This is a genomic window from Williamsia herbipolensis, from assembly GCF_036153515.1.
In the GTDB taxonomy this organism is placed as follows: domain Bacteria; phylum Actinomycetota; class Actinomycetes; order Mycobacteriales; family Mycobacteriaceae; genus Williamsia_A; species Williamsia_A herbipolensis.
The window spans coordinates 1,210,387-1,266,799 of record NZ_CP108021.1; the positions used below are offsets into that span (position 1 = coordinate 1,210,387).

General features: G+C 69.7%; 52 protein-coding genes (1 of these 52 cut by a window edge). 27 read left to right on the forward strand and 25 right to left on the reverse strand.

Annotated features, from left to right (window positions below; translation table 11 throughout):
* Positions 1-248: 248 nt before the first annotated feature.
* Entirely contained in the window at positions 249-746 is a 498-nt protein-coding gene (locus tag OG579_RS05510; protein WP_235456796.1) for a PH domain-containing protein, read from the forward strand.
* A 73-nt stretch (positions 747-819) separates the two neighbouring features.
* Positions 820-2,667, forward strand: a complete 1,848-nt coding sequence (gene ilvD / locus OG579_RS05515; protein ID WP_055790272.1) for a dihydroxy-acid dehydratase — start codon at positions 820-822, stop codon at positions 2,665-2,667.
* A 3-nt stretch (positions 2,668-2,670) separates the two neighbouring features.
* Here ilvD and OG579_RS05520 read toward each other — a convergent pair whose 3' ends face one another.
* Positions 2,671-4,002 (reverse strand): family 1 glycosylhydrolase, encoded by a 1,332-nt coding sequence (locus tag OG579_RS05520; RefSeq protein ID WP_328858370.1) that lies wholly within the window; start codon positions 4,000-4,002, stop codon positions 2,671-2,673.
* 260 nt (positions 4,003-4,262) lie between these two features.
* Between OG579_RS05520 and OG579_RS05525 the strand changes: the two genes are divergently transcribed.
* The gene (locus OG579_RS05525; RefSeq protein WP_328858371.1) at positions 4,263-5,924 is read left to right on the forward strand and encodes a GMC oxidoreductase; all 1,662 of its coding nucleotides are present in this window, start codon (positions 4,263-4,265) and stop codon (positions 5,922-5,924) included.
* A gap of 30 nt (positions 5,925-5,954) precedes the next feature.
* Here OG579_RS05525 and OG579_RS05530 read toward each other — a convergent pair whose 3' ends face one another.
* Positions 5,955-7,313, reverse strand: a complete 1,359-nt coding sequence (locus tag OG579_RS05530; RefSeq protein ID WP_328858372.1) for an LLM class flavin-dependent oxidoreductase — start codon at positions 7,311-7,313, stop codon at positions 5,955-5,957.
* A 103-nt stretch (positions 7,314-7,416) separates the two neighbouring features.
* Here OG579_RS05530 and OG579_RS05535 point away from each other — a divergent pair, with 103 nt between their 5' ends.
* Complete coding sequence (locus OG579_RS05535; protein WP_328858373.1) at positions 7,417-8,427, forward strand: zinc-binding alcohol dehydrogenase family protein; 1,011 nt, start codon at positions 7,417-7,419, stop codon at positions 8,425-8,427.
* Positions 8,428-8,461: 34 nt separating this feature from the next.
* Positions 8,462-9,283 (forward strand): crotonase/enoyl-CoA hydratase family protein, encoded by an 822-nt coding sequence (locus OG579_RS05540; RefSeq protein WP_045823375.1) that lies wholly within the window; start codon positions 8,462-8,464, stop codon positions 9,281-9,283.
* A 25-nt stretch (positions 9,284-9,308) separates the two neighbouring features.
* On the opposite strand, the gene OG579_RS05545 is transcribed toward OG579_RS05540, so the two are convergent.
* Both OG579_RS05545 and OG579_RS05550 read right to left on the reverse strand, forming a co-directional pair.
* The gene (locus OG579_RS05545) at positions 9,309-10,001 is read right to left on the reverse strand and encodes a hypothetical protein (RefSeq protein WP_328858374.1); all 693 of its coding nucleotides are present in this window, start codon (positions 9,999-10,001) and stop codon (positions 9,309-9,311) included.
* Between the two features lie 9 nt (positions 10,002-10,010).
* Entirely contained in the window at positions 10,011-11,162 is a 1,152-nt protein-coding gene (locus OG579_RS05550) for a DoxX family protein (RefSeq protein ID WP_328858375.1), read from the reverse strand.
* 81 nt (positions 11,163-11,243) lie between these two features.
* Between OG579_RS05550 and OG579_RS05555 the strand changes: the two genes are divergently transcribed.
* Positions 11,244-12,383 (forward strand): PQQ-dependent sugar dehydrogenase, encoded by a 1,140-nt coding sequence (locus OG579_RS05555; protein WP_328858376.1) that lies wholly within the window; start codon positions 11,244-11,246, stop codon positions 12,381-12,383.
* A gap of 28 nt (positions 12,384-12,411) precedes the next feature.
* On the opposite strand, the gene OG579_RS05560 is transcribed toward OG579_RS05555, so the two are convergent.
* The gene (locus OG579_RS05560; RefSeq protein WP_045823242.1) at positions 12,412-12,762 is read right to left on the reverse strand and encodes a MerR family transcriptional regulator; all 351 of its coding nucleotides are present in this window, start codon (positions 12,760-12,762) and stop codon (positions 12,412-12,414) included.
* A 102-nt stretch (positions 12,763-12,864) separates the two neighbouring features.
* Between OG579_RS05560 and OG579_RS05565 the strand changes: the two genes are divergently transcribed.
* Positions 12,865-13,653 carry an alpha/beta fold hydrolase gene (locus OG579_RS05565; RefSeq protein WP_328858377.1) on the forward strand — a complete coding sequence of 263 codons (789 nt, stop codon included), beginning with the start codon at positions 12,865-12,867 and terminating at the stop codon, positions 13,651-13,653.
* On the forward strand, positions 13,650-14,858 hold the full coding sequence (locus OG579_RS05570) for an MFS transporter (RefSeq protein WP_328858378.1): 1,209 nt from the start codon (positions 13,650-13,652) through the stop codon (positions 14,856-14,858). Before OG579_RS05565 ends, OG579_RS05570 begins: the two co-directional genes overlap by 4 nt.
* On the opposite strand, the gene gatB is transcribed toward OG579_RS05570, so the two are convergent.
* Positions 14,855-16,357: an Asp-tRNA(Asn)/Glu-tRNA(Gln) amidotransferase subunit GatB gene (gene gatB / locus OG579_RS05575; RefSeq protein ID WP_328858379.1), complete on the reverse strand. Its 1,503-nt coding sequence runs from the start codon at positions 16,355-16,357 to the stop codon at positions 14,855-14,857. The genes OG579_RS05570 and gatB overlap by 4 nt on opposite strands.
* Before the next feature lie 148 nt (positions 16,358-16,505).
* Here gatB and OG579_RS05580 point away from each other — a divergent pair, with 148 nt between their 5' ends.
* Both OG579_RS05580 and OG579_RS05585 read left to right on the forward strand, forming a co-directional pair.
* Positions 16,506-18,713, forward strand: coding sequence for a S53 family peptidase (locus tag OG579_RS05580; RefSeq protein ID WP_328858380.1), 2,208 nt, complete (start codon positions 16,506-16,508; stop codon positions 18,711-18,713).
* Positions 18,714-18,840: 127 nt separating this feature from the next.
* The gene (locus OG579_RS05585) at positions 18,841-19,050 is read left to right on the forward strand and encodes a PspC domain-containing protein (RefSeq protein WP_045823381.1); all 210 of its coding nucleotides are present in this window, start codon (positions 18,841-18,843) and stop codon (positions 19,048-19,050) included.
* Here the strand turns inward: OG579_RS05585 and OG579_RS05590 are convergent.
* Positions 19,034-19,666, reverse strand: a complete 633-nt coding sequence (locus tag OG579_RS05590) for a maleylpyruvate isomerase family mycothiol-dependent enzyme (protein WP_328858381.1) — start codon at positions 19,664-19,666, stop codon at positions 19,034-19,036. The genes OG579_RS05585 and OG579_RS05590 overlap by 17 nt on opposite strands.
* 45 nt (positions 19,667-19,711) lie before the next feature.
* Entirely contained in the window at positions 19,712-20,740 is a 1,029-nt protein-coding gene (locus OG579_RS05595; protein WP_328858382.1) for a 6-phosphofructokinase, read from the reverse strand.
* Between the two features lie 179 nt (positions 20,741-20,919).
* On the opposite strand from OG579_RS05595, the gene OG579_RS05600 reads away from it, so the two are divergent.
* A complete protein-coding gene (locus OG579_RS05600) occupies positions 20,920-21,795 on the forward strand; it encodes a hypothetical protein (RefSeq protein ID WP_328858383.1) in 876 nt (291 codons plus the stop codon).
* Here the strand turns inward: OG579_RS05600 and OG579_RS05605 are convergent.
* Together OG579_RS05605 and OG579_RS05610 are read right to left on the reverse strand one after the other, a co-directional pair.
* The gene (locus tag OG579_RS05605) at positions 21,756-22,418 is read right to left on the reverse strand and encodes a response regulator transcription factor (RefSeq protein ID WP_328858384.1); all 663 of its coding nucleotides are present in this window, start codon (positions 22,416-22,418) and stop codon (positions 21,756-21,758) included. The genes OG579_RS05600 and OG579_RS05605 overlap by 40 nt on opposite strands.
* A gap of 4 nt (positions 22,419-22,422) precedes the next feature.
* On the reverse strand, positions 22,423-23,643 hold the full coding sequence (locus OG579_RS05610; protein ID WP_328858385.1) for a sensor histidine kinase: 1,221 nt from the start codon (positions 23,641-23,643) through the stop codon (positions 22,423-22,425).
* A gap of 182 nt (positions 23,644-23,825) precedes the next feature.
* Here OG579_RS05610 and OG579_RS05615 point away from each other — a divergent pair, with 182 nt between their 5' ends.
* The 4 genes from OG579_RS05615 to OG579_RS05630 all read left to right on the forward strand — a co-directional run bounded on the left by OG579_RS05615 (position 23,826) and on the right by OG579_RS05630 (position 27,597).
* Positions 23,826-24,422, forward strand: a complete 597-nt coding sequence (locus OG579_RS05615; RefSeq protein ID WP_328858386.1) for a hypothetical protein — start codon at positions 23,826-23,828, stop codon at positions 24,420-24,422.
* On the forward strand, positions 24,419-25,654 hold the full coding sequence (locus tag OG579_RS05620; protein ID WP_328858387.1) for an alpha/beta-hydrolase family protein: 1,236 nt from the start codon (positions 24,419-24,421) through the stop codon (positions 25,652-25,654). Before OG579_RS05615 ends, OG579_RS05620 begins: the two co-directional genes overlap by 4 nt.
* 68 nt (positions 25,655-25,722) lie before the next feature.
* Positions 25,723-26,850, forward strand: coding sequence for an NAD(P)H-dependent amine dehydrogenase family protein (locus OG579_RS05625; RefSeq protein WP_328859166.1), 1,128 nt, complete (start codon positions 25,723-25,725; stop codon positions 26,848-26,850).
* A 12-nt stretch (positions 26,851-26,862) separates the two neighbouring features.
* Complete coding sequence (locus tag OG579_RS05630) at positions 26,863-27,597, forward strand: SDR family oxidoreductase (protein WP_328858388.1); 735 nt, start codon at positions 26,863-26,865, stop codon at positions 27,595-27,597.
* 24 nt (positions 27,598-27,621) lie between these two features.
* On the opposite strand, the gene gatA is transcribed toward OG579_RS05630, so the two are convergent.
* The 3 genes from gatA to OG579_RS05645 form a co-directional block, all read right to left on the reverse strand.
* Entirely contained in the window at positions 27,622-29,112 is a 1,491-nt protein-coding gene (gatA, locus tag OG579_RS05635; protein WP_328858389.1) for an Asp-tRNA(Asn)/Glu-tRNA(Gln) amidotransferase subunit GatA, read from the reverse strand.
* Entirely contained in the window at positions 29,109-29,408 is a 300-nt protein-coding gene (gatC, locus tag OG579_RS05640; RefSeq protein ID WP_045823388.1) for an Asp-tRNA(Asn)/Glu-tRNA(Gln) amidotransferase subunit GatC, read from the reverse strand. Before gatC ends, gatA begins: the two co-directional genes overlap by 4 nt.
* Before the next feature lie 70 nt (positions 29,409-29,478).
* Positions 29,479-30,075 carry an antibiotic biosynthesis monooxygenase gene (locus OG579_RS05645; RefSeq protein ID WP_328858390.1) on the reverse strand — a complete coding sequence of 199 codons (597 nt, stop codon included), beginning with the start codon at positions 30,073-30,075 and terminating at the stop codon, positions 29,479-29,481.
* A gap of 38 nt (positions 30,076-30,113) precedes the next feature.
* Here OG579_RS05645 and OG579_RS05650 point away from each other — a divergent pair, with 38 nt between their 5' ends.
* Entirely contained in the window at positions 30,114-30,467 is a 354-nt protein-coding gene (locus tag OG579_RS05650; RefSeq protein WP_045823390.1) for a YbjQ family protein, read from the forward strand.
* A 42-nt stretch (positions 30,468-30,509) separates the two neighbouring features.
* Positions 30,510-31,193 (forward strand): ACT domain-containing protein, encoded by a 684-nt coding sequence (locus OG579_RS05655; RefSeq protein ID WP_045823391.1) that lies wholly within the window; start codon positions 30,510-30,512, stop codon positions 31,191-31,193.
* On the opposite strand, the gene ligA is transcribed toward OG579_RS05655, so the two are convergent.
* A complete protein-coding gene (ligA, locus tag OG579_RS05660) occupies positions 31,190-33,277 on the reverse strand; it encodes an NAD-dependent DNA ligase LigA (RefSeq protein WP_408068802.1) in 2,088 nt (695 codons plus the stop codon). The genes OG579_RS05655 and ligA overlap by 4 nt on opposite strands.
* 145 nt (positions 33,278-33,422) lie before the next feature.
* Between ligA and OG579_RS05665 the strand changes: the two genes are divergently transcribed.
* Both OG579_RS05665 and OG579_RS05670 read left to right on the forward strand, forming a co-directional pair.
* On the forward strand, positions 33,423-33,827 hold the full coding sequence (locus OG579_RS05665) for an MmcQ/YjbR family DNA-binding protein (RefSeq protein ID WP_328858392.1): 405 nt from the start codon (positions 33,423-33,425) through the stop codon (positions 33,825-33,827).
* 36 nt (positions 33,828-33,863) lie between these two features.
* Complete coding sequence (locus OG579_RS05670) at positions 33,864-34,475, forward strand: L,D-transpeptidase (RefSeq protein WP_045823393.1); 612 nt, start codon at positions 33,864-33,866, stop codon at positions 34,473-34,475.
* Positions 34,476-34,500: 25 nt separating this feature from the next.
* On the opposite strand, the gene OG579_RS05675 is transcribed toward OG579_RS05670, so the two are convergent.
* The 7 genes from OG579_RS05675 to OG579_RS05705 all read right to left on the reverse strand — a co-directional run bounded on the left by OG579_RS05675 (position 34,501) and on the right by OG579_RS05705 (position 41,623).
* Entirely contained in the window at positions 34,501-35,532 is a 1,032-nt protein-coding gene (locus tag OG579_RS05675; RefSeq protein WP_328858393.1) for a uroporphyrinogen decarboxylase/cobalamine-independent methonine synthase family protein, read from the reverse strand.
* Entirely contained in the window at positions 35,529-36,611 is a 1,083-nt protein-coding gene (mnmA, locus tag OG579_RS05680; protein WP_328858394.1) for a tRNA 2-thiouridine(34) synthase MnmA, read from the reverse strand. The genes OG579_RS05675 and mnmA overlap by 4 nt, the downstream gene beginning before the upstream one ends.
* Positions 36,611-37,816 carry a cysteine desulfurase family protein gene (locus tag OG579_RS05685; RefSeq protein ID WP_328858395.1) on the reverse strand — a complete coding sequence of 402 codons (1,206 nt, stop codon included), beginning with the start codon at positions 37,814-37,816 and terminating at the stop codon, positions 36,611-36,613. Before OG579_RS05685 ends, mnmA begins: the two co-directional genes overlap by 1 nt.
* Positions 37,817-37,918: 102 nt before the next feature.
* Positions 37,919-38,836: a lysophospholipid acyltransferase family protein gene (locus tag OG579_RS05690; RefSeq protein ID WP_328858396.1), complete on the reverse strand. Its 918-nt coding sequence runs from the start codon at positions 38,834-38,836 to the stop codon at positions 37,919-37,921.
* Between the two features lie 14 nt (positions 38,837-38,850).
* A complete protein-coding gene (locus tag OG579_RS05695) occupies positions 38,851-39,681 on the reverse strand; it encodes a GNAT family N-acetyltransferase (protein WP_328858397.1) in 831 nt (276 codons plus the stop codon).
* A gap of 164 nt (positions 39,682-39,845) precedes the next feature.
* A complete protein-coding gene (locus OG579_RS05700; protein WP_055790368.1) occupies positions 39,846-40,802 on the reverse strand; it encodes an electron transfer flavoprotein subunit alpha/FixB family protein in 957 nt (318 codons plus the stop codon).
* Positions 40,803-40,837: 35 nt separating this feature from the next.
* A complete protein-coding gene (locus tag OG579_RS05705; protein WP_045823397.1) occupies positions 40,838-41,623 on the reverse strand; it encodes an electron transfer flavoprotein subunit beta/FixA family protein in 786 nt (261 codons plus the stop codon).
* A 228-nt stretch (positions 41,624-41,851) separates the two neighbouring features.
* Here OG579_RS05705 and OG579_RS05710 point away from each other — a divergent pair, with 228 nt between their 5' ends.
* Genes OG579_RS05710 through OG579_RS05725 form a run of 4 tightly spaced genes read left to right on the forward strand, consistent with a single transcriptional unit; the run spans position 41,852 to position 46,574 of the window.
* A complete protein-coding gene (locus OG579_RS05710) occupies positions 41,852-42,670 on the forward strand; it encodes a class I SAM-dependent methyltransferase (RefSeq protein ID WP_408068803.1) in 819 nt (272 codons plus the stop codon).
* Positions 42,667-44,193 carry a glycoside hydrolase family 57 protein gene (locus tag OG579_RS05715; protein ID WP_328858398.1) on the forward strand — a complete coding sequence of 509 codons (1,527 nt, stop codon included), beginning with the start codon at positions 42,667-42,669 and terminating at the stop codon, positions 44,191-44,193. Before OG579_RS05710 ends, OG579_RS05715 begins: the two co-directional genes overlap by 4 nt.
* Before the next feature lie 28 nt (positions 44,194-44,221).
* Complete coding sequence (locus OG579_RS05720; protein WP_328858399.1) at positions 44,222-45,478, forward strand: glycosyltransferase family 4 protein; 1,257 nt, start codon at positions 44,222-44,224, stop codon at positions 45,476-45,478.
* 34 nt (positions 45,479-45,512) lie between these two features.
* A complete protein-coding gene (locus OG579_RS05725; RefSeq protein WP_328858400.1) occupies positions 45,513-46,574 on the forward strand; it encodes an NAD-dependent epimerase/dehydratase family protein in 1,062 nt (353 codons plus the stop codon).
* A 28-nt stretch (positions 46,575-46,602) separates the two neighbouring features.
* Here the strand turns inward: OG579_RS05725 and OG579_RS05730 are convergent, their stop codons facing one another.
* On the reverse strand, positions 46,603-47,349 hold the full coding sequence (locus OG579_RS05730; RefSeq protein WP_328858401.1) for an acyltransferase: 747 nt from the start codon (positions 47,347-47,349) through the stop codon (positions 46,603-46,605).
* Positions 47,350-47,443: 94 nt separating this feature from the next.
* Between OG579_RS05730 and OG579_RS05735 the strand changes: the two genes are divergently transcribed.
* Positions 47,444-48,769 (forward strand): outer membrane protein assembly factor BamB family protein, encoded by a 1,326-nt coding sequence (locus OG579_RS05735; RefSeq protein ID WP_328858402.1) that lies wholly within the window; start codon positions 47,444-47,446, stop codon positions 48,767-48,769.
* A gap of 6 nt (positions 48,770-48,775) precedes the next feature.
* Here OG579_RS05735 and OG579_RS05740 read toward each other — a convergent pair whose 3' ends face one another.
* The 3 genes from OG579_RS05740 to OG579_RS05750 form a co-directional block, all read right to left on the reverse strand.
* Positions 48,776-50,290, reverse strand: coding sequence for a DUF222 domain-containing protein (locus OG579_RS05740; protein ID WP_328858403.1), 1,515 nt, complete (start codon positions 50,288-50,290; stop codon positions 48,776-48,778).
* Between the two features lie 348 nt (positions 50,291-50,638).
* Complete coding sequence (locus OG579_RS05745; protein WP_045823404.1) at positions 50,639-51,604, reverse strand: class I SAM-dependent methyltransferase; 966 nt, start codon at positions 51,602-51,604, stop codon at positions 50,639-50,641.
* A gap of 7 nt (positions 51,605-51,611) precedes the next feature.
* Positions 51,612-52,400, reverse strand: a complete 789-nt coding sequence (locus tag OG579_RS05750; RefSeq protein ID WP_328858404.1) for an enoyl-CoA hydratase/isomerase family protein — start codon at positions 52,398-52,400, stop codon at positions 51,612-51,614.
* Positions 52,401-52,519: 119 nt separating this feature from the next.
* Between OG579_RS05750 and OG579_RS05755 the strand changes: the two genes are divergently transcribed.
* From OG579_RS05755 to OG579_RS05765, 3 genes are all read left to right on the forward strand, one after another.
* The gene (locus OG579_RS05755; RefSeq protein ID WP_328858405.1) at positions 52,520-53,422 is read left to right on the forward strand and encodes an alpha/beta hydrolase; all 903 of its coding nucleotides are present in this window, start codon (positions 52,520-52,522) and stop codon (positions 53,420-53,422) included.
* 65 nt (positions 53,423-53,487) lie between these two features.
* Positions 53,488-54,513, forward strand: a complete 1,026-nt coding sequence (gene ligD, locus OG579_RS05760; RefSeq protein WP_328858406.1) for a non-homologous end-joining DNA ligase — start codon at positions 53,488-53,490, stop codon at positions 54,511-54,513.
* Positions 54,513-56,413, forward strand: partial view of a M13 family metallopeptidase gene (locus OG579_RS05765; protein WP_328859167.1) — the 5' portion only. Its footprint extends 175 nt past the window's final position; the window shows 1,901 of its 2,076 coding nt (coding positions 1-1,901); its start codon is at positions 54,513-54,515; its stop codon lies off the right edge, out of view. The genes ligD and OG579_RS05765 overlap by 1 nt, the downstream gene beginning before the upstream one ends.

The window sequence follows — 56,413 nt, forward strand, 5'->3', positions numbered from 1 at the left end:
CTGCTTGGTCGAGATGGAGTCGGACAACAAAAAACCCCCGACAGCTCTCAGCTGGTCGAGGGTGGCGCGTCGATGCTTGGTTCGAGGTCTCGGGAGATCCCGGTCAGGCGTTGACGCGCCGGCCGAGTACGAGAATGTCGTTGTGCATCACGCCTGCAAAGGTAGGTCGCGACCTGCGCGGCAGTCAACTTGCCCTCGAGGCGGTCCCAGATAGTGGGATCGACATGCGCGGATGCCACAATGACGTGGTGCCCGAGAACGATCGGCCCGACCAGGGCGAGAGCGAGACCGTCACCGACCAGCCGGTGACCGTCGCCGACGACGCCACCCCCAGCCGTCCCAGCGAACGGGACACCGTGACGCTGCCGCTGCAGTTCCGCATCGCGCCGATGGCCTACTTCGCGCCGGTGATGATGATGATCAGCGCGGTGGTGCTCGCGGGCACCTCCCTGGCCTACCTCGGGTGGACGCTCGTGGTCCCCGTCCTCGTCGCGGTGTGGATGTTCCGCCTGCGCACCGTGGTCACCGAGAGCGGACTGCGTGCGGTCGGCGCTCTCCGCGCACGGGAGATCACCTGGGATCAGCTCGACGGCCTGTCGTTCCCCCGGTGGGGATCGGTGCGTGCGGTGCTGACCGACTCCTCGCGAATGCGCCTGCCCGCGATCTCGTTCCGGGATCTGCCGCGGTTGTCCGCGGCCAGCTCGGGCCGGATCCCGGACCCGTACGCCGCACGCGACGGCGCGTAGGCTGTTCTGCGCGCGAGGCCCGCCCACGGGTCCGCCCGCATCTGCTCGCCCACGATCGAACCGAGGTCCCACCATGCCGCCGTTGAGATCACGCACCACCACTCACGGACGCAACGCCTCCGGCGCGCGCTCCCTGTGGCGCGCCACCGGGATGACCGACGACGACTTCGGGAAGCCGATCGTCGCGATCGCCAACTCCTATACCCAGTTCGTGCCCGGACACGTGCATCTCAAGGACGTCGGCGAGATCGTGGCCGACGCGGTCCGCGCCGCGGGCGGCGTGCCGCGCGAGTTCCACACCATCGCCGTCGACGACGGCATCGCGATGGGCCACGACGGCATGCTGTACTCGCTGCCCAGCCGCGAGATCATCTCCGACTCCGTCGAGTACATGGTGAACGCGCACACCGCGGACGCACTGGTCTGTATCTCCAACTGCGACAAGATCACTCCCGGCATGCTCAACGCCGCCATGCGGTTGAACGTGCCGACGGTCTTCGTCTCCGGCGGACCGATGGAGGCCGGCAAGGCGGTGTCGGTGGGCGGTGTCGTGCACCCGTCGTCGGATCTGATCACCACCATCTCGGCCTCGGCGAACGACGCCGTCGACGACGAGGCGCTCAAGGCCGTCGAAGAGGCCGCGTGCCCCACGTGCGGATCGTGCTCGGGCATGTTCACCGCCAACTCGATGAACTGCCTGACCGAGGCACTCGGACTCGCGTTGCCGGGCAACGGTTCCACGTTGGCCACGCACGAGGCACGCCGCGCGCTGTTCAGCCGTGCCGGCACCGTGATCGTCGAGGCCGCGACGAAGTTCTACCGCGACGACGATTCCTCGGTGCTCCCCCGCAGCATCGCGACCACGGCGGCATTCGGCAACGCCATGGCGCTCGACGTCGCCATGGGCGGATCGACGAACACGGTGCTCCATGTCCTCGCCGCAGCACAGGAGGGCGAGGTCGCCGATTTCGATCTGTCGGTGATCGACGACATCAGCCGCCGGGTCGCGTGCCTGGCCAAGGTCTCCCCCAACTCCGACTACCACATGGAGGACGTGCACCGGGCCGGCGGAATCCCCGCCATCCTGGGCGAACTGCGCCGGGCGGGGCTCCTCGACGACACCACGTCCACGGTGCATTCGCCGACGATGGCGTCCTTCCTCGACGACTGGGACATCCGCGGTGGCACCGCCACCGACGAGGCGATCGAGTTGTTCCACGCGGCCCCGGGCGGCGTCCGCACCACCACGCCGTTCTCCACGAACAACCGGTGGAGTTCGCTCGACACCGACGCCGCGGGCGGATGCATCCGCGATCTCGAGCACGCCTACACCGCCGAGGGCGGCCTGTGCGTGCTCACCGGCAACGTCGCCGCCGACGGCGCGGTGCTCAAGACCGCGGGCATCGACGAGGAGCTGTGGCATTTCGAGGGACCCGCCCGGGTCGTGGAGAGCCAGGACGAGGCCGTGCAGGTGATCCTGAGCAAGACCATCCAGGCCGGCGAGGTCCTCGTCGTCCGCTACGAGGGGCCCGCGGGCGGTCCGGGGATGCAGGAGATGTTGCATCCCACCGCGTTCATGAAGGGCACGGGCATGGGCAAGAAATGTGCCCTGGTCACCGACGGTCGATTCTCGGGCGGCTCGTCGGGGCTGTCGGTGGGTCACGTGTCCCCCGAGGCCGCGGCCGGCGGCGTCATCGGCCTCATCGAGGACGGTGACCCCATCCTGATCGACGTCAAGACCCGTGCGCTCAAGGTCCTCGTCGACGACGACGTCCTGCTCGAACGGCGGGCCAAGATGGAGGCCTCCGAGCGTCCGTGGCAGCCCAGGGCCGAACGCGAGCGCAAGGTCACCACCGCGCTGCGTGCGTACGCCGCCATGGCGACCTCGGCCGACAAAGGTGCTGTCCGACAGGTGCGCTGAGCCTCAGCGCACCACGGCGGGATGCGCGCAGCTGTCGGGTACGTCGACGAAAGAGCACAGCACCGGTGCGCGCGTCGGCCGGTATCCCGCGGGCACGCCACGATCGGCGATGATCTGCCGATAGGCGGCGACCGCCGGGGTCGGCCTGCGGGTCAGTGACGGGTCACCGGCGACGTCGACGGTGTAGAGGCCGAAATGAGCTGTGTAGTCGCCCCATTCGTAGTTGTCGGTGAGACTCCAGTAGTTGTACCCGACGACGTCGACACCGTCGGCGACCGCACGTTGTATCCAGTACACGGTGTCGCGCAGGTGATCGGCCCGGCGGTACCCGTCGGGGCGGCGCCCGGCGCCGTCGGTGGCGAGACCGTTCTCCACCACGTACACCGGCACCCCGGGGAACTCGCGGGCGACATGCCGTAGGACGTAGTAGATCGCCTCGGGCGCCTGGCTGCTGCGTGCGAAGTCGCCGGTCGCGCTCGCGGCGGCGCTGACATCGAGCAACGAGACCGAGTAGTACTGATCGACGCCGATCACGTCGAGCGTGCCCGCCATCCGCCTCGGGAACAGTCCTTCGAGGAAGGCCTGCACACCGGGGATCGGGAAGTAGGCCAGGTTCGAGGTGACCTGCGCCTCGGGCTGCACGGCATGGATGTGGGCGTAGAGCGTGCGGTGTGCGCGCACGATGCCGTCGACCATCCGGTTCACGTTCTGCGGGCGGAGGCCGCCGAAGGTGAGTTCGCGGCGGACGTACTCGGTCGGTTCGTTGAACGTCACCCACGACGGGCGGGCCCATGCGTAACGATCGACCACTTTCGTCGCGAACCCGATCAGGTCGTCGGCCATGCCCGACCGGTTCCACCCGCCCCGGTCGACCTCCCACCCGGGGTGGACCCAGTGGTTCAGGGTGATCATCGGGGTCATCCCGGCCGCCACGATCCCGCCGATCACCCTGTCGTAGAACGCCCAGGCGGCCGGATCGTCGCGGCCGGGTACGGGTTCCACCCTCGACCACTCCACCGACACGCGGTAGACGGAAACGCCCAGCGCCCGCGCGTGGGCGATGTCCTCGGGGTACCGATGGAAGAAGTCGACGGCGTTCCCGACCGGCTCGACGACCTGCCCGCGCGCTCCGTAGCGCGTCCAGTTCGAGTCGCGGTTGTGCCCCTCGGTCTGGAAACCCGACGATGCCACCCCGAAACGAAAGTTCGAACCCAGCTGCGCGACTGCAGATCCGGACGACGGCGCGGCGACGGCGGCGGGCGGAACGGCGAGGAACACCCCTGCGGACAACCCGCCCACCATCAGGACCGAGAGGAGACGACGCCACGTGCTCATGAGCGATCCCGTTCGTCGAACGACCCGGAGGAATGTCGAGCGTTCCCCGACTCCGACACACCGGCCACTCCGGGACTTTATCGCTCCCACCGTCCGCGGATCGGTGATCGAGACGGTAGGGTGTCAAATGCTGTACGCCGAGTTGGCGGCAGCGGAGCGGTGAGATCCAGGTCGCACCGGCTCCGAACGGTTTCGCCCGGGGGGACTGAGGCGAACAGACATTCCTGTGGGGGGAATCGGTTATGGATCGCCGCTCGTTCATGAAGCTGTCCGCTGCGTCGATGGCGGCAGCGGGTATCCCGTCGCTCGCGACGTCACTCGCGGGTACCGCCTCGGCGGCACCCCGGCGGTACGGACGCTACGAGAAGCTGGTCCCCGAGATCTTCCGCCCGGTTCCCGCACCGCGGCAGCACTCCGAGGCCATCGTCATCGGGTCGGGTTTCGGCGGCGCGGTGAGTGCACTGCGTCTGGCGCAGGCCGGGATCCAGACCACCGTTCTCGAGCGTGGCAGCCGGTGGCCGCACGACCCGCGGCGTGAGATCTTCGGCGCCGACGGCCGTCAGTACTGGCACGCGCCGCAGTCACTCGCCGACGACTCCCTCGGCCCGAACGGTCCGTCGTCCCTCACCATCCCCGCCTACGGCCAGGCGATCGGCGCGATGACCGGGATCGACGACTTCGGTGGTCTCGCCGAGATCAGCTGGCACCACAACGCGGGCCTCATCTGCGCGGCCGCCGTCGGCGGTGGATCGAACATCTACATCGGCATCACCGTCGCCTCACGGCGCGAGGGCTTCGACGCGGTCTTCCGCGGTCTGGTCGACCACGACGAGATGAGCCGCCTCTGGTACCCGAAGGCGATGGCAGGTCTCGGGGCGACGGTCGTTCCCGACGACATCTACGCCGACCGCCACTTCGACAACGGGCGTGACTTCGAACGCGTCGCGAAGGCCGCCGGGTACTCGACCTACAAGGCCGAGGGCAACTGGAACTGGGACGTGGTGCGCGACGAGATCGCCGGTCGTGCCGCACCACAGACGATCACCGGCGCCGCCTACAACTCCAACCGATCGCTGAACTCGTTGGCGTTCAGTTACCTCCCGCGCGCCGAGGCGACCGGGAAGGCGACGATCCACCCGCGCCACGTGGTGCAGGGAATCCACGTGGAGCGGTCGGGGCGCTACGTGCTCGAGGTCGACTACGTCAGCCCCTACGGCGACGTCCTGTCTCGCCGCACGCTGACCACCGACCGTCTGGTGCTCGCCGCCGGTTCACTGGGCACCAACCGCCTGCTGGTCAAGGCCCGCGACACCGGCACCCTGCCGAACCTGAACGAGTACATCGGTGCCGGCTGGGGCAACAACGGCAACGGCAACATCGACGTCGGCGTAGGCCGCAGCAAGAAGGGCCCCCAGTCGGCGGTCGGCACCGTCGCCTTCTATGACACCTCCGGTCCGCTCGCCCGCGTCGTCGTGAACGGCTCGAACGGCCTGGGCCCCCTCGATCCGGTTCTGGCGCAGGCGAACACGTCGGTGTTCAAGGCCGGGATCACCTCCATCGACCCGACCCGCGGGAAGTTCGAGTACCACGCGAAGAACGATCGCGTGATCCTCGACTGGCCGGGCAACGGCAACAGTCACGTCGACGACAACTGCCTGCGCATCGGACACAAGCTCGCGGCGCACGCCGATTTCCCGGTCGAGGCCGTCGTCTACGAACCCGACGTCCTGTGGGGTCACATGTGCGGCGGGGCGACCCTGGGTCGCGCATCGGACTCCTTCGGCCGCGTGAAGGGGTACAAGAACCTCTACGCCCTCGACGGATCGATGCTCCCCGGATCGGCGGGCGCATCGAACCCGTCGCTCACCATCACCGCCCTCGCCGAGCGCAACATGGCCGAGATCGTCTCAGCCGGAGGCTGAATCGGGTGTTCACAGCCGGAGGCTGATCGACTAGCGCGAGCCGACGAGTCCCACGTTGGTCTCGTGTGCGGGCACGGGCGCGAGATCGAGGTGCCCTCGCAGGGTGTCGGAGGTGTACTCGGTCCGGAACAGACCGCGGCGGCGCAGTTCCGGGACGACGTGATCGACGAAGTCGTCGAACGTGCCGGGCGACTGGGCCGCCGAGAGGATGTAGCCGTCGGCCTCTCCCCCGGTGAACCCCGCCTCGATCTGGTCGGCGACATCGCTTGCCGTGCCGACGAACTGCGGCAGCAACACGCCCTGGGCGTAGAGCTTGCCGATGTCGCGCAGCGTGAGGTTGTCGCGCTGCGACAGGCGTCGCGCCACATCGAACAGCCCCTGGGTGCCGCTGACCTCGATGTCCTCCACGGGTGCGTCGAGATCGTAGGTCGAGAAGTCGTGGTTGGTGTGCACCGACAGGGTGATCAGGCCCGAGATCGGATCGGCCAACTCGTTGTGGAACGCCTGCTTCTCCCGGGCGATCGACGCGGTCTCGGCGACGAACGGGATGAACGACGGCAGGATCTTCACGTCTTCCGGTCGCCGACCGACATTCACCGCACGCGACTTCACGTCGTCGTAGTAGGCGCGCCGCCCCTCGGGGGTCGGGTCGATCTCGAAGATCGCCTCGGCCCACCGCGCGGCGAAATCCTTTCCCTTGTCCGATGATCCGGCCTGGATCAGTACCGGCCGACCCTGCGGCGAACGCGGGACGTTGAGCGGGCCCTGCACGCGGAAGAAGTCGCCGTCGTGATGAATCGCGTGGACCTTGTCCGGATCGGCGAAGAATCCGTTGGCCTTGTCCTGCACCAGTGCGTCGGCGTCCCAGCTCGACCACAGCGCGAGCGTGGTCTCGAGGAACTCCTGGGCTCGGACGTAGCGCAGGTCGTGGTCGAGATGTTCGGTGGCACCGAAGTTCACCGCTTCGGCGCTCGACAACGACGTCACGATGTTCCAGGCCACGCGACCGCGGGAGAGATGGTCGAGGCTGGCGAAGATGCGCGCCACCTCGTATGGGTGGAAGTAGGTGGTCGACTTCGTGATCGCGATGCCGAGTCGGGACGTCACCGCCGCGATGCTCGCAGCGACCACCGAGGGGTCGAGGGTCGCGCTCGCCTGCGTGCCGCGGCTCAGCGACACGTCGATACCGCTGCCGAAGTTGGTCGGCGTGGCCAACAGGTCGGCGAAGAAGACGAAGTCGAAGGTGCCGCGCTCGAGCGTGCGTCCGATCCGGTGGTAGTACTCCGGGGTCAGGAAGCCCGGATCGGAACCGGGATGGCGCCATGCGGCGTGGGAGTGGGTGACGTGCGAGGCGATCTGGAATCCACCGAGGTGCAGTTGACGGGGCATGCCGATCGTTCTACGGACCGGGGGCGGGCGCGACAACGCTTGCGATCACCGCGGGCGCAACGACTCTCGACCCGCTCGCCGGCGGCGGCGCTACGGTGGACAGATGAGCATCCCCACCACCACCCGGGCCGTCGCCGCGCGAGCCCCCGGTCCCGTCGACGCCTCCGACTCGTTCGTCGAGGTCGAGGTCCCGCTCGACCCGATGGGTGAACACGACCTCCTCGTGGAGGTGGCCGCGGTGTCGGTGAACCCCGTCGACCACAAGGTGCGCTCGTCCTTCGACGCCGACGACGCACCGCGTGTGCTGGGGTTCGATGCGGCCGGGACCGTTGTTGCTGTGGGTGACTCGGTGTCGCGCTTCGCCGTCGGCGACGAGGTCTTCTACGCCGGCGTCATCAACCGACCCGGCAGCAACGCGCAGTTCCAGCTCGTCGACGAGCACATCGTCGGCCGCAAACCGGCCTCGTTGTCGTTCGGTGACGCCGCCGCCCTGCCGCTGACGTCGATCACCGCCCACGAATCGCTGTTCGCCCGATTGGGACTGACCGCACAGAGTTCGGGGACCCTCCTCGTGGTCGCCGGTGCCGGCGGGGTCGGATCGATGATGATCCAGCTCGCGCGGGCCCTCACCGACGTCACCGTGATCGCCACCGCGAGTCGCGAGGAGTCGCAGCAGTGGGTGCGTGACCTCGGGGCCCACCACGTGGTGCACCCGCGCGAGCTGTCCACCGCCGTGCCGGCCATCGCCCCCGACGGCGTCGACCACATCTTCTCCCCGTACTCCGAGGGCAACGTCGAGACCTACGCCGAGATCATGGCCGTCGGCGGTGCGGTCGTCGCCATCGACGAACCCGAGGGCCTCGACACCCTGCCGTTGAAGTCGCGGTCGCAGAGTTGGCACTGGGAGCTCATGTTCTCGGTGCCGCTCTACCGGCCCACCGACGACAGCCAGCACCGGATCCTCACCGAGATCGCCGACCTCGTCGACGCCGGCCGGATCCGGACCACGGCGACCACCACGCTCTCGCCCATCGACCCCGGCACCCTGCGCGACGCGCACACCCGGTCCGAATCGGGTTCGGTCATCGGCAAGGTCGTGCTCACCCGGGGATGACGACGGCGGGCGCGGCCTCGCTATGGTGCTCCCCATGACCGAATGGACAGCGTTCTCCGTCGACATCTCCGACCACGTTGCGCAGGTGACCCTGCTGGGACCGGGCAAGGGCAACGCGATGGGTCGCGCGTTCTGGACCGAGTTGCCGCAGGTCTTCGCCGAACTCGACGCCGATCCGGAGGTGCGGGCAGTGGTTCTCGCCGCATCGGGCAAGCACTTCTCGTTCGGACTCGACCTGGCCGAGATGGGTGGCGACTTCGCCCCGCTGCTCGCCGAGCGCGCCCTCGCCGGACCCCGCAGCCGCTTCCACACGCTCGTCAAGTCGATGCAGGCCTCGGTGACCGCGGTCGCCGACAGCCGTACACCCGTGATCGCCGCGATCCAGGGATGGTGCATCGGTGGTGGCGTCGATCTGATAGCGGCGGCAGACATCCGCTACGCCAGCGCCGACGCGAAGTTCAGCGTGCGCGAGGCCAAGATCGGCATCGTCGCCGACATCGGGTCGCTGCAGCGTCTGCCCGCGATCATCGGTGAGGGCCACCTGCGGGAACTGGCCTACACCGGCAAGGACATCGATGCCTCACGCGCGGCGTCGATCGGTCTGGTGAACGACGTCCTCGACGACGCTGATGCCGCGCTGGCCGCCGCCCGCGCGACGGCCGCAGAGATCGCGGCGAACCCGCCGCTGGTGGTGCAGGGCGTCAAGGACGTCCTCGATCGTGAGCGCGCGGCGACGGTGACCGAGGGGCTGCGCTACGTCGCGGCCTGGAACGCGGCGTTCCTGCCGTCGGAGGATCTCACCGAGGGCATCACCGCGGTGTTCGAGAAGCGCCCGGCCACCTTCCGCGGTGAGTGACGTCCACGGCGGGTGATCGACCCGATCACGCCTCGAGTTCGCCGGAGACGGTGCGTTCGAGCTGGGCGTAGGTGACCGTCGGCAACGACACCAACCCGTCGAGTTCCTCACGCGCGCGCCGGTAGGCTGCCTGCCGCTCGGCCGGGGTCGACGCGGTGTCCATGGCCATCCGTAACAGGCCTTGTGCGCGCACGAGTCGACGCTGCTCGGATTCGGAGAAGTCGCCGCGACGTCTCCGTCGCGCCTCCGATTCCGCGGTGTCGAACGCGACCGCGTAGTCGTGCACGGCCACCCGGTAGGCCTCCTGCGCATCAGCCAGACCGACGAGGTCCTCCGCGACGTCGGGACGCAGCGAGTCGGCGGTGCGCTTGGCGCGGTGGAACGCGGCGGTCAGCGGCTCGCGCATGTCGGTGATCATGGGGAACTCGAGCAGGTTCACCACGTCGGTCTCGTAGGCGAACCAGCGGGCGTCGGTGTCGTCGTGTTCGGACAACAACCTGGTGATCGCCCGCAGGTCCTGCTCACGGTCGACACGCGCCACGCCCTGGGCCTGTGCCGCGGCGATCTTGGCCTGCTGTTTGATGCGGTAGCGCTCGAGACGTCGCTGGGCACGGCGTTCGTTGGCCGCGGCGACGGCCTTGACGCCACCGGCGACGGGCCCACCCACGACGAACACCAACCACCAGTAGTGGCCGATGATGTCCCCGACGGCGCCCATCGCTCCAAACTAGCCAGTCGACGGATTCCCCGGCGACTGGAACGGGTTGGTGCCGTTGAACAGGATCCAGATCGCGACCGGTGCGGCGATGCCGACCACCAACCATGCGACCGACCCCACGAAGGGACGCGTAGCCCACCCGCGTCCGAAGTCCAGGGAGATGCGACCCGGTCCGGCGAGGATGATCGACGCCGCCGCGATGCCGAGGAACAGCTCGTATTCGATGCCCGGTCCGGCTGATCCGGAGGCGAAGAACCAGACCCCGCCGGCCAGTGTCGCCTTGTACGTGGCGGCGATGATCATCACCCCGAGCACGGCCGAACCGGCGATCGGGGTCAGGAGCCCGAGCACGAGCATCAGCCCACCCAGCGATTCCGACAACGCGCCGACGATGGCGAGGGGTTTGGCGGCGTCGGCCGAGAACCCGATGTTGGTGTTCGGCGCGTTGAGCAGGAAGTCCTCGAATCCGCTCAGACGTGGTCCGTTCCACCAGCCGAACAGTTTCTGCGCACCGTGGGCCATCGCGATGAGCCCGACCGCCACGCGCAGCGCGAGCAACCCGAGGTCGGTCGTCCCGCGACGTCGCGCGGCCTGCGCGGCGGCGAGTTCGTCGTCGAGGGCGTCCCGGCCGAGCCGTTCCGGATCGGACCGGCGTCCCGATCGCGAGAAGCGCCGCGAGCGGCGATCCGACACCGGGTCGTCGAGTTCGTCGCGACCGGTGGTGTCGAGTGCCCGGGTCTGCGAGTCGTCGGCGTCGATGTCGTGGTCGTCGAGGTCGTGGTCGTCGAGGTCGCGGTCGGCGACCCGGTCCGAGCGGTAGGTGGGGACCGCGTCGTCGTCGGCGTAGGCGGCGCGACGGTTGTGCTCGCGGTGGAAGGCATCGCGATCGACCGGGATGGCCGTGGTCTTCGGTGCCGTGTCCTCGGCCGCGGTGCTGTCGTGCGCGGTGTCCGACGACGCGGCGGCGGCCGGGATCGCAGTCGTGGCGTCGTCGTGGCTCTCGGTGTCGCCACCGTCACGTCGGTACGGCTGGTAACCGTGCACGCCGGTCGAGGTCCCCTCGGGACCCGGCGGCGGAGTCTGGGGCATACGGAAGGTCTCGGTCGGCTCGTCGTACGGGCTCGAGCCCTGCGGACGCTGCTCACGATCTCGTTCACTCACCTGGTTCACCCTAGGTGGTCGAGCGGCGCTCGCCGGTGACGTGACACCGCCGCGTCGCGCCGATCACCTACCCTGGGGCGCATGTCCGACCGAGCACGCCGCACACGCATCGTCGTCGTGACGACGGCGTTGCTGGTCGTCGCCACGCTGCTGGGCGGCTGTGCGGATTTCGGTGATGAGGATCGTGCGCGGGCCGCCGGAGACTTCACCTCCGAGACCGTGACGCCGGTGGTCCCGACACCGACACCACCGAGTCAGTCGCCGCAGGAGGGGCCGGCACCCACGGGCCCGTGCGTCGATCCCGATCCGGCGGTCATCGCGACCTGTCTCGGTGCCACGAGCGCGGTGATGCCCGGCGGTGACGCCCAGGGCGAGTCGACGGTCGTCGCCGAACGCACCACCGGTCAGATCATCGCCACCCGTCGCAACGGACCCAAGAGGGTCATCGCGTCGATCCCCGTCGACGCCGACGGCGACGGCGGTCTGATGGACTTCGCGCCGTCCCCCACCTACGACCAGGATCGCCTGATCTACGCCTACATCTCGACCGCCTCGGACAACCGGGTGGTCCGGATCGCGCCCGGTGACACACCGAAACCGATCCTCACGGGCATCCCGAAGGGCGCGACGGGCAACGTCGGTTCGCTGCACTTCCGTTCGCCCACCGAGCTGTTGGTGGCCACCGGCGATGCCGGCGATCCCTCCTCGGCCGCGAGTCCGGGTTCGCTGGCGGGCAAGCTCCTCTCGGTCACCGCCTTGACCTCGGGCAGCACTGCCGCGCCGCGGGTCCTGGCGTCGGGGCTCGGGGCGAACGCGACGATCTGCGCGAACGCGAGCAGCGGTCAGCTGTACCTGACCGATCGCGCGCCGACCGAGGACCGCCTGCAGATCATCGACACCACGGGCACCCTGCGCCCGCTGTGGACGTGGCCCGACCGACCGCAGATATCCGGTTGTGCCGCAGCCGGATCGAGCGTGCTGGTCTCGACCGCGCGCACCCAGCGGGTCGAACTGCTCGGCGAGCCGACGCGCGAGAAGCCGACGGTGTCGCCGCCGGTCGTCGTGTTCGAGAAGCGCTACGGCGCGTTGGGGCGGATGACAGCGCTGCCGTCGGGACTGTTCCAGGTGGGCACGATCAACAAGCAGGGCGGACGCCCGGTCGCCACCGACGACCGCGTCGTGCGGTTCCTCCCGCCGACCAGTTCCGAGAGCAACGTCTGATCCGGACGCGCCGTCGCGCCGAAGGGTCTCAGCGAGACAGGCGCTGCCCGATCAACATCGAGGTGACGAGATCTCGGCGACGCGCCAGATCGGCCATGGCGTCGTCGATCTCGGACAGTTCCTCGCGGATCAGCGACGCGACCTCCGGGCACATCTCGACCCGGTCACCGTTCACACAGGGCAGCACGTCGCGAATCGTCTCGAGGGTGAAACCCGCCTCGATGAGCCTCTTGATGCGGACGACCTGTTGCACCGTTCCGTCGGCGAACTCGCGGTAGCCGTTGCTGTGGCGGCTCGTCGCCAGCAGACCGTGGGCGTCGTAGTGGCGCAGCGATCGCGCGGAGACGCCCGTGAGTCGTTCCACCTCACCGATTCTCATGCGCGACCTCTCCTCACGACCGTGGACCCGGCCACACCTCCGCGTCGATGCGCGATGAACGCTTGACCTTCACACCGGTGTCAGAGTTTAGCGTCGGTCACCATGACACGTGCAGCAGACATCGACCGGCCCGATGTGATCGCCTCCGGTGCCGGCAGACCCCTTGTGCTCGCCCACGGCGCCGGTGGCGCGGTGGACCTCAACTTCGGTGACGTGATCGCGGCGTTGTCCGCGCGGCGTCGACTGGTCGGGGTGAACTATCCGGGATCGGGGTCCACGCCGCGGCAGTCGCGTCCGCTCGAGCTCGAGGCGCTCGCCGACGGACTGGTGGCCGCCGCGGTCGCCGACGGGCACGACCGCTTCCCGATACTGGGGCTGTCGTTGGGGTGTGCGGTGGCCGTCACCGCGGCGCAGCGCCATCCCGACCGGGTGTCCGGACTGTTCCTCACCGTCGGTTTCGCCCGAGCCGACGCGCAGATCCGCCTCGTGGTCGATGTGTGGCGACATCTCGCGGCCACCGATCCGACGACGCTCGCCCGGCTGCTCGTGGCGTTGTCGTCGCCCCATGTTCTGAGCACACTGGACCCCGCCGCCACCGAACGGGCGGTCGTCGACACCGCCGCATCGCTCCCCGACGGTGGACCCGATCAGGCCCTCCTCGCCGCGACGCTCGACATCACCACCGATGCCGCGGCGGTGTCCGTCCCGACGACGGTGGTCGTGGCAGGGCAGGATCGCATCGTGCTCCCGACCACCACCCGCGCGCTGGCGCGGACCATCCCCGGCGCCAGGGTTCTCGAGTACCCCGACGCCGGCCACATCTTCACCCCGTCGGAGGCCTCGACCTGGATCGACGACATCGGCGACTTCCTCGACACGCACGGCCTGTGAGCGCCGAGCGTCGCGGCCGATCCGGTGACGCGGGATGGAACCGCGCGTCGATCACCCTGACCGGCGCGTTGTTCGTCTACATGACCGCGGAGATGTTCCCCGTGGGCATCGTGCCCGAACTCGCCGCCGGACTGCGGTGTTCGCAGGCCGCCGCGGGCACCTTGCTCGCCGTCTACGCCATCGCCGCCGGCGTCGCGATCATCCCGGTGGTGGCGCTCACGCGTCATCTCGACCGACGCCGTCTCATCGTCCTGTCGCTGCTCGTCCTGGCGGTGTCGCAGGTCGCCTTCGCGCTCTCCGACAACCTGTGGTGGGCCTACGCCGCCCGGGCGGTCGCGGCCATCCCGCACGGATTGCTGTGGTCGGTGGTGCCGACGGTGGCGGCGTCGATGAGCCCAGGTGCGCCGGGTCGGGCTACGGCGCGCGTGTTCGTGGGCGGAGCACTCGGACTCGTCGTGGGTGCTCCCCTGGTGACCGCGACGACCGGTCTCGTCGGGTGGCGACCAACGGCGATGGCGGTGGGTGTGATGGCCGTCGTCCTCGCGGTCGCGGCGCGTGCGACCCTCCCGGCGGCGCAGACCCGGCCCCGCGTCGGGTCCTCTGGTTCCCGTGGCCGCCGCCTGCGTCGACTCCCGACCATTCCCGCGCAGGTGTTCGGCCTCAGTACGGCGACGGTGGCGGTGGTGGCGGCGTGCTACATCCCCTACACCTACCTGTCGCTGCTCGCCGACGACGTCGGTATCCGATCGACGTCGCTGTCGGCCCTGCAGATCGGTTACGGCGCAGCAGGTCTGGTGACGGTGTCGCTCGTGGGGCGATTCCTCGACCACCGCTTGCGCGCCGTCCTCAGCGCGATCCTCGGCGGGATGGCCGTCGCCATGGTGATGATCACGACCGGCGGCGCGACACTGTTCACCCTGGCGGTGCTCCTCTGGGGCGCCGCGTTCGCCTGCGCTGCACCTACACTGCAGAGCGCGGTGCTGCGAGCGTCGCACGCCGACCCCCTGGTCGACCCCCTCGCGGCGTCGGCGGTGTACGTGCTGGCGTTCCAGGTCGGGATCGCCGGCGGCTCGTGGGCCGGGAGCGGCATCCTCTCCACGATCGGCGAGGCGTGGTTGGCACCAGCCGGTCTGATCGCGGTCGCAGCGTCGGCGATGGTGGTCCTCGCCCTGCGTTCGCCGACGACCGTGACCGACACCGCCTAGGAGCAGGCGGCGATGACCAGTTCCTTCACCCGGGCCGGGTCGGCCTGTCCCCGTGTCGCTTTCATGACGTCGCCGACGATCTTGCCGGCCGCCTGGACCTTCCCGGAGCGGATCTTGTCGGCGATGTCGGGGTTGGCGGCGAGTGCGGCGTCGACGGCGGACTGCAGGGCGGTGTCGTCACGGACGACCTCGAGCCCGCGGTCGGCGACGATCTGCTCGGGCTCGCCCTCGCCGTCGAGCACGGCGACCGCCACCTGCTGACCGAGTTTGGTGGTCAGCGTGCCCGCCTCGACGAGGCCGATGATGGTGGCGACCTGCGCGGGCGTGATCGCGAGATCGGCCAACTCCGCCCCGCGCGAGTTCGCCTGTTGCGCGAGGAAACTGACCCACCAGCTGCGTGCGGTCTCGGCCGGTGCACCCGCGTCGACGGTGGCGATGATGAGGTCGATGGCACCGACGTTGACGAGGTCGCGCATCACCTCGTCGGACACCCCCCACTCGGTCTGGATGCGCGCGCGGCGCAGCCACGGCAACTCGGGCAGCGTGGTCGACAGGTGCTCGACCCAGGAACGGTCGGGCGCGACCGGCGCGAGATCGGGTTCGGGGAAGTACCGGTAGTCGTCGGCGGTCTCCTTGCGGCGACCGCCTGACGTGGTTCCGTCGACCTCCTGGAAATGCCTTGTCTCCTGGATGATCTCGCCGCCGTCGTTGAGGATCGCGGCCTGTCGGCGCATCTCGTACCGGACGGCGACCTCGACGCTCTTGAGCGAGTTCACGTTCTTGGTCTCGGTGCGCGTCCCGAACTCGGTGGCGTCCTTGGCCATCAGTGACACGTTGGCGTCACAGCGCAGCGACCCCTGGTCCATCCGGACGTCGGAGACCCCGAGGGCCTTGAGCAGGTCGCGCAGTGCACCCACGTAGGCCCGCGCGACCTCGGGGGCGCGTTCGCCGGCGCCGGTGACGGGTCGGGTCACGATCTCCACGAGCGGCACGCCCGCCCGGTTGTAGTCGAGCAGCGAATGGCTCGCACCGTGGATCCGGCCGGCGCCGCCGATGTGCAGCGACTTGCCGGTGTCCTCCTCCATGTGGGCACGTTCGATCTCGACCCGCCAGGTGGTGCCGTCGCCGAGCACCACGTCGAGGTGTCCGTCGTACGCGATGGGCTCGTCGAACTGCGAGATCTGGTAGTTCTTCGGCTGATCGGGATAGAAGTAGTTCTTGCGCGCGAACTGGCTCGACTCACGGATCGAGCAGTTCAACGCGAGGCCGATCCGGATCGCGGACTCGATCGCGGCGGCGTTGGCGACCGGGAGAGCCCCGGGCAGGCCGATGCAGACCGGGCAGACCTGGGTGTTCGGCTCGGCCCCGAACGCCGTGGGGCATCCGCAGAACATCTTGGTCTCGGTGCCGAGTTCGACGTGGACCTCGAGGCCCAGGACGGGATCGAAATCACGGATCACGTCGTCGTAGTCGACGAGGTCGACGGTCGCAGCAGTCATGGGACCAGTTTAGGCCGACGCGATCTGGTCGGGCGAACACGACAAGTCGGTCTTTAGTTACGCAAGGCACTGGTCCTCGTGGTGAGATTCCCGGACACCGTCCTTCCGAGACGGTCGAGGTCCACCGGCTTGGGGGTTCGTGGTGTCGATGTCTCTTCGTGGTGTCGCGATCGCAACGACGACGTGGTGTGTCGCCGCGCTCGCGGTGACCGGCGTGGTCGCCGGTGGTGCGAACGCAAGCGCCCGACTCCCCGACAGTCGCCCGTCGTGGGCGACGCCGACGGCCCTGCGGGCGCCCGTTCCCGACTCCGACATCGTCCACGCCCGGGTCTATCTCCCGTGGCGCGACACCGCGGGCCTGGCCGCGCTGACCCGCGCGGTGAGCACGCCGGGCACCGCGTCCTTCGGCCGATACCTGACCCCGGAACAGTTCCGAGACCGGTTCTCCCCCACGACACACGACGTCGCCGCCGTCACCGACTGGCTGCGCGGAGCGGGCCTGCGGGTCGTCGACGTGCCGTCGGACCGCCAGTACGTGGCCGTCGAGGGCACAGCCGGCGACGCGACGGCGGCCTTCGACACCACACTGTCGACCTACGACGCCTTCGGTCGGATCATGCGGGCACCCACCCGCGCGCCGGCGGTTCCCGCCGCGCTGGCCGGGAAGGTCAGCGCGGTCGTCGGTCTCGACGACGGCGCCGAGGCGGTCCCCGCGGTCCGTCCCCCGAACGAGAGTCCGAACGGCACCACCCCGGCCAAGGTCGCCGACCCCGGCGTCGGATTCCGTTCGGGGACACCGTGTTCGACCTCCTGGGGCGAGAAGACCGTGACGCTGCCCACCGCCGTCGATGGCAGCACGACCAAACCGCTGGCCCCCTGCGGCTACACACCGGCTCAGGTGCGTGGTCTGTACGGACTCGGCTCCGGCGACACCGGCGCCGGTCAGACCGTCGCCTTCGTGGGAGCCAACGCCAGTCCGACGATCGTGTCTGACGTGACCCAGTACTCGCGGTTGCACAACCTGCCCGATCCGCAGATCAGCCAGATCGTGCCGCCGGGCATCTACCAGCACCCGACGACGCCGAAGAACGATCCGGGCGCCTTCTTCGGTGAGCAGACCCTCGACGCCGAGGCCATCCACACCACCGCACCGGCGGCGAAGATCCTCTACGTCGCGTCGTCGAACGCCAACCAGGACTTCGATCGCAGCGTGAAGGCGATCGTCGACAAGCACCTCGCGCCGATCATCTCGATCTCGTACGGCTTCGGCGGGGAGTCGGTCCCCCAGGGCTTCGTCAACAGCCTCAACGGGATCTTCGCGCAGGCGGTTGCGACCGGTATCGGCATCTTCGTCTCCAGCGGCGACAACGGTGACGAGCAGACGACACTGGGCACGACGTCGGTCGACTTCTACGCCAACACCCCGAACGTGACCGCGGTCGGTGGCACCTCGGCGGCCATCGTCGCCGGTGCGGGTGGCTCGGTGTTCGGCTCCGGCGCGAAGCCCGTGGCGGCGGCGCCGACGTCGTCGACCGCAGGCGGCGGGATCTACGGCATCGACGACCCGGCGAACCCGGTCAACCAACCGGGGTGGACACGCGCATTCGAGGTCGGCTGGCAGACCGGTTTCACTACGGCGACAGGCACTCTCGCGCCGTTGCCGAGCGGCGCCGCACCTCCGACGTCGACCCGCTACGCGTTCACCGGTTCACTGGATCCCGCCGGGCCGTCGTTCTCCGGTGGTGGCGGTGGCGGGATCAGCAAGGTGTTCCCGCAGCCGAGTTATCAGAAGGGCATCACCGACGGTGCCCGTGACGGCAGCACCGGCGCCACCGGGACCACGGGCCGCGCGCTCCCCGACATCAGTGCGCTCGCCGATCCGAACACCGGATTCCTCGTCGGTCAGACCCAGAAGTTCACCGATGGCAGCTATTACGACGAATACCGCATCGGCGGCACGTCGCTGGCGGCGCCGCTGATCGCGGGTATGGCGGCGGTGGCCAACCAGAAGGCGGGGCGTGACCTCGGGTTCCTCAACCCGCGGATCTACGCGGCGTACCAGCAGAAGACGGCGAGCCTGTACGACGTCGACGAGGCGGACCTGAACAGCACGGCGGAGTTCGGGACCACGCCGTCGGTGTTCCGGGTCAACTTCACCGACACCGAGTCCGCGGCCGGCGGTCGCCAGTTCAGCCTCCGGACACTGGAACTGCCCACCCAGAGCCTGCAGTCGACACGCGGATACGACACCGCCACCGGTGTCGGCTCCCCGAGGGACTCCTCGTTCCTCACGGTCCTCGGTTCGGTGACACCTCTGCCGTACACCCCGGACCGGAAATCCCCGAAGGTGCCCTGAGGACCTCGGGGCGGCGATCCCCTGGTCGAAGCCGGGGTGAACCCCGATGCCGCGCGGCCGGTACATCCCTACCGTCGAGGGTCCGGGGTCGGCGAACGCGCCGACCCCCTGCATCCGAGGGAGAGCCATGAGCTACCACGCACCCGTACCGTCCGCCCCACGCCGTCTCCGGCGGTCGAGAACCGACTCGTGGTTCGGCGGCGTGTGCGGCGGCATCGCCGAACGTTTCGGCATGAGTGCGGGACTCGTGCGACTGCTGTTCGTGCTGTCGATCGTGCTGCCGGGTCCGCAGGTGCTGGTCTACCTCGCGTTGTGGATCGTCATCCCGCGGAGCTGAGGCGGGCGACACCGTCGCCGGAGAGGTCGGCGAGCGCGACACGACGTCCCGCGCGCGTCAGCAACACGGCCTCCGCCGGGCCCCGGACCTCGGGCGCGCCGGGACGACCCGAACGCCAGTCGAGATCGGTGGCGACCCAGGTCACGTCGGCCCGGCTCGCCCCGAACGCGAAGGCGCCCCGGGTCGAGAGGAAGTCGAGCGCCACCCGTAGTCGCGTGGGATCGAACGCGCGGTCGAGCCCGAGGGGCCTGCGGATGTCCTGGCCGTGGACGAGCAGGTCGGTCAGCGGCGCCTGCGGTCCGCCGAACGGTGGCGTGAACCGGCTCTGCGCGTGCTCGCGCAGCAGCGACGGCAGCTCGTCGCGATGATCGCCGGCGACCTGCCGCGACGAGATCACGTTGGCCCGGGCCAGGTTCCCGCGGGCGCGCACCACCGCGCGCACGATCGTCGCCGGACCGGTGATCAGTGGCATCACCAGATGCCCGGCGACCTCTCGTACCGTCCACTCCGAGCACAGAGACTGCGTCGCCCACTGTGCGTCGTCGAGACCGTCGAGCGCGTCGGCGAGTTCCCTTCGCTCGGCGGCGATCGCGGCGAACATGTCGTCGCGGTTCATCGGGTCCTCCTCCCGGGATCGTGCGCCCGCATCGGCGCGGTCGGCTCAGCCGAAGATGACGCGGATCTCCTGGTACTGGTCCTGCGGCACGGTCTTGTGATTGGCCAGCGCCTCGCCGAAGTCGACCCGCACGATGCGCGTCCCGCGCAGCGCCACCATGTGGCCCCAGTTCTTGTCGGCGATGAGGTCGGTCACCGCCATCCCCAGGCGCGTGGCCAACACGCGGTCGAACCCGGTCGGTGACCCGCCGCGCTGGATGTGACCGAGCACGGTCGCGCGGGTCTCGATGCCGGTGCGGTCCTCGATCAACGGCGCCAACACCTCGGCGATGCCACCGAGGCGGGGCCGATTGAACCCGTCGAGTCCCTTCGTGGAGTGGGCCGCGTCCATGTCCGGGAGACGGAAACCCTCGGCGACCACCACCATCGGCGAGCGTCCGCGGTTCTTCACGCTGGTCACCCAGGCGCAGATCTGATCGAGGCTCTCGGGCTGCTCGGGGATGAGAATGGCGTGCGCTCCGCCGGCGATACCGGAGTAGAGCGCGATCCACCCGGCGTGGCGACCCATCACCTCGAGCACCATGCAGCGCTTGTGGGAGTTGCCGGTGGTGCGCAGGCGGTCGATCGCCTCGGTGGCGATCTCGACGGCCGTGTCGAAGCCGAAGGTGTAGTCGGTGGCGTCGAGGTCGTTGTCGATGGTCTTCGGGACGCCGACGATGTTGACCCCGTCCTCGTACAGGCGCTTGGAGGCCGACGCCGTGCCCTCGCCGCCGATCGCGATCACCCCGTCGATGCCGAGGTCGGCCATGACTCCCTTGACGACGTCGGCGCCGCCGTGGTCGGCGTACGGACCGACGCGGCTCGTCCCCAGGATGGTCCCGCCCTCCCGCGACAGACCGCGGACCGAACTGCGATCGAGTGGCATCGTGTCGCCCCCGATCAACCCTCGCCACCCGTCACGGAAACCGACGAACTCCTGCCCGTACACGGTCTCGCCCTTGAGGACGGCCCCGCGGATGACCGCGTTGAGGCCGGGGCAGTCACCGCCGGAGGTGAGGATGCCGAACTTGCTCACGTGTGGGTGTCCCTTCAGCGCGCATCGGGGCGGCGGACCGTGTGGTCCGCTCCGGCACCTGCGTGCACTGACAATCTAGGGAATCGACGGCGGCGGCGCGCGACGGCCGACGCGCGGTCGACGGTCATCCGGCGGTTTCGATACCGGTGGGTTTCGATACCACCGGTAGAGTCTGTCCGATGACCACCGGCCGACTCGACACCCTACGGGCGTGGTTCGGCCGTCTGCTGGTGTCGGCGGTGATCATCGCGGCCGGGGTGGTCATCGCATCGCTGTCGACGACGTCGTCGGCACCCATGATGACCACGGCGCTGACGGCACCGACCACCCTCTCGGCCCCCGACGTCGATTCCGCGCGCCTCGGCGCGAACACCCCGACCGGCGCCGCGGTGGCCGCCCTGACCGGTCCCCGTCCGGCCGACGCGATCGCCCTGATCCCGTCGGGCTTCGCCGACGAGATGGGATACCGACCGGTGCTGATCGACGGCGTACCGGCCAACCCCGACGGCGGTTGCTCGTCACCCATCGCGATGCCGATGTCGTTCGACGCACCGTGCAAGACCCATGACCTCGGCTACGACCTGCTGCGTTACGGCGCGCTCACCGGCAGCCCGCTGGGACCCTGGGCCCGGGAGTCCCTCGACAGGCAGCTGTCGACCCGCATGCACGCGAGCTGTGTCGACGACGGCTGCCAGACCGCGGCCGACCTCGCCGACGCAGGTGTCGGCGCCAACTCCCGCCGCCAGGGCGACGGCGTGCCGGTGACCGAGACCGACTCGCAGATCGTCACCTCGACGCTGCGGATGATCTGGGAACCGGTGTCACATGCCGCCGGTGTTCTCGGCACCGCGCCGGGCCGCGCGACGGTCGCCGCACTCATCGCCATGGTGGCCATCCACCTCCGGCGCCGGTCCCGTCCGCTCGCGCCCGGACCCTGGTCGTCCTGGTCGTCGGTGTGGCCCTGGCCGTCGGTGTGGTCGGTGATCACCCGTCGGCGCGTGCCCGCCCCTGACGGTCAGCGCACGCCGTTCTCGAAGGCGAAGACCACCGCCTGAGCCCGGTCGCGGAGCGACAGTTTGGCCAGCAGGTTGCTCACGTGTGTCTTCACGGTCTGCTCGGCGACGAACAGGTCGGCCGCGATCTCGGCGTTGGACTTCCCCTCGGCGAGACACTCGAGCACCTCGCGCTCCCGACCGGTCAGCGACCGCAGCGCCACCGACGGCCCCGATGTGGTCGACGGTGTGCGCCGCCGACCGGTGACCTCGGCGATGAGACGGCGCGTGATCGATGGTGCGAGCAACGCGTCTCCGGCGGCCACCACGCGCACCGCACGGATCAGTTCCTCGGCCGGCGCGTCTTTGAGCATGAACCCGGAGGCACCGATGCGCAGTGCCTCGTAGACATAGTCGTCGATGTCGAAGGTGGTCAGCATCAACACCTTCGGGCCGTCGCCGCCGGCGTCGGCCAGCACGATGCGTGCCGCGGCGAGACCGTCCATCTCCGGCATCCGGACGTCCATCAGGACGACGTCGGGACGCGTGCGTCGGATGCCCGCCACGGCGGCGACCCCGTCGGCGGCATCGCCGAGCACCGAGATGTCGGGCTGCGCCGACAGCAGAGCCCCGAACCCCTGGCGCACCATCGCCTGGTCGTCGGCGATGAAGACGGTGATCGGCATGCGATCAGCCCGCCGTGATCGCGGCGAGCGGCGGTCGCGACGGCAACACGGCCGCCACACGGAAACCGCCGTGGCCGTCGGGCGCGGCGTCGACCGAGCCGCCGACCGCATGGGCCCGCTCGACCATGCCGGGGATGCCGTGGCCACCGGCCGGATGGGTGTCGGAGGGGGCCGGATCGCCGGGCCCGTTGCGCACGGTCACGCTGACCACCGTCGCCGACACGTCGACGGCCACCGACACCGGGGCCGACGGGGCGTGTCGGGCGGCGTTGGCGAGACCCTCCTGCACGATCCGGTAGGCGACGACGCCGACGGTCTCGGGAACGGTGGCATCGCGGCCGGTCAGCGTGTAGTCGACGGCCATCCCCGCCCCGCGCGTGGCGGCGACGAGACGGTCGATGTCGGCGACGCCCGGCGTCGGGGCCTGCGGTGCCGCGTCGTCGTCGACACGGAGCACCCCGAGCATCTGGCGCACCTCGTCGAGCGCCTCACGGGCCATCCCCGCGATCGACTGGAACTCGGCGTCGACGGTGTCGCTCACCCCGTCGACGCGGTATCGGGCGGTCTGCGCGGCGACGACGACCACCGACATCCGATGCGCGACGACGTCGTGCAGATCCCGAGCGATGCGGGCGCGTTCGGCCAGCACGGCGCTACGTGAGGCGGCGACGTCCTTCAGTTCGGTCTCCTGCGCCAGCTGGCGGCGGGAGCGGACGAGCACGCGCACCAGGACGCAGATGACGAACAACACGGTGACCCCGGCGATCCACCCCGCACGGGCGCCGGCGGGCGCGCCGAGGAGCGTGATCAGACACGTGGCGGCCCACGCGATCGGCGTGAACCGGATGGGTCCACGCAGGAACGTCGCGGTGGTGAGCACCAGGATCTCGATGACGTGGACGACCTGGATGTGCCACGCCCACCCGTTCACCGGTTCGAACGCCAGACCGATCACCACCGCCGAGATCACCGAGACACCCCATGCCGGTGCGGGTCTCGCCCACGCCAGCATGATCGGCAGCGATGCGAAGGCCGCGACGACGGGCAGCAGGACGGTCAGCACATGGTGCGTGACCGACAGCGTCGGCCAGGCGACGGCGAACATGACCAGTGCGGTGACGGTGAGCACCACGTTGATCGGACGGGCGAGAAACGCGACCACCGCGGGATCCGATGCCAGGGGTACCCGTCGCAGCGCGGCCGCCACGGACTGTCGTCGTGTCATCTGGACTCCTTCATCGGTGACCAGGCTAGGTCCCGACCACGGTCGTCGTCCTCATACCGGCGAGGGACTTCTCCGGTGCCCCGCAGGTATGACACCGCGGCCGGACACCCACCGGAGCACCGGCGACGAATCGCGCCACAGGGTGATGTGGTGGGGCACGCCGCGTTCCTACGGTGACGCCCATGACCAACGCGAGACGTCGAATCCTCCTGCCCCTGATCACTTTCGGACTCCTGCTGTGCCTGCTGATGGTGGCCGCGCAGGCCGGACTGTGGGGGTCGCGTGACGCGGCGACGCGATGGACCCCGCCACCGGCCGATCTCCTGACCCCGGCCGGGGCCGCGGTGGCGGCCCTCACCGGACCCGACCCGATGGGTGCCCTCACCGCGTTGGGTCCCGATCCGCGCGCGGCCCTGGGGTACACGCCGGTGATCATCGACGGTTCGCCGGCGGCGGGCGGCGGTGGGTGTTCGTCGCCGATCCCACTCCCCCGACGCTTCGAACCACTGTGCAGGATCCACGATCTCGGCTACGACCTCCTGCGGTGGGGTGCGCGCACCGGCCACCCGCTGGGGCCATGGGCACGACATCGCATCGACCACGACCTCATCGAGGGGATGCATCGGGTGTGCGACGACCCGATCTGCACGGCCGCAGCCGATCTCGTCGACATCGGGGTCTCGGGTAACACCTGGCGCCAGGGCGGGCGGGATCCCGTGGGCGGCGAGGACCTCGGCGACATCGGGGTCTCGATCGCGGTCGCGGTGGCGCGGCCATGACACCCGGCGTCCGCAGGCCCCGACGCGCCGGGGTCCTCGGTGCCGCGATCGGCGCGGTGGTGGCCGCCGCACCGGGATCCCTCCCCCGGGATCCGCTCGTCCACGCCGCGACCCTCGGGGTCACCATGACCGTCGGATTCCTGGCAGGGTCCGCGATCGGCCGTCTCGCCCACCTGATCGGTGGGGGGCGAGGCGCACGGGTGGGACGTCTGTCGGGCACCGCGGCGGCGGTCGCCGTGGCGGCATCGATGTCGATCTCCGTGTGGTGGCAGAACGTGCTCCGTGGCGCGATGGGGATGCCGGAGATCGGAACGGGTTGGGCCGCAGCGTCGGTGGCGGTCGTCGCGGTCGGCGTCGCGGCGCTCGTCGCGCCGCGACCCACGACGCTGCTGGCCTCGGCGGTCGTCCTCACGGGAACCGGTGTCGCACAGGCCGCGGCCGTACCGGCCGCACCGACCACGTCGTCGATCGAGGAGGCGACGACGACGAGGACCGCGGATCGACTCGTGATCAGCGCACCGTTCGACGCCCGGCCGGTCGCCGAACGAGCCCGAGACCTTGTGGCGCGGTGGCGCGCCGCGGGCGGCGCCCGACGCGGCGCGGTCGTCGTGGCCGTACCCACCGGTTCCGGGTGGGTCGACACCGACGCCGTCGTCGGGTTCGAGACCCGCCTACACGGGGACGTCACGACGATCGCCCTCCCCTACGACGACGCACCGAGTTGGCAGGCCTTCGTCGGCGGGGCGGCCGACGTGGCGCGCAGCTCGGCCGTCGCGACGCTGAACGCCCTCGACAGCGACCTCGACGACCATCCGACACACGCGCGTCCGCAGATCTACCTGTACGGCCAGAGCCTCGGTGCGATCGGCGCCGACGCGGCGCGCATCTGGGCGCGACACCGCGGCGTCGCGGTCTGTGCCACCCTGCTCGCCGGTCCTCCCGCACACACCGTCGCGTCCCGGGCCGACCATCGGGAGGTCGTGGTCAACGCCAGCGATCCGGTGGGCCGGTGGTCGCCGTCGCTGCTGTGGCGACCCGCACCGCGGTGGCCCGGCCACGACGACCTGCCGCGACCGGTGTGGCTACCGGTCGCGTCGTTCCTCCAGACGAGCGTCGACCTCCTCGGCGCGTTGTCGTTCCCGGCCGGCCACGGCCACCAATACGGGCCGGAACAGTCCGCGTACGCACCGATCTGCGCCCCGAAACGGTCCGCCCACGCCGACAGGGCTTGACCAATCAGCTGTCTGGACTAGTGTCTGATCTGTTGTTCACCCCCTCTGCGCTCGAACAGGAGAAGCCGATGACCATCCGCGTCGCCCTCGTCGGGACGGGCAATGTCGGTCGGCTCGCACTGCGGCAACTCATCACCGACGAACGGTTCGACCTCGTCGCGGTGGGTGTGGTCACGCCCGAGAAGATCGGGCGCGACGCCGGTGACCTCGCCGGACTCGACATCACGACCGGCATCACGGCGACACAGGGCCTCGACGGCGTCATCGCCGCCGGGCCCGACTGCGTCGTCCACTGCGCCATGGGCGACACCCGGATGGGCGAGGCGACGAAGGACTGCCTACGCCTGCTGTCGGCGGGCGTCGACGTGGTGGGGTCGTCGCCGGTGTCGTTCCAGTACCCGTGGAAGACGATGCCGGACAGGCTGATCGACCGGATCGAGGAGACCGCCGTCGCGCACGGTGTCAGTATGTTCGTCACCGGTGTCGACCCCGGCTTCGCGACCGATCTGCTGCCCATCGCGCTGGCCGGCACCTGCCAGGAGATCCGCCAGATCCGCTGCATGGAGATCGCCGACTACGCCACCTACGACGGCGCCGAGGTGATCTACGACGTGATGGGGTTCGGCTCCCCCGTCGACGACCCGCCGCTGTTCCTGCAACCCGGCGTGCTGAGTCTCGCGTGGGGATCGGCGATCCGGCAGTTGGCGGACGCGCTCGGCATCACGCTCGACGAGATCGTCGACCACAACGAGCGCGAACCGGCACCGGAGGACTTCACCATCGCCGCCGGACCGATCGCGCAGGGCACCACCGCGGCCATCCGGTTCGAGATCCGCGGGATGGTCGGTGACCACCCGGCGATCGTGGTCGAACACGTCACGCGCCTGCGGCCCGATCTACGACCCGACTGGGCGCAGTCGGCGCAACCCGGTGGTTCCTATCGGGTGGAGATCAGCGGCGAGCCGTCCTACGTGGTCGACATCTGCCCGACCAGCGTGCACGGCGACCACAACCACGCCGCCATCGTCGCCGCGGCCGGGCGCATCGTGAACGCGATCCCCGCGGTCGTCGACGCGCCGCCGGGACTGCGCACCACGCTCGACCTCCCGCTGGTGAACAGTCGTGGCGTGTACCGCCCCGACCCCCGGGATCTCTCGACCACGACCGAACATCAGATCAGCCACACCGGACAGTGAGGAACACACACCATGGGACGTGTTGACGGCAAGGTCGTCGTGATCAGCGGTGGCGCGCGGGGAATGGGCGCGGCCGATGCCGCCGCGCTGGTCGCCGAGGGCGCATCGGTCGTGATCGGCGACATCCTCGACGACGAGGGTCGCGCGATCGCCGCCGATCTCGGTGACGCGGCCACCTATGTCCATCTCGACGTCACCAGTCCCACCGACTGGGCCGTCGCCGTCGAGACCGCGGTCGGTACCTACGGCTCGTTGACCGGACTGGTGAACAACGCCGGAATCGCCAACGGCTCGACCCTGCAGGGCTTCCGCCTCGACAAGTGGCAGCAGATCGTCGACGTCAACCTCACCGGCACGTTCCTGGGGATGCAGGCCGCGGCCGACGCGCTGATCGCCTCACAGAACGGGTCCATCGTCAACATCTCCTCGATCGAGGGGATGCGTGGCACCCCGTGGGCCCACGGTTACGTCGCCACCAAGTGGGCTGTTCGCGGGCTGACGAAATCCGTTGCCGCCGAACTGGCCCCGCACGTACGGGTCAACTCGATCCATCCCGGACTGATCCGCACGCCGATGACCGAGGGCATCCCCGACGACATGCTGACGATCCCACTCGGGCGTCCGGCCCGTCCCGAGGAGATCGCGTCGTTCGTGCTGTTCCTGATCTCCGACGAGTCGTCCTACGCCACCGGTTCGGAGTTCGTCGTCGACGGCGGCGTGATCAACAACATCCCGCACAAGTTCTGACCGGACGCCCCGGCGCCGTCGGGTTCAGGCGATGTCGCCGCGCGCCGCCTCGTAGGCGGCGCCCACGCGGTACAGGCGGTCGTCGGCCTGCGACGGCGCCATGATCTGCAGTCCGACCGGCAGCCCGTCGTCGGCCGACAGCCCCGACGGCACGCTCATCGCGCAGTTGCCGGCCAGGTTCACCGGCAGCGTGCACAGGTCGAACAGGTACATCGCGAGCGGGTCGTCGACCTTCTCGCCGATGTTGAATGCGGTCTGCGGCGTGGTCGGCGAGATGAGCACGTCGACGGATGCGAAGGCGGTCGCGAAGTCGCGGGCGATGAGCGTGCGCACCTTCAACGCCTGCCCGTAGTACTGGTCGTAGTACCCGGCCGACAGGGCGTAGGTGCCGATCATGATGCGGCGCTTGACCTCCGGGCCGAAACCCTGCGCACGCGTCAACGCCATCACCTCGTCGGCGGAGTGGGTGCCGTCGTCACCGACCCGCAGGCCGTACCGCATGGCGTCGAAACGCGCGAGATTCGAGCTGACCTCCGACGGCAGGATCAGGTAGTACGCGCCGAGCGCATAGCCGAAGTGCGGGCACGAGACCTCGACGATCTCGGCGCCGCGCTCACGCAACGCGTCGACGGCGGCGGTGAAGGAGGCGAGCACGCCGGGTTGGTACCCGTCGCCCTGCAGTTCCGTGACGATGCCGACGCGGACCCCGGCGAGGTCGCCCTGCGCACCGGCCCGTGCTGCGCCCACGACGTCGGGGACGGGGGCGTCGATCGAGGTCGAGTCACGCGGGTCGTGTCCGGCGATCACCTCGTGGAGCAGTGCGGTGTCGAGAACCGTTCGCGCGCAGGGGCCGCCCTGATCGAGGGACGACGCGCAGGCGATCAGCCCGTAGCGCGACACCGACCCGTAGGTGGGCTTCACACCGACCGTCGCGGTCACCGCGGCGGGCTGTCGGACCGAACCGCCGGTGTCGGTGCCGATGGCCAGCGGCGCCTGGAACGATGCGAGCGCCGCCGCGCTGCCACCGCCCGAGCCGCCGGGGATCTTCGAGGTGTCCCACGGGTTGCGGGTCAGCTGGTAGGCCGAGTTCTCGGTGGAACTGCCCATCGCGAACTCGTCCATGTTGGTCTTGCCGAGGATCGGGATGCCGGCCTCGCGGAGCCTGCGGGTGACGGTCGCGTCGTACGGCGGGATCCAGCCCTCGAGGATCTTCGACCCGGCGGTGGTCGGCGCATCGGTGGTGGTGAACACGTCCTTCAAGGCCAGCGGGACGCCGGCCAGCGACGACGCCGGGGCCTCACCCGCGGCGATCGACGCGTCGACGGCCTCCGCCGCGGCGAGTGCGGCGTCGGACGTCACGTGCAGGAAGGCGCCGAGGTCACCGTCGATCTCGGCGATCTGGTCGAGGTGGGCACGGGTGACCTCCACCGACGACAGTTCGCGGGAGTGGATCTTGTCGGCGAGCTCGGCCGCGGTGAGCCCGGTGATGGGTCCGGCGGGACGGATCGCGGTCACTGGTCCTCACCCAGGATCTGCGGGACGGCGAAGCGGTCCTGTTCGACCGACGGGGCGCCGGACAGCGCCTCCTCGGGCGAGAGACCCGGCACCACGACGTCGGGACGGAGCACGTTGACCAGGCCCGCGGGGTGTGCGGTGGTCTCGACACCGGAGACGTCGACCTCGGAGATCTGCGCGACGTGACTCAGGATCGAATCGATCTGGCCCGCATACTGATCGAGTTCGGAGTCGGGCAGGGTCAGGCGCGACAGCCGCGCCAGGTGGGCGACCTCGTCCCGAGAGATGGCAGACACCGATGGATCCCTTCCACGTGCGACGAAACGCCGCGACCCACGGTCGCAGCCCGCTCAAGACTAGTGGCCTCTACAACCAGCGCCGGAGACGGGCGGTGATCCACGGCAACACCAGGTAGACCATGAGCGGGGTGTTGATGACGGTCGCGATGAGGGTCTTGGCGGCCAGCGGGACCCCGTCGAGGTGGGCGATGACCCCGAAGTTGATCGCGAGACTCAGCGGGAAGAACCCGAGCCAGATGGTGATCGCCTGCTTCCAGCGTGGCGGCGGTGCGCCGACCACCCGCACCGCGTGGGTCAGCGTCGACTGCGGTTCGAACCACCCCTCGACCCCCGAGAGTCGATGGACCACCTGCTCGACCGCGACGCCCTCGCCACGCGAGAGCCAGGCACGCCGGATCGGGGACGCCATCCAGTCCTCGAGGTCGCTCTCGCTCGCGAACCGGAACAGCACGTAGTACTCGTACGGATCCGACGGCGACCGCAGCCACCCTCCCCCGAGGAATCCGGGGAAGGTCCGCACGAGGGCGATACCCGCATCGGTCCAGGCGAGGAAATCGTGTTCGCGTCCCGGTTCGATCCGCCGCGCCACCGACGTCGTGACGTGCGTGGTCCCGACACCCGTGGTTCCCGGGTCGGGCGCGGACTCCTCGTGCACCGATGACATGGCCCCATCGTCGCACCGAAACGACCTACCATCTCTCCATGATCATCGTCACCAGCAACGAGATCCCGGGCTACCGCATCGGCTTCACCTTCGGTGAGGTGTTCGGACTGACCGTGCGGTCACGCAACATCGGCTCGAACATCGGTGCCGGTTTCAAGGCGATGGCGGGCGGTGAACTCAAGGGCGTCACCCAGCTCCTGCACGACTGCCGCCAGGAGGCGTTGTCGCGCCTGGCCGCCGAGGCACAGCAGAAGGGCGCCAACGCCGTCGTCGCGTTCCGCTTCGAGACCACCGAGTTCGGCGGGACCGGTATCGAGGTCTGCGCCTACGGCACCGCCGTGGGCATCGAACCCCTCGATCCGGCGCAACCCGGCCGCGTCCCGACCGCCTGAGCGGCCCCGCGCGTACAGCGGGGCCGCGACCGCGGTGTGACAATGTCGGACGTGTCGTATCTGTTGCGGGTCTACCTGGCCGACCGACCGGGAAGCCTCGGCCTGCTCGCGGTGTCGCTGGGATCGGTCGGCGCCGACATCCTCTCCCTCGACGTCGTCGAACGCGGTGAGGGCTACGCGGTCGACGACATCGTCGTCGAGGTCGCCCGCGGCTCGCTGCCCGACACCCTGATCACCGCCGCCGAGAACGTCGACGGGGTCCGCGTGGACTCCATCCGTCCCTACACCGGTGTCCTCGAGACCCACCGAGAGCTCGAACTCGTCGACGAGATCGCCTCGGCCGACGGACCGCGCCGCCTGCAGGTCCTCGTGGACAACGCCCCGCGCGTACTGCGGGTGTCGTGGAGCACGATCATCACCGCCGGCGGGGACGGTGTCATCCAGCTGTTCGCCAGTTCGAGCGCGCCGGAGACCCGGCTGACCCGGGTCGACTTCCTCCCGATCGGCGCGGCCACCCAGCTCGACCCCGACGCCGCGTGGGTGCCCCAGTCGTGGCGCGACTCCGACACCCGCATGGCCGCCGCACCGGTCGGTGTGGCCGCCGACGGGGTGGCGACCAAGGCACTGCTGCTCGGGCGGTCGGGCGGACCCGATTTCCGTCCGTCGGAGATCGCGCGGATCGGCTACCTGTCCAGAATCGTCACGACCGTGCTGGCCCTGTCCTAGTCGTCGGCCGCGTCCGTCTCCGCCTCGGCGTCGGAATCCGCTTCGGGTTCGGGCGCCGGGGGTGGTCCGTCACGCAGCAGCGCTGTGAAACCGTCCTCGTCGAGGATCGGTACGCCGAGTTGTTCGGCCTTCTCGGCCTTCGTGCCCGGCGATTCACCGACGACCACATAGCTGGTCTTCTTCGACACCGAACCCGAGGCCTTGCCGCCGCGCACGAGGATGGCCTCCTTCGCTCCGTCGCGGGAGTAGTTCTCGAGAGAACCGGTGACCACGATGCTCAGCCCGGTCAGGGTGCGCGGCGTGGATTCGTCGCGTTCGTCGGCCATCCGGACGCCCGCCGCGCGCCAGCGGTCGACGATCTCGCGGTGCCAGTCGACGGCGAACCAGTCGACGACGCTCGCCGCGAGCGTCGCCCCCATCCCCTCGGCCTGGGCGAGCGCCTCGACGTCGGCGTCGGCGATCGCCTCGAGGGTGCCGAACTCGGTGGCCAACGCGCGGGCCGCCGACGGTCCGACGTGGCGGATCGACAGACCGACCAGCACCCGCCACAACGGCGCGTCCTTCGCCTTCTCGAGGTTGGCCAGCAGTCGGGATCCGTTGGCCGACAACGCTCCCGCCTTCGTGGTGAACAACCCGACGGTGGTGAGGTCGTCGGCGGTCAGCGAGAACAGGTCGGCCTCGTTCTCCAGCACGCCCGAGGAGAGCAGGGCGGTGGCCGCCTCGTATCCGAGCGCCTCGATGTCGAACGATCCCCGGCCGGCGAGGTGGAACAACCGCTCGCGCAGCTGCGCCGGACAGGACCGACTGTTGGGGCAGCGGATGTCGGCGTCGCCCTCCTTCTCGTGCCGCAGCTCGGTGCCGCACTCGGGACAGTGGGTGGGCATCTCGAATGCGCGCTCGGAACCGTCACGCAGGTCCACGACGGGGCCGAGCACCTCGGGGATCACGTCGCCGGCCTTGCGGATGGTGACGGTGTCGCCGATCAGCACGCCCTTGCGCTTGACCTCCGAGGCGTTGTGCAACGTCGCCATCGAGACCGTCGACCCCGCGACGAGGACCGGGGCCATCTTCGCGAACGGGGTGACCCGACCGGTGCGACCGACGTTGACCTCGATGTCGAGCAGCGTCGTCGTCGCCTCCTCCGGCGGGTACTTGTAGGCGATGGCCCAGCGGGGAGCGCGCGAGGTGGAGCCCAGCCGACGCTGCAGTGCGGTGGTGTCGACCTTGACGACGATGCCGTCGATCTCGTGCTCGACGTCGTGGCGGTGTTCGCCCCAGTAGGCGATCGTGGACAGGATCTCCGTCGCGCCGGTGAGTTTTCGGGTGTGGGCCGAGACCGGCAGACCCCACGCCCCCAGCGCGAGGTAGGCCTCGTGCAGCGACTCGGGTGCATACCCCTGCAGCTTGCCGATGCCGTGGCAGATCATCCCGAGGCGACGCCGCGCGGTGATCTGGGGGTTCTTCTGGCGTAGCGATCCCGCGGCCGAGTTGCGGGGGTTGGCGAACGGGGGTTTGCCCTCGGCGACCAGCGAGGCGTTGAGCGCCTCGAAGTCCTCGACCCGGAAGAAGACCTCGCCGCGCACCTCGAGGATCTCCGGCACCGGATGGTCGTCGCTGGGCGTGAGCCGGTGCGGGATGTCGTCGATCGTCTTGGCGTTGAGGGTGACGTCCTCTCCGGTGCGACCGTCGCCGCGGGTGGTGCCGCGCACCAGGACGCCGTTCTCGTAGACCAACGCCAACGCGACGCCGTCGATCTTCAGCTCGCAGAGGTACTCGAGCCCGGTACCCGCGTCGGCCTCCACACGGTCGATCCAGGTGCGCATCTCGTCGGCGTCGAAGACGTTGTCCAGCGACAGCATCCGTTCGAGATGATCGACGGCGGCGAACTCGGTGGCGAAGCCACCGCCGACGAGTGCGGTGGGCGAGTCGGGCGTCGCGAGTTCGGGGTGGTCGGCCTCGAGTTGCTGCAACCGGCCCAGCAACGCGTCGAACTCCCCGTCGGTGATGACCGGGGAATCCTTGACGTAGTAGCGGAACTGGTGCTCGCGGACCTCCTCGGCCAACTCCGACCACTGCGTGCGCACACCCGCATCGGCCGAGCCCCCGTCGGTCGGACCTGCGGTGCCCTGGGTGCTGTCGTCCACCTGCGTGAGATTAGTCGACGGCACCGACACCCGAGTCCGCTCGACAGGGCGCGCGGCGCCGTGCGCATGTGCGATTCTCGACCGCGTGCCGCACCCGATCATGTTCGACGACGACGATCCGGTGCTGGGTCGCGTGCGCGACATCGCGAGGGCGTTCCCCGAGTCGACCGAGGTGATCGCCCACGGCCGGCCGACGTTCCGCTGCGGTCGGGTGTTCTGCCACTACGGCGGATCGATCCGCGGCGGCGAGCGCAGGGAGCAGTCGATCCTGTTCCACCCCGATCCGGCCGAGGCCGACGCGTTGCGGGCCGATCCGCGGGTGTTCGTTCCCGCCTACCTCGGTCCGGCCGGGTGGCTGGGCCTCGATCTGTCGGGAGGTCCGGATCCGTCGGGGGACGCGCCGGACTGGGACGAGGTGGGCGAGCTGATCGACGCGAGTTACCGCCGGATCGCCCCCGCGCGACTCGTGCGGCAGCTCGACCAGCGCTGACATCGCCGGGCCGCCCCTTGTGCCATCCTGGTGGCCATGCCCCTTCGCCTGCGAAACGACCTCACGGGGTGGTCGCGCGACTACTGGTGGGCGTTGATCGTGGTGCCGCTGGCACTGATCGTGTCGGGTGTCCTGGTCGCGGGATCCTTCTCCACCACGACACCGTCGTCGCGGGCGGTGACCGCCGCCGTCACCTCCGCGGCACCGACGACCGCGGCCCCGAGAACCTCCTCGATCGACGCGGCCGACAACGCCGCATGCCGCGACGGCGTCGGCGGCAAGTCGATCGTCGTGAGCATCTCCGAGCAGCGGATGCGGATGTGCGACACGTCATCGCTGGTCGAGGCGTCCTACATCACCACCGGCATCGACAATCGGACCGACCGCACCCCGACCGGGACGTGGAAGATCGTCGCCGAGGAGACCGACCGGTACCTCGTCGGGTCCGACTACCGGGTGTTCGTGCACTACTGGATGCCGTTCTTCGGCGATTTCGGGTTCCACGACTCGCCGTGGCAGAACTTCGACTACGGCAGCCCGCGCTACCGCACGAACGGCTCGCGCGGATGTGTGCACGTCCCCGGCGCGACGATGGCGTCGCTCTACAAGTGGGCCGGCGTGGGGACCACGGTCACCATCCGCGCCTGAACCGCGGCTGACCGCGACGGGGGCGCTACTGCTGTGGCAGGGCCTCGGCGACGGCCGTGGCCATCGTCAGCGCCGCGCGTGCCCAGTCGGTGTCTGCCCCGGCGAGCCCGCAGGTCGGGGTGATGATCATCTGCTCGGTGAACACGTCGTGGGAGATGCCGATGGTGTCGACGAGTGCGGTCACCGCGTCGACCACGTGCTCGACGTGACGTTCGGGTGTGGGCCGGGTGCTGGGCACGGCGCCCAGCGCCACCACGGTGCCCCGGTCGATCAGCTCGCCGAAGCCGTCGAGGTCGGCGGTGGATCCGCGGCGGACGCCGATCGAGTCGATGTCGAGCGAGACACCCCAGAGCCGGGTCTGGGCGGCGACCTGCCACGGGAACCGGCGCCCGCAGTGGTGCAGGATCACCGGTCCCCCGACGACGTCGACGAGGGTGTCGAGATGTTCGGCGACCGTCGCCGCCGGTACAGGGTCGATGACGTCGAGGCGCGACAGCGGAGTGATGCTGCCCTCGATGACGCGGTCGATGAGCGGTTCGTCGATCTGGACGATCACGTCCGCCCCGAGCCGGCGGCGCAGTTCCGCAGCGTGGTTCGCCGCGCCCTCGGCGATGGAGCCGACGAGATCGGTCCACGCGCCGCGGTCGTGTAACGCCTTGTGTCCGTTGGCCATCTCCACCGACGCGGCGAGGGTGAACGGGCCGCAGACCTGCACCTTCACCCACGGCCGGTCGCCCTTGAGACCGCGGGTCTCCCAGATCTCCTCGAACGCGTCGAGGTCGGCGGCGAGCATGTCGCGGGCGCGGCGGGCCATCATCGATGTCCCGTTCGCGAGGCGGTATCCCGACGCGCTGGTGTCCATCGGGATCCCGACGAGCAGGGCGGCGCAGCGACCGATGATGTCCGAGCCGATCCCGCGGTCGGGCAACTCGGGCAGCGCCACGAGTTCGACCTCGCCGGCCACCACCTCGGCCGCGGAGCGCGGATCGCGCCCGGGCATCGAACCGACGCCGGTGGCCACCCCGGTGGGGGGACCGGGCCGGTCGGTGTCGCTCACGCGCGCACGATGCGACCGCAGCCGATGACCTCGTCGCCCCGCGTGGCGTCGGGACGATAGAGCACCGCGGCCTGGCCGCGTGCGACACCGGTCAGCGGTTCACCGAGCTCGACGGTGAACGCCGTGCCGTCGGCGGACGCGCGCGCCCGGGCGGGGGCCAGTCCACCGTGCGCGCGCACCTGCACCACGCAGTCGATGTCCTCGTCGGGGACGGTGCCGCGGGTCCACACCGCGCGCTCGGCGTCGATGGACCACACGTCGAGACGGTCGCGCGGACCGACGGTGACCGTGGCTGTCGCGGAATCGATGGCCGTGACGTAGCGCGGGGAGCCGTCGGCCGCGGGGGCGTCGATCCCGAGGCCCTTGCGCTGGCCGATGGTGAAACCGTGCACACCGTCGTGATCGGCCAGCGATTCTCCGGTGACGGCGTCGACGACCTTGCCGGTCCGGATCCCGATCCGCGCCCCGAGGAAGGCGCGGGTGTCGCCCGAGGGGATGAAGCAGATGTCGTGGGAGTCGGGCTTGTCGGCGACGGCGAGGCCGCGGCGCGCCGCCTCGGCCCGGATCTCGCTCTTGGGGGTGTCGCCGATCGGGAACATCGCGTGCGCGAGCTGTCGCGCGGTCAGCACCGCGAGCACGTACGACTGGTCCTTGTCCTCGTCGACCGCGCGACGCAGCTCGCCGTCGACGAGGCGCGCGTAGTGCCCGGTCGCGACGGCATCGAAACCGAGTGCCTGGGCGCGTTCGGACAGCGCCGAGAACTTGATCTTCTCGTTGCACGTCAGGCACGGGTTGGGGGTGTCGCCCGCGGCGTAGGCGCCTACGAACTCGTCGATCACGTCTTCTTTGAACCGGTCGGCGAAATCCCAGACGTAGAACGGGATGCCGAGGATGTCGGCGACGCGGCGGGCATCGCCGGCGTCCTCCTTCGAGCAGCAGCCGCGGCTGCCCGTGCGCAGTGTGCCCGGTGCGGTCGACAGCGCCAGGTGTACCCCGACGACGTCGTGGCCGGCCTCGACCGCGCGTGCGGCAGCCACGGCCGAGTCGACACCGCCGCTCATGGCGGCCAGGACGCGCATCAGTACTCCCCGGCCGAGACGCTGGCCATGCCGGCGGTGCGGGCGCGGTCGACGACCTCGTCGATCACCGCCGCGACACGGTCGACGTCGGCGGTGGTCGTCGACGGCGACAAGGAGAATCTCAGGCTGCTGCGGGCATCGGGGGTCGACATGCCCATCGCCAGCAGGACATGGCTGGCGCGCGCGACGCCCGCGGTGCACGCCGAACCGGTCGAGCACTCGATGCCGTGGGCGTCGAGCAACATCAGCAGGGAGTCGCCCTCGCAGCCGCGGAAGGCGACATGGGCGTTGCCGGGCAACCTGCGGTCACCGAGCGGCCCGTTGACGATGCAGCCCTCGGTACCCGACAGCGCGTCGAGCAGGCGGTCGCGGAGTGCCGCGACCCGCACCATCGAGGAGTCGAGCCCGGCGACGGACACCGCCAGGGCGGTGGCCATGCCGACCGCCGCGGCGGCGTCGGGAGTTCCCGAGCGGATGTCGCGCTCGTGCCCGCCACCGTGGAGCAGGGGTACGCATTCGACGTCGCGTCGCAGCACGAGGGCGCCGGCGCCGTGCGGGCCCCCGAACTTGTGCGCCGCGATGCTCATGGCGGCCAGGCCCGCGGCGGTGAAGTCGACCGGGATGTGACCGACGGCCTGGATCGCGTCGGAGTGCATGGGGACGCCGAACTCGGCGGCGACCGCAGCGAGGTCGGCGACGGGTTCGATGGTGCCCACCTCGTTGTTCGCCCACATCACCGACACCAGTGCGGTGTCGTGGGGATGGGCGGCCAGTTCCGCGCGCAGGGCGGCCGGTGACACGGTCCCGTCGGCGTCGACGGGCAGGAGCACCAGGTCGGCGTCGCCGCGGTCGGCGAGCCACTGTGCGGGGTCGATCACCGCATGGTGTTCGACCGCGGAGATCACGATGCGGCGGCGGCGGGCGTCGGCGCGACGACGGGCCCAGAAGATGCCCTTGATGCCCAGGTTGTCGCTCTCGGTGCCGCCGGCGGTGAAGATGACCTCCGACGGTCGCGCCCCGACGGACGCGGCGACGGATTCGCGCGCCTCTTCCAGGTGGCGCCGGGCGCGGCGACCCGATCCGTGCAGCGACGAGGCATTGCCGGGGTCGGCCATGATCCGCGTCATCGCCTCGACGGCCTCGGGCAGCATGGCTGTCGAGGCGGCGTTGTCGAGGTAGACGGGGGCGTCACCGGATGTGGGCATGGTCGTCCAAGGATAACGGTGCGCAGGCCCCGAACATTTCGGCCGTCGGTGTGCCGCGGGCCACGGGCGGCCCGCGGCGCTCACCGGGTCATCCGGCAGGGGTCATCCGGCGAGGGTCAGCGCGTGCACCCGATCGAGGTCGGCGGCGGCGGGCGGCAACGACACCGGTCCGAACACGAGGCGTTCGCAGCGCCCCGCCAGCTCGCGGCGGTCGGTGCCGGGGAACTGCAGTTCGTGCAGGCGCACGCAGACGGTGAGATCGCGGGTCGCGAGGATGCGCCGCACCGTGTCGAGGAGGTCGTCGTCACCGATGAACGCCGGGATCGTCGAGATGTCGCGGCCACCGGCGCGGAAACCGACGTGCATCGGGAGGACCGACGCGCCGGTGTCCACGGCCGACTGGAACAGCGCGGGACGGAAACGCCCGCCCGACCGACCGCACCACGTGGTGCCCTCGGGGAAGACGCCCACGGCGTCGTCGGCGTGGAGCCCGGCGACCATCTGATCGAGCACTGTGGGCAACTGCCGCAACGACTCCCGGTGGATGCCGATCACGCCGAGCCGTCGCGCCAACCCGCCGATCACCGGCCATCCCTGCAGTTCGGACTTCGCGACGAAGCGGGCCGGGACGACCGTCGCGATGGCGACGATGTCGAGGAACGAGGTGTGGTTGGCGACGACGAGGCCCGCTCCGCGGCCGGCGAACGGCCGACGATCGTCGATCTCGACACCGATGCCCAGTGCCCCCAGCAGCGACCGTGCGGCCACCCGGATGAACCGCCGTCGCAGCGGACGCGGGAGCAGCTGCACCATCGCACCGACGGGCACGAGCCAGCCGACGGTGGCCGCCACCGCGACGATGCGCAGTGCGATCGCGCCCCGACCGCGCGTGGTGGGTGCGGCGGTGATGCAGCCCGCGCCGCAGGGGCTCGAGGGGAACCAGGCGTGCCGGGCGGGGGCGGCCGCCTCGATCGGGGTGACCTCGTCGGGGGTGATCCGGTGGTGCGTGACGTCTGTCATGACTGCCTCTCTGCTCACGCCTGCGCGGCGTCGGCGGCCGACCGCAGTCGGTCGAGATATCGGATGTTGGCCCGCGTGGTGTCGAGCACGGTGACGAAATCGGCGACCCCGAAGTCGGGGTCGTGGGCCGGTTCGCCGCAGATCTGCGCGCCGATGCGCAGATACCCCGACAGCAGCGGTGGTGTGGGGGTGCCGACCGCGGGGGCGATGTCGTCGAGAGCGCGACCGTCGATCACGACGGGCCGCAGCGGGTGGACCTCCCACGGTGCGCGGTGGCGGGCGTTGACGAGGTCACGGACCGCGCGGACGACCGCACCCGGCGCGGTGCCGTCGCCGGGGTCGACCGGTACCGAGGTGCACCCGACGACGAAGCGGTAGCCGGCGAGATCGAGGTAGCGGAGGATGCCCGACCACATGAGTGACATCACCGCGCCCGAGCGGTGGGCCGGCGCCACACACGCCCGTCCCATCTCGACGGTCTCGGCGGCGATCGGCTCGAGCGCGCGTAGGTCGAACTCGGTGGCGGTGTAGAGACCACCCGCCGCGATGGCGCCGGGCGGCGGCAGCATCCGGTAGCACCCGACGACCTCGTCACCGGGCAGGTGTCGGACGACGACGTGGTCGCAGTGCTCGTCGAAGCGGTCGACGTCGCGTCCGTCGACCGCGTGGTCCATGGAGCCGTCGAAGCCCGGCTCGGTCGAGAACACGGCGTGGCGCAGGCGCTGGGCGGCCTCGACATCGGCCGGTGCCGACGAGACCGACAGCGCGTAACGCGACCCGGCGAGCAGGGGCTGCGCTGTCCCGCGGACCGGTCGCCGCAGCGTGGAGATCGGTGAATTGCCCATGGCCACAGGTCTAGTTGCCGAACCGGACACGGCAGCACCGGTCGAGTGTCGTGTCGATGGAGACCCGATGAACTCCCCCGGCCAGGGTGAATGAGGCCTGACATGCGTGTGACCCCCGGCCGAGGGCCGGGGGTCACACGGTGGAGACGGTGGTGATCAGGTCATCACTTGCGCTTGTTGACCGCCTCGGTCAGCTGCGGCGCGACGTCGAACAGGTCGCCCACGATGCCGTAATCGGCGATCTCGAAGATGGGTGCCTCTTCGTCCTTGTTGACCGCGACGATGGTCTTCGAGGTCTGCATACCGGCGCGGTGCTGGATGGCACCGGAGATGCCGAGCGCCACGTAGAGCTGCGGCGACACGGTCTTGCCGGTCTGACCGACCTGGAACTGACCCGGGTAGTAGCCGGAGTCGACGGCGGCGCGCGAGGCACCGACGGCGGCACCGAGCGAGTCGGCCAGATCCTCGACGACCGAGAACTTCTCGGCGCTGCCGACGCCACGGCCACCGGAGACGACGATCGACGCCTCGGTCAGCTCGGGACGGTCGCCACCGACGATGGGCTCGACCTTGGTGATCTTGACGGCGTTCGCGGCCGGGGCGGGAACCTCGACGTCGACGCGCTCGCCGGCGCCGGCCTGCGGTGCGGCCTCGACGCCACCGGGGCGGATCGAGTAGATCGGGATGTCGCCCTTGGGCTGCGCCTCGACGGTGAACGCGCCACCGAAGATGGAGTGGACGCCGGTCTTGTCGTCCTTGATCTCGACGACGTCGTAGAGGATGCCCGAGCCGAGGCGCACCGCGAGACGGCCCGAGATCTCCTTGCCGTCGGCGTTGGCCGCGACGATGATGCCGGCCGGCGAGGCCTGCTCGGCGACGGCGGCGAGGATGTCGACCTTGGGGCTGATCAGGTAGCCCTCGACGTCGTCGGACTCGGCGACGTAGACCTTCTCCGCGCCGGCCTCCTTGAGACCGTCGATGACGGCGTCGGCGGTCCCGGGCTTGCCCGCGACGACGACCGACGGGCTACCCAGCGAACGCGCCGCGGTGATGAGCTCGGAGGTGACCTTCTTCAGTGCACCCTCGGCGTCCAGCTCGGCGAGTACCAGTACTTCTGCCATGTTCTTACGCTCCTGTGTGTGTCGGGTGTCGGGGGTCAGATGATCTTCTGGCCGACGAGGTACTCGGCGACCTTGGTGCCACCGTCGCCTTCATCGGTGACCCGCTCACCCGCGGTCTTCGGCGGCTTGGGGACCGACGAGGTGACCGTCGAACCCGCGTTGTCGAGGCCCACGTCGGTGGACTCGACGCCGATCTCGGCCAGGCTCACGACCTGGACTTCCTTCTTCTTCGCGGCCATGATCCCCTTGAACGAGGGGAAGCGCGGCTCGTTGATTTTCTCGTTCACGCTGACGATCGCGGGCAGCGACGACTCGACGTGGGTGATGCCCTCGTCGGTCTCGCGCTCACCGGTGAGGGTGTCGCCCTCGACGGTCAGCTTGCGCAGGTGCGTCAGGTGCGGGAGCTCGAGGTACTCGGCGATCATCGACGGCACCGCGCCACCGCGGCCGTCGGTCGCCTCGTTGCCGGCGATGACCAGCTCGACGCCTTCGACGGTGCCCAGGGCGCGCGCGAGGACGTAGGCCGTCTGGACGGCGTCGGAGCCGTGCATCTGGTCGTCCTTGATGTGGATGGCCTTGTCGGCACCCATCGACAACGCCTTGCGGATGGCGTCGGTGGTCCGCTCGGGACCGGCGGACAGGATGGTGACCTCGCCACCGCTGGACTCCTTGATCTGGAGCGCCTCCTCGACGGCGCGCTCGTTGATCTCGTCGAGCACCGCGTCGGCGGCCTCGCGGTCCAGCGTGTAGTCGCCATCGGACAACTTGCGCTCGGACCAGGTGTCCGGAACCTGCTTGATCAAAACGACGATGTTCGTCATGGTCCTCATCGACCTCCAGCTCGGAAATTCGTGAACTCACCGTAAACTTACTGCCCGGTAAGGTAAAGCGCTCCCTTCCACTGTATCCCCATATCCGGCCCTGTAGGACACCGCGTAGTAGCAGGTCGGGCGGCGGTCGGAGACTTCGCTCACACCGGCGGCGACCGGGACACTCGCAACGCCTCCGGGGTGGATGCCACTAGGCTCCCCCGAATGACGAACGCCCCGATGACGAACACCACCGAGGACGTCGGCCTTGCTGCCCGGACCTCGGCTGCGCAGGCATCCGCGGCGGCGGACCCCGCCGCGCAGACCATGGTGCTGACCGGTGAACGCACCGCGCCCGGCATCGCCGAGGAGAACTACTGGTTCCGTCGCCACGAGATCGCCTACACCCATGTCCTCGACGCATGTGCCGGCGCGACGGTGCTCGAGGCGGGCTCGGGCGAGGGCTACGGCGCGGACATGCTCGCCGACGTCGCCGCCGAGGTCATCTGCGTCGACTACGACGCCACCGCCGTCGATCACGCCCGCGCCCGCTACCCGCGCCTCGTCGTGCACCGCGGCAACCTCGTGGACCTGCCGCTTCCCGACGACTCCGTCGACACCGTCGTCAACTTCCAGGTGATCGAGCACCTCTGGGATCAGCCGTTGTTCGTCCGCGAGTGCGCTCGCGTGTTGCGCCCGGGCGGCACTCTGTTCATGAGCACCCCGAACCGCATCACCTTCTCCCCCGGGCGCGACACCCCGCTCAACCCGTTCCACACCCGCGAGCTCGACCCCGCCGAGTTGCGCGATCTGCTCACCGACAACGGTTTCGAGATCACCTCGATGCTCGGCGTCCACCACGGACCGGCCCTGCGCGCGCTCGACAAACGGTGGAACGGTTCGTTCATCGACGCCCAGATCGACCGCGCGCTCGCCGGCGAACCGTGGCCGGTCGCCCTGACCGCCGACGTCGGCAGCATCCGCACCAGCGACTTCGAGATCCACCCGGACGACATCGAGGCCAGTCTGGATCTCCTCGCGGTCGCCGTCCTGCGGTGACGCCGCGTTCCGGCGCCGACGAGGTCCCCGGGCAGTTCACCCTCGTCGCGCATTCGCATCTGCCGTGGTTGGCCCACCACGGTCGATGGCCGGTGGGCGAGGAATGGCTCTACCAGTCGTGGGCCGGGTCGTATCAGCCCCTGTTCGCGGTGCTGCGCCGATTGGCCGCCGACGGGTTCACCGGTCAGATGAGCCTCGGTGTCACCCCCGTGCTGGCCGCCGCGCTCGACGACCCCCACTGCCTGTCGGCGATGCACGAGTGGCTGGCGTCGTGGCAGTTGCGTGCCGCCGAGGCCGCGACCGCGGGCCCGGCGTCGGCGGAACTGGGCCGTCGTGAGTTCCGGGACGCCGACGCCGCCCTGGCCGACTTCGAGACCCACTGGCGCCACGGCGGATCCGGTGGTCTGCGCGCCCTTGTCGACGCCGACACCGTCGAGGTGCTGGGCGGTCCACTGGCGCACTCGTTCTCACCGCTCCTCGATCCCCGCCTGCGTCGGTTCACCCTCGCCGAGGGTCTCGCCGACACAGCCGCCCGGATCGGCTCGACGCCGCGGGGGATATGGGCTCCCGAGTGCGCCTTCGCGCCCGGTATGGAGACCGAGTACGACGCCGCGGGCGTCTGCCACTTCATGGTCGACGGACCGGCCCTGCACGGCGACACCGCACTGGGTCGCCCCGTCGGCGGCTCCGACGTCGTCGCGTTCGGGCGGGATCTCGACATCAGCTACCGCGTGTGGTCGCCGCGATCGGGATATCCCGGCCACGCCGCCTACCGCGACTTCCACACCTACGACCACGATTTCGGGCTCAAACCCGCCCGTGTCACCGGTCGCGGTGTCGCCGGGCCCGACAAGGCTCCCTACGACCCCGAGCGCGCGCAGGCCGCGATCGCCACCCACGTCGAGGATTTCGCACAGCGGGTCCGGGAGCGGCTGATCGACGAGTCGGCACGGATCGGACGGCCGGCCCTCGTTGTCGCGGCCTTCGACACCGAACTGTTCGGTCACTGGTGGCACGAGGGCCCGCAGTGGCTGGAGGCGGTGCTGCGCCGGCTGCCCGAGATCGGTGTCCGCGTCGGCACTCTCGCCGACGCCCGGACCCGGGGATTCGTCGGCACCCCGGTCGATCTCGGACCGTCGTCGTGGGGGTCGGGCAAGGACTGGCGCGTGTGGGACGGACCTGCGGTCACCGATCTCGTCGAGCTCAACCGCGACGTGGTCCGCACCGCGCTCGACACCGTCGACAAGCGGCTCGACGCCTCCCGCGGGACCCGCGACCGGGTGTCCGACCAGATCCTGCGCGAGGCCCTGATGACGGTGGCGTCGGACTGGGCGTTCATGGTGTCGAAGGACTCCGCCGCGGGCTACGCACGCGACCGCGCCCACAAGCACGCCCATGCCACCCGGGAGATCGCCCGCGCGGCGGCGACCGGGCGCGAGCGGCTCGCCGCGCGTCTGGCGCAGGACTGGCACCGCGCCGACACGCTTTTCGGCGGTCTCGACGCCCGGCGGTTGCCCCGATGACCGTGCACGCGGCGAGCCCGGGGTCGCGATGAGGATCCTGGTCGTCTCGTGGGAGTACCCGCCGGTGGTGGTGGGCGGACTGGGTCGCCACGTCCACCAGCTCAGCGTCGCGTTGGCCGCGGCCGGCCACGACGTCGTCGTGCTGACGCGTCGGCCGACCGGATCCGACGCGGTCAGCCACCCCTCCACCGACGTCGTGGCCGAGGGGGTCCGCGTCATCGCCGCCGCCGAGGACCCGCCCGCCTTCGACTTCAGCGACGACATGATGGCGTGGACACTGGCCATGGGGCACAGCATGATCCGTGCCGGGTTGCGGATCCGGTCCCGCGACGGGGAGGCGTGGCGGCCCGACGTCCTGCACGCCCACGACTGGCTCGTCGCCCATCCCGCGATCGCCCTCGCCGAGTTCTTCGACGTCCCGCTCGTCGCGACCGTCCACGCCACCGAGGCGGGTCGCCACAGCGGCTGGGTCAGCGGGACCATCAACCGTCAGGTGCACTCGGTCGAGTGGTGGCTCGCGCGCGAATCCGACGCGCTGATCACCTGTTCGGCGTCGATGCACGACGAGGTGACCCGACTGTTCGGGCCCGAGCTCGCCGAGATCCACACCATCCACAACGGGATCGACATCACCACGTGGCCGTACGCGCCGCGCCGTGTCGGCGGTGGGCCCCCGACGCTGCTCTACGCCGGTCGTCTCGAGTACGAGAAGGGCGTCCAGGACCTCATCGCGGCCCTGCCCCGGATCCGTCGCACCCACCCGGGGACGACGCTCACCATCGCCGGCGACGGCACCCAGGAGGCGTGGCTGCGCGAGCTGACCCGTCGCCACCGGGTGTCGCGTGCCGTCGCGTTCGCGGGACCGGTGGGCCACGACGGGTTGATCACGCTGATGCAGGCGTGCGAGGCCATCGTCCTGCCCAGCCGCTACGAGCCGTTCGGGATCGTGGCCCTGGAGGCTGCGGCGACCGGCGCCCCGCTCGTGGCGTCGACCGCCGGAGGTCTCGGCGAGGCGGTCACCGACGGGCTGACCGGGTCGAGCTTCCGACCGGGCGACATCGCCGGGTTGGCGACCGCGGTGCGCGCGGTGCTCGACGACCCGGCCGCGGCGCAGCGTCGCGCCCGCAACGCACGCGATCGGCTCACCGAGGAGTTCTCGTGGCCGCTGATCGCCGAACGCACCGCCGAGGTGCTGACCGGGGCCAAGCGCAGGATCCGTCACAACCTGGGTCGGCCGTCGATTGTGGAACGTCCCCTACCCGATCGGGATGTCGAGAAGCCGTAGTCGCGCGGCCACCACAGGCGGATAGCCTGCACGCATGGACTTCGACATCGACACCACCTCGCCTGTTCTGGTCACCGGGGCCACCGGTTACGTCGCCGGGTGGCTGATCTCCGATCTGCTCGACGCCGGGGTGACCGTGCACGCCGCGGTCCGCGACCCCGGCAACGAGCGCAAGACCGCGCATCTGCGTCGACTCGCCGACAACGCCCCCGGCGAGATCCGTTTCTTCGCATCCGATCTGCTCCGCGACGGCTCCTACGACGACGCCATGGCCGGGTGTTCGATCGTTTTCCACACCGCCTCTCCGTTCACCACGGCGGTGAAGGATCCGCAGAAGGAACTCGTCGACCCCGCGGTGGAGGGCACGCGCACGGTGCTCGAGTCGGCCAACCGCACCGAGTCGGTCCGCCGCGTCGTGCTGACCAGTTCGGTGGCCGCGATCTACACCGATGCCGTCGACTGCGAGCGCGCCGGCGGCACCCTCACCGAGGACGACTGGAACACCTCGGCGACCCTCGACTACGAGCCCTACAACCTGTCGAAGACCCTGGCCGAGAAGAAGGCCTGGGAGATCGCCGAGGCGCAGTCGCGGTGGGATCTGGTGGTGATCAACCCGTCGCTGGTGATCGGACCCGCGATCGGACCGAACCCCACCTCGGAGAGTTTCGCGATCGTCAGCCAGCTCGGCAACGGGATGATGGCGTTCGGTGCGCCGCGCATCAAGATCGGCGTCGTCGACGTCCGTGAGGTCGCCGCCGCGCACGTCCGCGCTGCGTTCACGCCCGACGCGAAGGGCCGTCACATCCTGTCCGCGGCCGACACCGATCTGCTCGAGATGGGCAAGGCGCTCCTGCCCCGTTTCGGCCGTCGACGTCCGCTCCCGCGCTTCCCGTTGCCGATCCCGGTGCTGGTGGCCGTCGCCCCGTTCGTGGGTCGCGACCGACGTTTCGTGAAGCGCTGCTCGGGACGGCCGCTGCGACTCGACAGCTCGAAGAGTCGTTCCGCGCTGGGGATCTCGTATCGTCCCATGCAGGAGTCGCTGGAGGAGATGTTCGCCTCGATGCTCGACGCCGGTCAGATCAAGCTGCTCCGCTGAGCGGTCGACACAGCCGGAAGGAGCCGGTCTAGGAGGTGCGGGCCGCGGCCTTCTTGCGTTCGATGTCGGCCAACGCGCGTTCGAGTTCGGCGCGTTGCGCCGCCCCCTGCTCCCACGCCTCGGCGCGGTTGCGCACCACCTTCGCCGGCGCACCGACGGCGATGGAGAAGTCGGGGACCACGCCACGCACCACGGCGTGCGAGCCGAGCACGCAGCCGCGTCCGACGATGGTGTTGCGCAGCACGGACACCTTCGCCGCGATCCAGGTGTCGGGGCCGATACGGACCGGGCCCTTCACGATGCCCTGGTCCTTGATGGGGACGGTGATGTCGTCCATGCGGTGGTCGAAGTCGCAGATGTAGCACCAGTCGGCCACCAGCGTGGAGGCACCGATCTCGACGTCGAGGTAGGCGTTGACGACGTTGTTCGCCCCGAACACCGCCTTGTCGCCGATCCTCAGCGATCCCTCGTGGCATCGGATGGAGTTGCCGTCCCCGATGTGGACCCACCGACCGATCTCCATGCGGGACAGTTCGGGTGTCGCGTGGATCTCGACGTTGCGGCCGAGGAACACCATGCCGCGCAACACGATGTGCGGGTTGGCCATCCGGAAACGCCACAGACGCACGTATCGCACCAGGTACCAGGGCGTCCACGCGTGGTGGCTGATCACCCAGCGCAGCGAGTCGAGGGTGAGAAATCGCGTCTGAGCAGGGTCGCGACGCCGTCCGGCGCGTCGTCGCGAACGCAGCGAGGCGTTCCACATGCTCGTCATGGGCTCACACCCTAACTCCAGGCGTGTCACCGCCTGAGCCGGGGCCGACGCGCCTCGCGATAGGCTCACCGTCGGTCGATCAGACAGGAGCACCATGCGACACCCCCGAACGCGACGGTCCGTCCGGGCCGCGGCAGTGGCCCGTGTCGCAGCGGTGCTCGCCGTCGCCGCGGTGGCCATCAGCTCGTGTTCCGACGGCACCGACGACGTGCGGTCGATCCCGAGCGCGGGGTGGTCGAGTTACGGCGGCAACGCCTCGAACTCGAACTTCGCGTACCCGACGTCGCCGAACGATCTCACGTTGTCGTGGACCAGGCCGACCGGCGGGCCGATCTCGGCGCCGTTGACCATCTCGGGTCGCCAGAACGTCGGTGTCACGTCCCGAACCGACAACGGCTGCAATGTCTTCGTGCTCGATTCGCGCGCCGGTCGGAAGAACTTCTGCAAGCGGATGACCGCCGGGGTCGAGCTGAACTCGATGCTCGTCGACCAGTACGACAACGTGTACCTCGGTGAGGCCGGATTGTTCCTGGCCTACACCGGCAGCGGCGGGATCCGGTGGCGCTTCCCCACCGTCGGCGTGCCCGTGTCGGCGAAGTTCGCCGGGCCCGGCACGGTGCTGGTCACCACGACCCAGGGGCAGGTGCTGCTGTTGGATTCGCAGACCGGTCAGGCGGTGGCGCCGGGGGTGTCGTTGCGTCCTGACGCCGACGCGTCGCAGCCGTCGTTCGGTCTCGGCGACTGCGTCTCGGCCGGTCCCAACTGTGCGATCGGGGCGAGTCCTGCCGTCGACGAACAGGCACAGCGGTTCTATCTGAACTTCTGGCCGCAGGGCGCGATCGCCTCGGAGGTGCGGGCCCTGAGCTACAGCGAGGTCAACGGCGACCGCGCGCTGCGCGACAGCTGGACGACGCAGATCCCGAGCGGCGTGATCGGGACACCCACGCTGTCGGCCGACCGGAAGACGCTGTACGTGTTCGACCGGCTGGGCAGCATCTACGCCCTCGATGCCGCGACCGGTAAGCGCAAGTGGGACTTCTTCATCGGCGGGTACGGATTCGGCACGATGACGGTCTCACCGGACGGCACCATCGTGCCGACCGGGGTGATCGGGGCGCCGTTGCGGGCCATCCGCGATCGCGGCGACAAGGCCGAGGCGGCCTGGCAGCGCACCGATCTGCAGACCGTGAGCCTCTCGGCGCTGACGTCGGCGAAGACGCTGTGGACGGTGGTCCGGGCGGGCGACGACAAGGCCCTGAAACTCCTCGAGGTGTCGGCGACCGACGGCACCACGAAGCGGACCCTCGATCTCCCACAGGCGGTCGGGTTCACGACCGGTGTGGCGGTGTCGTCGTCGGGTCGTGTCGCCACGGCCACCAACCTCGGCGAGGTCTACTTCTTCGACGCACCCAAGAGCTGACGGCCTTCACGCCGCCCAGGTGATCGGCCACCGAGGCCAGACGATGTCGATGCGCGGGGCACGCGGGAGCCGCTCGGCCGCTAGGTGGGCGAGCTGGTGTTCGATGTCGCTGACCGGCGGTGGTGGTTCGACGATGTCGGGCGAATCCTGGTGCAGTAGTTCGTCGATCCGGTGCAGATGGTTGGCGCGGAGCTTTTCGGGTGGGTCGGTGTTGCGTCTCCAGCCATACCGTCCGCGGTCAGGGCCCTCGGTGATCTTCTCGGTCGACCACTGATGCGGTTCGGATCCGACGGCACGGTTGTGGCGCCCGCACGCCGGTGCCACGTGTGGCGAGTCGGTGAGTCCGCCGTCGGCCCAATCGGCTTCGGCGTGGTGCATCTCGGTGTGAGCGAACGGCGTCATGCAGTCGTCTTTACTGCAACCCTTGTACTGCGCGAAGGCCATCAACCGCTGTGCCTGGGACGCGAGGCGACGATTGCGGCCGAAGAACAGCGGTTCGTTCGTGACATCGCTGAACACAGCGAGATGCGGCTGGGCGTCGGCGGCCAGCTTCACGACGTCGCTGATCGGGAGGTCAGAACCGGCGACGGTGCGCGCTACACCGGCATGCTCGCGCAGTTGAGCGTCGGTGATGGACACGATGATCTGCGGCGGCAAACCACGATGCGACCCACCGAGCAGGCCACCGTTCACCGCAGCCTCCAACAGCGCCTTGAACGCGTCATGGTTCCGCTGACTCTGCGAGCGGTAGTCGCGGTCGGCTGCCTCTTTCAGCAGCTCCGGATCGGCGTCGCCGTGATCACCCTTCGGTGACTGGTCGTCGTCGGGGTTGTTCATCCCGGGCGCGGCCCACTTCGCCACAACGACGTCGAACAGCGCTCGCGTGATCGGATCCAGCGTCGCGGTCAGCTTCGACATCAACTGCGAGTCCTGGCAACCGAGGTTCAGCTTCCGATTCCGTGCCCGATCGCGGTCGTCGGTCAGTTGCCCGTCGGGGTCGAGATGCGCCAACAACCGCACGCCGGCGGCGCCGATCTCCCTCGGTGTCAACGTGGTCGCGAACTCAGCGAGGGTTTGCTCTGCACGCGCACGCTGCTCGGCATCGACCGCTGCGGGAATCTTGGCCAATACGTCCAACACAGCGTGGACGTGGTCGGGACCGATGGTGCCGGCGGCCAACTCTCGCGCCGTGTTCGGGCAGACGGGCGGCAGTTTCTCACCGGTCATCGCGTGCATGGGCTCCAACGCCTGCACTGCCTGCAGGCGTTTCTTCGGGTGGGTGATGCGCAGCTTGGTCTGCAGGAACTCGCTGACCGTCACGCATCCCACGGCGCGGTGGGCGTCGCGGTCGGAGACCTCGAGGATCCGCTGGTTACCGATGGACTCGAATTGGCGAACAACGGTGTGGTGGTCGATCGCCAATTGTGCGACGGTCTCGACGTCGTGGGCGTCTGCGGTCTCCGCAGCGATCTCTGCCACGAGAGATTGCAGGGCAGCGTATTTCGTCACGAGGTCGCTCATGGACTGCCCCCTCCCCAGGTGTGACTGTACGTCTATTCTAGCACGCGTGTTCGAGGGGTGGGAGGATTGAAATCAGTGAATAGTGTTGAACGTGAGTGTATTTCGGGTGGGTGGTTGCGTTCTACTGCCGCTGACGGTGCGGAAGCCGGACGCCGAGTGTGCGTTGTTTCGTTGTCGGCGTGCGGTGTGTTGTCAGCACACTCGGCGTCCGTTTCCACACAGTCAGCATCTCTGGCTCACGTCGCGCAGTGATTGCGTTTCCGCCGCCGATTCCACACGGTCAGCATCTCTGGCTCACGTCGCGCAGTGATTGCGTTTCCGCCGCCGATTCCACACAGTCAGCGCAAACTACGCGGGCTTCCGGCCGGTGATGACGATGTTGTAGAAGAACTTCGGGGGGACGACCTTGCGGAGGACGTTCTCGTCGAGCCAGGTGAGGCGCTTCCAGCCGCCGAACGCGAAACGCGCCCAGCCCCAGCCGAGCTTCTCCGGCGGCACCGCGGCCTCGAAGGTGCGCACCGGCCACCCGAGCATCGCCGCAGCGAACTCCTCGGTGGTGGTCGACACCTCGACCGCACCTGCACTGCGTGAGATCGACTCCAGGCCCGCGGGATCGAAGGTGTGGATGTCGACGACGGCCTCGAGCGCGGCGGCGCGGGAGGACTCGTCGAGTTCGGCCTGCGGTCGCCGCCACGACTGCAGTGGCCCCAGCTTGGTCACGGTGGTCGTCGCCGCCCAGGTGGCACGACTGAGCCAGCGCGCGTAGAAATCGCCGATGGTCGACGGCTCACCCGCGAAGATGAAACGCCCACCCGGCTTGAGCACGCGGAGCACCTCGCGCAACGCCTGCTCGACGTCGGGGATGTGGTGCAGGACAGCGTGTCCCACCACGAGGTCGAAGGTGTCGTCCTCGTAGGGGATGGTCTCGGCGTCGGCGACGCGACCGTCGACATCGAGGCCGAGGTTCTTCCCGTTGCGCAACGCGACCTTGACCATGCCCGGCGACAGATCGGTCACCGAGCCGCGCTCGGCGACACCTGACTGCATGAGGTTGAGAAGGAAGAAGCCGGTGCCGCAACCGAGTTCGAGGGCACGCCCGTAGGGCAGCGACTCGGTGGCGCCGGCGGCGTCGAAACGCCCACGGGCGTAGTCGATGCAGCGCTCGTCGTAGGAGATCGACCACTTCTCGTCGTAGGTCTCGGCCTCCCAGTCGTGGTAGAGCACCTGGGCGAGTTTGGTGTCGGCGAGTGCGGCCTGGACCTGCTCGGCCGAGGCGTGGGGATTGGGCGCGGGATCGTGCGGGGAGGCGGTCATCTGCGGCTCACTTACCGGTGAAGGAGGCCTTGCCCGGCCCGTTGTCGACGAACGATTTCATGCCGATGGCGCGGTCCTCGGTGGCGAACAGCGCGGCGAACAGGTGCGCCTCGATCTTGAGTCCGGTGTCGAGGTCGGTGTCGAGGCCCTCGTCGATGGCGGCCTTCGCCGCGGCGAGCGCGACGCTCGCCGCCCCGGCAAACTTCGCGGCCCACGCGAGCGCGGCGTTGTAGACCTCGTCGGGCGCGACGACCTCGTCGACCAGACCGATCTGCAGCGCCTCCTCGGCGCCGACGAACCGACCGGTGAACACCATGTCCTTGGCGCGGGGCGCGCCGATGAGACGCGCGAGCCGCTGCGTACCGCCGCCGCCGGGGATCACACCCAGCAGGATCTCGGGCACGCCGAGCTTGGCGTTGTCGCCGGCGATGCGGCGATCGGCGCCGAGGGCGACCTCGAGTCCACCGCCGAGGGCGTATCCGGTGATGGCCGCGACGGTCGGCTTGGGGATCGAGGCGATCGCGCCGAGGCCCGACTGCAGCCGCCCGGCGACCTTGCTCATCTCGGCGAACGTCATGTCGTTCATCTCTTTGATGTCGGCGCCGGCGGCGAGCACCTTCGGCCCGCCGTAGACGACGACGGCCTTGATCGCGTCGTCCTCGGTCGCGGCGAGCGCGGCGTCGGCGAGCTCCTGCTGGACCTGCCGGTTGAGGGCGTTCATCGGCGGCCGGTTCAACAGGATCGTCCCGACTCCGGGGTGATCGGCGCTGGTCTCGAGGGTGACGAATTCGGGCATGGACGCAGGCTACCGGTAGTGCGGCTGGTTCGACATCGTCGGGTGGCGTCCCCGTCCGCCCCGCGACGACACCCGCCGAACACGCCCCGGGACAACCCCCGAGCGGCGATGATGGCCCGATGTCGACACCGACCGACCCCACCGCTGTGCACCCCGATCTGCCGCGGTGGACACGCGCGCTGCCCGCCAACCCGATCGGGCCGACGTCGAGCCGTCTCATCCGTGCGGCCACGGGCGTGGTGTCGCTCATCCCCGACCGCCGCGTGGAGACCGTGGCGGTGTCGGAGACCGCGTCGATACGCCTGTTCGGCCCGCGCACACCCGGGACGACGACGCCCGCCCTGGTGTGGATGCACGGCGGCGGCTACGTGATCGGTACGGCGCGCCAGGACGACGCCATCTGCCGCACCTACGCCGAGAGACTCGAGCTGCTCGTGGCGTCGGTGGAGTACCGGTTGGCGCCCGATCACCCCTATCCGGCAGGTCTCGAGGACTGTTATGCCGCCCTGACGTGGCTGGCCCGGCAACCGACCGTGGATCCTGCACGCATCGTCGTCGCGGGGGCGAGTGCCGGCGGCGGGCTGGCGGCCGCACTGGTCAACCTCGCGCACGACCGCGGTGAGGTGACCCCGGCGTTCCAACTCCTCGTCTACCCCATGCTCGACGACCGCACCGTCGCCACTCCGCCCGAGCAGGCGGGCTCGCACCATCTGTGGAGCGCGCGCAGCAACGTCTACGGCTGGTCGGCCTACCTCGGCGACGCCGACCGGGCCACGGCGGTACCGGCCCGCCGCACCGACCTCACCGGCCTGCCGCCGACCTGGATCGGGGTCGGTACCCACGACCTGTTCCATGACGAGGACCTCGCCTACGCCCGCCGCCTCGCCGACGCGGGCGTCCCGGTCGAGACCGAGGTCGTCCCCGGCGCCTTCCATGCTTTCGACGTCTTCGCGGCGCGGACCGCGGTGGCGCGCGCGTTCGTCGATTCCCAGATCGCGGCCGTGCGCCGGGTGCTCGGGTAGTTCGAGACGGTCACGATCTCACGCGTCGGCCCTCGACGCCGGTCGCCGTCGCCTAGGGTCGATCCATGGCAGCCCAATCCGCCGGCTCTCCCGTCGAGCTGACCGTGGGTGACCGGACGGTGCGTGTCTCGAGCCCCGACCGTGTCTACTTCCCCACCCGCGGCGAGACCAAGCTCGACCTCGTCGAGTACTACCTGTCGGTGGGCGACGGAATCGTCCGCGCCCTGCGGGACCGCCCCTGCATGCTGCACCGCTATCCGAAGGGCGTGTCCGGACAGAAGGTGCATCAGAAACGCATCCCGGCCGGCGCCCCGGACTGGCTCGAGACCGTCGAGATCTACTTCCCTCGCTACGGGCGCACCGCCGACGAGGTGTGCGTCACCGAACTGGCGTCGGTCGCGTGGGCCGTGCAGATGTCGACCGTGGAGTTCCACCCGTGGAACTCCCGCAGATTCGACACCGAGAAGCCCGACGAGTGGCGGATCGATCTCGACCCGATGCCCGACTGCGACTTCGACAAGGTCCGTCGCACCGCCCACGTCGCCCACGAGGTGCTCGACGAGCTCGGCATCCGGGGGTTCCCCAAGACCTCGGGCGGGTCGGGCCTGCACGTCTACGTCCGCATCGAACCGGAATGGTCGTTCACCGATGTCCGCCGCGCCGCCCTCGCCTTCGCCCGAGAAATGGAGCGCCGCAACCCCGCCGACGTCACCACCACCTGGTGGCGCAAGGACCGCGACCCGACCGCGGTGTTCGTCGACTACAACCAGAACACCCGCGACCACACCATCGCCGCCGCCTACTCGGTGCGCGGCAACCCCGACGCGACCGTCTCGACACCGATCGAGTGGTCGGAGATCGACGACGTCGACCCGCGGGACTTCACCATCGCCACCGTGCCAGAGCGGTTCGCACGGATCGGAGACCTGCACGCCGAGATCGACGACGTCGCACACCGTCTCGACACGCTGCTCGAGTGGGCCGACCGTGACGGCGTGACCGCCGAGTCGGACGATCCCCCGGAACCCGAGGCCCACCCGGACACGTCCGACAGCACGTCCACACCAGCGAACGGAGAACACCACTCGTGATGCACCCCCGCGCCGACCTGTCCGCCGCACCCGTACGGGGCCCCCTGGTGCTGGGACGCCGTGCGTTTCTCGCCTCGGTGGGCGGTGTGGTGGCCGCCGGGTTCCTGGCCGCCTGCGGGGACGATTCGGCCCCGCGTCGCACCATCACCCCCGACCTGTCCGGCGCCGACAACGCCGTGCGAGTGCAGAACGATCTGTACCGCCACGTCAACGGCAGCTGGCTGACGACCTACCAGATCCCCGCCGACAAGGCGGGTTTCGCGACGTTCACCGAGCTCGACGACACCGCGCGGGAACAGTTGCGCGCCATCATCGAGAAGATCCCCGCCTCGGCCACCGGCGAGGACGCAAAGGTGCGCGACCTCTACGCCAGCTACATGGACACCGCGGCGATCGCCGCGGCCGGGGTCACCCCCGTGACCCCGCTGCTCGACGCCATCTCCGCGGCACAGACCAAAACTCAACTGACACAGGGCCTCGCCTCCCTCTCGACGGCGGGTGGTTCCGGGATCATCGACTTCTACGTGGCGCCCGACCAGGAGAACGCCACCCGATACGTCGCCAACATCGTCCAGTCCGGCATCGGACTACCCGACGAGTCCTATTACCGCGAGGACAGCTACGCCCAGACACGTACCCAGTACGTCGCATTCCTCACCACCCTCGCCCGCGAGGCCGGCCTCGCCGATCCCGCCGGTGTCGCCACCCGCGCCATGTCGGTCGAGACCGCGGTCGCGAAGGGACACCTCACCACCGTCGAGAGTCGCGACGCGAAGGCGACCTACAACCCGAAGACGTGGGCAGAGTTCACCGCCGAGGCGCCCGGTATGGACTGGGAGGCATGGCGTTCGGGTCTCGGCGCGACCCAGCAGCAGTTCTCGCGCGTCGTGCTGACCGGGAACAAGGTGAGCGCGACCGTCGGCACAGTGTGGCGCGACACCCCCATCGAGACCCTGCGCGACTACATCCGCATGATCGTGCTGCGCAGCTACGCCCGCTATCTCTCCCCGCCGTTCGCCGACGCCTACTTCGACTTCTTCAGCAAGACCCTCAACGGCGTCGAGCAGCAACCCGAACGCTGGAAGCGCGGTGTGTCCGTGGTCGACACCCTGCTCGGGGAGGCCCTGGGCAAGAAGTACGTGAAGCAGCACTTCTCGTCGACCGCGAAATCCGACGCCAAGGAACTGGTCGGGAACCTGCTCGAGGCGTACAAGCGCAGCTTCGAGAAGATCGACTGGTTCAGCGACGCGACGCGCAAGGAGGCGCTGACGAAGCTGGGCAAGATCAACGTCAAGATCGGCTACCCCGACAAGTGGCGCGACTACTCCGACGTCACCATCAGCCGGACCGACATCATCGCCAACTACCGCCAGGGCTACGCGTTCGAGTCCAAGCGTCAGGTCGACAAGCTCGGGACGACGGTCAACAAGGACGACTGGCAGATGACGCCGCAGACCGTCAACGCCTACTACGACCCGACGTTCAACGAGATCGTGTTCCCCGCGGCGATCCTGCAGTCCCCCTTCTTCAGTCCCGACGCCGAGATCGCGGTCAACTACGGCGGGATCGGCGCGGTCATCGGTCACGAGATCGGCCACGGTTTCGACGATCAGGGCTCGCAGTACGACGGCGACGGCAACCTGCGTGACTGGTGGACCGCGGCCGATCGGGCGGCGTTCACCAAGAAATCCGACGCCCTCATCGCCCAGTACAACGTGCTGGTGCCCCGGGGACTCAAACCCGATCAGCACGTCGACGGCGCGCTCACCGTCGGCGAGAACCTCGCCGACCTCGGCGGGTTGTCGATCGCGTTGTCGGCGGCGTCGATCGCTGCGGAGAAAGACGGTCAGAAGGACTTCGACCGGACCGACGTGTTCCTGTCGTGGGCGCGCATCTGGCG

Excerpts from the sequence above, each read along its gene's own strand:
- OG579_RS05600 (WP_328858383.1), top strand. The coding sequence starts at position 20,920 with ATGACCACCGGCCGACTCGACACCCTACGGGCGTGGTTCGGCCGTCTG.
- OG579_RS05585 (WP_045823381.1), top strand. The coding sequence starts at position 18,841 with ATGAGCTACCACGCACCCGTACCGTCCGCCCCACGCCGTCTCCGGCGG.
- OG579_RS05630 (WP_328858388.1), top strand. The coding sequence starts at position 26,863 with ATGGGACGTGTTGACGGCAAGGTCGTCGTGATCAGCGGTGGCGCGCGG.
- OG579_RS05545 (WP_328858374.1), bottom strand. The coding sequence starts at position 10,001 with ATGGGCGCCGTCGGGGACATCATCGGCCACTACTGGTGGTTGGTGTTC.
- OG579_RS05535 (WP_328858373.1), top strand. The coding sequence starts at position 7,417 with ATGAGCATCCCCACCACCACCCGGGCCGTCGCCGCGCGAGCCCCCGGT.
- OG579_RS05655 (WP_045823391.1), top strand. The coding sequence starts at position 30,510 with ATGTCGGACGTGTCGTATCTGTTGCGGGTCTACCTGGCCGACCGACCG.
- ilvD (WP_055790272.1), top strand. The coding sequence starts at position 820 with ATGCCGCCGTTGAGATCACGCACCACCACTCACGGACGCAACGCCTCC.
- OG579_RS05555 (WP_328858376.1), top strand. The coding sequence starts at position 11,244 with ATGTCCGACCGAGCACGCCGCACACGCATCGTCGTCGTGACGACGGCG.
- OG579_RS05725 (WP_328858400.1), top strand. The coding sequence starts at position 45,513 with ATGGACTTCGACATCGACACCACCTCGCCTGTTCTGGTCACCGGGGCC.
- OG579_RS05565 (WP_328858377.1), top strand. The coding sequence starts at position 12,865 with ATGACACGTGCAGCAGACATCGACCGGCCCGATGTGATCGCCTCCGGT.
- OG579_RS05580 (WP_328858380.1), top strand. The coding sequence starts at position 16,506 with ATGTCTCTTCGTGGTGTCGCGATCGCAACGACGACGTGGTGTGTCGCC.
- OG579_RS05745 (WP_045823404.1), bottom strand. The coding sequence starts at position 51,604 with ATGACCGCCTCCCCGCACGATCCCGCGCCCAATCCCCACGCCTCGGCC.
- OG579_RS05755 (WP_328858405.1), top strand. The coding sequence starts at position 52,520 with ATGTCGACACCGACCGACCCCACCGCTGTGCACCCCGATCTGCCGCGG.
- OG579_RS05525 (WP_328858371.1), top strand. The coding sequence starts at position 4,263 with ATGAAGCTGTCCGCTGCGTCGATGGCGGCAGCGGGTATCCCGTCGCTC.
- OG579_RS05700 (WP_055790368.1), bottom strand. The coding sequence starts at position 40,802 with ATGGCAGAAGTACTGGTACTCGCCGAGCTGGACGCCGAGGGTGCACTG.
- OG579_RS05705 (WP_045823397.1), bottom strand. The coding sequence starts at position 41,623 with ATGACGAACATCGTCGTTTTGATCAAGCAGGTTCCGGACACCTGGTCC.
- OG579_RS05740 (WP_328858403.1), bottom strand. The coding sequence starts at position 50,290 with ATGAGCGACCTCGTGACGAAATACGCTGCCCTGCAATCTCTCGTGGCA.
- OG579_RS05560 (WP_045823242.1), bottom strand. The coding sequence starts at position 12,762 with ATGAGAATCGGTGAGGTGGAACGACTCACGGGCGTCTCCGCGCGATCG.
- OG579_RS05645 (WP_328858390.1), bottom strand. The coding sequence starts at position 30,075 with ATGTCATCGGTGCACGAGGAGTCCGCGCCCGACCCGGGAACCACGGGT.
- OG579_RS05615 (WP_328858386.1), top strand. The coding sequence starts at position 23,826 with ATGACCAACGCGAGACGTCGAATCCTCCTGCCCCTGATCACTTTCGGA.
- OG579_RS05730 (WP_328858401.1), bottom strand. The coding sequence starts at position 47,349 with ATGACGAGCATGTGGAACGCCTCGCTGCGTTCGCGACGACGCGCCGGA.
- OG579_RS05650 (WP_045823390.1), top strand. The coding sequence starts at position 30,114 with ATGATCATCGTCACCAGCAACGAGATCCCGGGCTACCGCATCGGCTTC.
- gatB (WP_328858379.1), bottom strand. The coding sequence starts at position 16,357 with ATGACTGCTGCGACCGTCGACCTCGTCGACTACGACGACGTGATCCGT.
- OG579_RS05610 (WP_328858385.1), bottom strand. The coding sequence starts at position 23,643 with ATGACACGACGACAGTCCGTGGCGGCCGCGCTGCGACGGGTACCCCTG.
- ligD (WP_328858406.1), top strand. The coding sequence starts at position 53,488 with ATGGCAGCCCAATCCGCCGGCTCTCCCGTCGAGCTGACCGTGGGTGAC.
- OG579_RS05685 (WP_328858395.1), bottom strand. The coding sequence starts at position 37,816 with ATGCCCACATCCGGTGACGCCCCCGTCTACCTCGACAACGCCGCCTCG.
- mnmA (WP_328858394.1), bottom strand. The coding sequence starts at position 36,611 with ATGCGCGTCCTGGCCGCCATGAGCGGCGGTGTCGACTCGGCCGTGGCT.
- OG579_RS05695 (WP_328858397.1), bottom strand. The coding sequence starts at position 39,681 with ATGGGCAATTCACCGATCTCCACGCTGCGGCGACCGGTCCGCGGGACA.
- OG579_RS05620 (WP_328858387.1), top strand. The coding sequence starts at position 24,419 with ATGACACCCGGCGTCCGCAGGCCCCGACGCGCCGGGGTCCTCGGTGCC.
- OG579_RS05590 (WP_328858381.1), bottom strand. The coding sequence starts at position 19,666 with ATGAACCGCGACGACATGTTCGCCGCGATCGCCGCCGAGCGAAGGGAA.
- OG579_RS05540 (WP_045823375.1), top strand. The coding sequence starts at position 8,462 with ATGACCGAATGGACAGCGTTCTCCGTCGACATCTCCGACCACGTTGCG.
- OG579_RS05605 (WP_328858384.1), bottom strand. The coding sequence starts at position 22,418 with ATGCCGATCACCGTCTTCATCGCCGACGACCAGGCGATGGTGCGCCAG.
- OG579_RS05690 (WP_328858396.1), bottom strand. The coding sequence starts at position 38,836 with ATGACAGACGTCACGCACCACCGGATCACCCCCGACGAGGTCACCCCG.
- OG579_RS05735 (WP_328858402.1), top strand. The coding sequence starts at position 47,444 with ATGCGACACCCCCGAACGCGACGGTCCGTCCGGGCCGCGGCAGTGGCC.
- OG579_RS05625 (WP_328859166.1), top strand. The coding sequence starts at position 25,723 with ATGACCATCCGCGTCGCCCTCGTCGGGACGGGCAATGTCGGTCGGCTC.
- OG579_RS05720 (WP_328858399.1), top strand. The coding sequence starts at position 44,222 with ATGAGGATCCTGGTCGTCTCGTGGGAGTACCCGCCGGTGGTGGTGGGC.
- OG579_RS05710 (WP_408068803.1), top strand. The coding sequence starts at position 41,852 with ATGACGAACACCACCGAGGACGTCGGCCTTGCTGCCCGGACCTCGGCT.
- OG579_RS05670 (WP_045823393.1), top strand. The coding sequence starts at position 33,864 with ATGCCCCTTCGCCTGCGAAACGACCTCACGGGGTGGTCGCGCGACTAC.
- OG579_RS05750 (WP_328858404.1), bottom strand. The coding sequence starts at position 52,400 with ATGCCCGAATTCGTCACCCTCGAGACCAGCGCCGATCACCCCGGAGTC.
- OG579_RS05530 (WP_328858372.1), bottom strand. The coding sequence starts at position 7,313 with ATGCCCCGTCAACTGCACCTCGGTGGATTCCAGATCGCCTCGCACGTC.
- OG579_RS05520 (WP_328858370.1), bottom strand. The coding sequence starts at position 4,002 with ATGAGCACGTGGCGTCGTCTCCTCTCGGTCCTGATGGTGGGCGGGTTG.